This window comes from Streptacidiphilus sp. EB103A (assembly GCF_041261405.1).
In the GTDB taxonomy this organism is placed as follows: Bacteria; Actinomycetota; Actinomycetes; order Streptomycetales; family Streptomycetaceae; genus Streptacidiphilus.
In genome coordinates this window covers 110,084-166,945 of the sequence record NZ_JBGCAQ010000007.1, presented here as the reverse complement: position 1 = coordinate 166,945, position 56,862 = coordinate 110,084, and the positions used below count along the sequence as shown (strand labels likewise).

The following is a 56,862-nucleotide window of genomic DNA, read 5'->3' as shown; positions in this document are numbered from 1 at the left end:
CCCCGGCCTATCTGCGGCGCAACCAGAGCGATGTGCTCAGCGAACTGCCGGTGATGGTGCACAGCGACGAGTGGCAGGAGTTCAGCCCGGCCGACGAGGACGCCTACCGGCAGGCGGTCGCCGACGGGAACTTCCAGGCGATGCGCCGGGCCGCGTACGCCGTCCCGGAGAAGTCCGCGAAACTGCGGCGGCTGTGCGAGATCGTGGCGGAGGCCGTGGCCGCGGGGGAGAAGGTGCTGGTGTTCTCCTACTTCCGCGATGTACTGACGGTGGCTCAGGAAGCCATCGCCGCCGAGGTTCCGGCGCTGCTCGGACCGCTGTCGGGCCGTGCCGGCCCGGACGAGCGGCAGCGGATCGTCGACCGGTTCACCGCCGTGTCCGGACCGGCGGTGCTGCTCGCGCAGATCCAGGTCGGCGGCATCGGGCTGAACCTGCAGGCCGCGAGCGTGGTCGTGCTGTGCGAACCGCAGGTCAAACCCGCTCTGGAGCAGCAGGCCGTCGCCCGCGCGCACCGGATGGGGCAGACCCGGCGGGTACGGGTGCACCGGCTGCTCACGCCGGACAGCGTCGACCAGCGGCTGCTGCGCCTGCTGTCCCGCAAACAGAACCTGTTCGACGTCTACGCCCGCCGCAGCGACGCCGCCGAGACGTCACCGGAGGCCCTGGACGTCTCCGAGTCGTCGCTGGCGCGGCAGATCATCGAGGCGGAGCAGCAGCGGCTGGCTGGGCGGGGGCACGGGCAGGGGCACGGGCAGGCGCCGTCGGAGCGCTAGCGGAGGGAGCGTCTCATCGGGCCGGACGGTGTCCGGTGATGTCCTGCCACTGGTCGAGGGCCCGGTCGAGCCCGTCCTGCGCGGCGGCGAGGCGGCCCTCCTTCCGGTGCCGTTCCTTCACCCGTGCGAGCTCCTCCCGGGCGGCCTCCTGGGCGGCCGTGTCGGCGACGGCGCGTCGGCGGTCCTCCTCGACCTCGGCGATCCGCTGGTCGCGTACCGCGCAGGCCCTGTTCTCGTCGGCGACGGCATTGGTGATCCGCCGGGAGAAGCCACGGACGTCCTCCTCCTCGAACTGGGCGCCGGGGAAGGACGCGGACTGCTCATGGCCGTCGGGGAGGGTGACATGGATGTAGCAGGTGTTCCGCCGTCCGGCCTCGAAGCGGACCCGGAGCCCGTCGAGTGGGATCTCCTCCTTGGAGATCAGCAAGGATTTCTGATAGAGCGTCAAAGGGCCCATCGTTTCCCGTAGTTGTCTCGGTCCTGAGTTCCGCAGCTCTTTGAGCTCGCGATCGGCCCTGTTGATCCGTCGGCTCTGCCGCCGCTCGGCGTCGCGCAACTGCCCCTCCGCCGACGACAGTTCCCCGCCGTGCTCGCGCTTGACCGTGCGCACGGCGAGGCGCGCTGTCGCGAGCTCCTTGCGGTCCGGCGCGTACATCGTCCCGAAGGCGTAGGCCCACCCGCCGGGATAGCGGTACATCTGCCATCCCACGGCGGAGCCGCAGCACAGCAGGACGACCAGTACCCAGCCCAAGGCTTCCAACGCGGCCCCCCGGAATCCCCGACGACGCGCCTCAGTATCGCGACCACCGGCCCGGATGCATAGGCTTGACCACGGGCGTGTCCATGGGCGTGTCCATCGGTCTCCGGGGCCGGCAATAACGGGAGGATTGCCGCCACCGCCGCTCGGTAGACTGCGTTCCCGCCCCCTAGACGAAAGCAGCCCCACTGATGCGCTGGTCAGAGCTCTACGTCCCCACTCTGCGCGAGGATCCCGCCGATGCGGACGCGGTCAGCCACCGGCTGCTGCTCCGCGCCGGCTACGTCCGCCAGCTGATGGCCGGTCACTACTCGCTGCTGCCGCTCGCGGTGCGGGTCCGAGCGAAGATCATGGAGATCGTCCGCGAGGAGATGAACCGGACCGGCGCGCAGGAGTTCCTCCTGCCGGTGATGCACCCCGCCGAGATCTGGCAGAAGTCCGGGCGCTGGGACGTCATGGGCGAGGAGATGTTCCGCCTCAGGGACCGCAAGGGGGCGGACCTCGCCCTGGGCATGACGCACGAGGAGATCTTCACCACGCTGGCGCAGGAACTGCGCTCGTACCGTCAACTGCCGCAGACCTGGTACCAGTTCCAGACCAAGTTCCGGGACGAGCCGCGCCCGAAGAGCGGCTTGATCCGGGTGCGCGAGTTCACCATGAAGGACGCCTACAGCTTCGACCTGGACGAGGCCGGCCTCGACGCCGCCTTCGACCGGCAGCACGCCGCCTATCGGCGGATCTTCGCCAGGATCGGTATCCCGGCGATCCCCGTGCAGGCATCCAGCGGCAGCATGGGCGGCAGCTCGTCGGTGGAGTTCATGTGCCCGTCGGACGCGGGCGAGGACCTGATCGTCACCTGTCCGAACTGCGACTACGCCGCCAATGTGGAGAAAGCCGGCTCAGCCCTGGCCGCAGTCGAGGACGCCGAGGGACCGGCGGCCCCGGAGCGCTTCGACACCCCTGGTGTACGCACCATCGACGACCTCGACCGGGAGTACGGGTACAGCGCCCAGCAGCAGGTCAAGACCCTGGTCTACGCCCTGGACGAGCAGCTCGCGCTGGTGCTGCTGCGCGGCGACCACGCCCTGGTCGAGCAGAAGCTGATCGACGCCACCGGGGCGAACCGGATCCGCCCGGCGACCCCGGAGGAGATCGTCGCGGCGCTGGGCGCCAAGCCCGGCAGCCTGGGCGCGGTGGGCGTCGCCGGCCTTCCGGTCATCGCCGACGAGGCCCTGCGCGGACGCCGTTCCATGGCCACCGGAGCCAACACCGACGGGGTGCACCTGCGCGGCGTCGACGTCGACCGCGACATCGCCCCGGCCCGCTGGGCCGACCTGCGCGAGGTCACCGCCGGCGAGCCCTGCCCCCACTGCGGCACCCCGCTGGGCGTGGTCCGCACGGTCGAGATCGGCCACATCTTCAAGCTCGGCAGGAAGTACACCGAACCGCTCGGCGTCAGCGTCCTCGCCCCCGGCGGCGAGCGGGTCGCCCCGGTCATGGGCAGCTACGGCATCGGCATCGAACGCGCCCTGGCCTGCGCGGTCGAGTCGCACCACGACGACCGGGGCATCGTCTGGCCGGTCGCCATCGCCCCCTTCGAGGTCGCTGTGGTCACCCTCGGCAAGGACGAGGCCGTCACCGGCGCGGGCGAGGAGCTGTACGCGCAGCTGCGCCGCGAGCGCGTCGACGCCGTTCTGGACGACCGCGACGAGCGCCCCGGCGTGAAGTTCAGCGACGTCGAACTCGTCGGCATCCCGTACCGCATCACCGTCGGCGCACGCGGCCTCGCGGCCGGCACGGTCGAGGTCACCGACCGGGCGACGGGCACGAACACGGCAGTCGCCCTGCCGGAGGCGGCGGGGTACGTGCGGGAGCTGGTGCTGTCAGCGGCGTAGCGGGCGTGGCGCCCCACGCCTGCAACGGCAACGCCCGTGCCGCGACCTTGCCCACCGTCTCCCGGGCTCCGCCCGGAAAGAAGGCGCTTCGCGCCGGCAACTGGGCGGGGGGTGGGGTGCTCTGGCGCGGATCGTTTGGCGGTGGGCGGGGGTGGCGCTCCACGCCTGCAACGGCAGCGCTGGGTGGGGCGCGTTGCCCGCCGATTCCCGGGCTCGCGCCCGGAAAGATGCGGCTTCGCCGCGCGACTGGGCCGGGGGTGGCCCGGGTCCGGCGCGGAGCGCTCGCGGGGGGCGCGGGTCGGGGCGAGTGTGTCCCCCATATGGGTTACCTGGGGGGAGTTACAACCACGCTGGGGGGCGTAGCAACCATATATGGGTGCAATTCACCCCAGTATGGGTGTAACTCCCCCCAGTGCGGTGCAGGGTGGGCAAATTGGGGTCACTCGGCCTACTTTCGGGTCACTGATCTGACGCTGTATCGGACATAACGGGCAGGATCCGTCGGATGAGTGACCCAAAAGTAGGGTGAGTGACCCGAAAACCGGGCAACTCGCCAGGCGAAAGGTTTCTTCTCCCCCTGCCCGGGAGGGCACCGGCGCGCCGCTCGGCGACGCGCGCCCCGCCACCCTCCCCGCTCCTCGTAGTTGGCGCTTTCGGGGCGGAGCCCCGGAGATGGTGGGTGCGGTCGCCGCACGACCAATGCCGTTGCAGGCGTGGGGTGTCGGCGGCTGGTCGGCGTTGGCGTCCTGGTCAGCGGGGCAGGGCGTCGTAGCCGATGAAGGTGAACATGCTCGGGTTGGAGGTGGCGGCGGCGGAATCGGACGTCGGTTCGGGCGTGAGCGGTCGGACCTGGCCGCTGTTTCGGTGGGCTGCGGCGCCGAAGCCTGCGTCGGGGGCGGAGAGCCACACCCGGCTGAAGCCGCGATCTTCGAACCAGCGGCAGATCTGTGGGACCAGGTCAGGTTCCCTGCGGTGGCGGGTCCAGACCACCGTGCCGCCGACGGCGCACAGGCGGGTGCAGTGGTCGATGGTGCGCCCGATGTCGGTGTCGGTGATGTTGCCGAAGATCCCGCAGGCCAGGACGAGTTCGGCCGGGGTCAGGTCGTGGTACTGGGCGACGAGGGAGGCGTCGCCGGTCACCACCTCGACCTGGTGCAGGCCGGCCGCCGCAGCGGTGGCCCGCGCTGCGGCGGCGTTGCGCGGGTCGAGTTCGACCAGGCGGGCGGTGACGTCCTCGCGGCGCGGGTGGTCGGGGAGGACGCCGAGCAGGTCGTGTCCCTGGCCCGCGCAGATGCTGATCACCCGTAGGGACCCTGGTGGTGCGGAGTCCAGGGCCACCCGGATCTGCTCCTGCACCGCGGCCAGGCGGTGCGTGAGTGAGGAGTCGGGGCGGTCGTAGTCGTCGTGCCAGGCATGCCAGTCCATGTCGGGAAGCTACCGGGGGCGGCCAGTGCTACGCACGGGAAAAATGGTGGGCGGGGGTTCGGTTCTGCCCTCTACTGTTCCGCGAAACAGGCTGATGGAGTCGAGAGGGCAGTCCCGTGGCACAGGTACAGGCAGTCAAGGCCCATGCGGAAGACGTCATGTCGGCCGCCATGCGCCGACACCTGCCGGCGCCGCTGTCGGAGGCGGACCCGCTGGTACGGCCCTCCGAGCACGCCGACTTCCAGTCGAACGTCGCCCTGGCGCTCGCCAGGCAAGCCGGGAGCAGTCCCCGTGCGCTGGCCGAGGAGTTGCGGGCGGGGATGGTCGGAGGGCCGTTCACCGCCACCGTCTCCGGGCCCGGGTTCCTGAATCTGACGGTGGATGACCGGGCGCTCTGGGGCCTGGTCTCCGCGAGGCTCGCTCACGGCGGGAGGCGGCTGGGGGTCGGGAGCCCGCTGACGGGGTCGCGGATCGTGGTCGACTATTCCGGGCCGAACATCGCCAAGGAGATGCACGTCGGCCATCTGCGGACGACGGTCATCGGCGACTGCCTGGCGCGGGTGCTGGGCTTCCTCGGTGCGGATGTGGTGCGGCAGAACCACCTCGGTGACTGGGGGACCAACTTCGGGATGCTGATCCAGTACCTGCAGGAACACCAGCAGCACGCTCCGGCGGCGGAGCCGGGCACGCGGGTGAGCGAGCTGGACGGGCTCTACCGGGCCGCCCGGAAGGCGTTCGACGCGGATTCGGAGTTCGCCGAGCGGGCCCGGCAGCGGGTGGTCGCCCTGCAGGCCGGCGACGAGGCCACCGTGGCACTGTGGCGGCAGTTGGTGGAGGTGTCCACCCGGGCGTTCCAGCTGCTCTACGACCGGCTCGGGGTGCTGCTCACCCCGGCCGACGTGGCGGCGGAGTCCTCCCACAACCCGGAGCTGGACGGGATCGCGGAGGCACTGACGGCGGCCGGGATCGCGGTGGAGAGCGAGGGCGCGCTGTGCGTGTTCTTCGACGACATGACCGGGGCCGACGGTCGGCCGCTGCCGCTGATGGTCCGTAAGCAGGACGGCGGTTACGGCTACGCGGCGACGGATCTGGCGACGCTGCGGCACCGGGTCGTCGACCTCGCCGCCGACCGCATCCTCTACGTCGTCGACGCACGGCAGGCGCTGCACTTCCGGATGGTCTTCGCCGCCGCGCGGCGGGCCGGCTGGCTGCCGGACACGGTCGAGGTCGTCCATGTGCCCTTCGGCATGGTGACGGCTCCGGACGGCAAGCCGTTCAAGACCAGGTCCGGTGACACCGTCCGGCTGTCGCAGCTGCTGGACCAGGCCGTGGAGGCGGCCCGGGCGGCGACCGCCGACAAGCCGAGCGACCTCTCGGCGACCGAGCGGGAGCGGGTGGTCGCGGCGGCGGGGATCGGTGCGGTCAAGTATGCGGATCTGGCGACCTCGCGGGCGAAGAACTATGTCTTCGACATCGACGAGATGGTGTCGCTGAACGGGAACACCGGTGTCTACCTGCAGTACGCGCACGCCCGGGTGCGGTCGATCCTCGCCAGGGCGGCGATGACGGAGGCGTCGTCCGGGCCTGCGGTGGAGGTGGTGCCGGAGGCGCCGCTGCACCCGGCCGAGCGGGTGCTGATCCTGCAGCTGGACGGGTTCGGGGCGGTGCTGGCGGAGGTGGCGGCGGAGCTGGAGCCGCATCGGCTCTGCGGCTATCTGTTCGCGTTGGCGAAGGCGTTCACCGACTTCTACGGCGCCTGCCCGGTGCTGAGGGCCGAGTCCGCGGAACTGCGCGGGAACCGGCTGGCCCTGTGCGCGCTCACCGGCGACACTCTGGCCCGGGCGCTGGATCTGCTGGGGCTTCAGGCTCCCGAGCGGATGTGAGCGGTGGGGCGGGCAGAGGGTGGGGCGGGGAGGGCGGGGCGGGGAGGGTGGGGCTTTACCGCGGTAAAGCCCCACCCGGTCGCTGGAGCCTCAGCTGCGGCCCGCCGCCAGCAGCAGCCGGACGAGGTCGTGGATCTCGTCGCGGGTGTACGCGGCCAGCAGGGCGCGGGCGAGATCGGACGGTGGTCCGAACGGTCGCTCTGAGCCCGGCACCGAGTCCTGGCTGCGGTGCTGCTCGGGCCAGGTTCGCCGGTCGGGCTTCACCGCCGACGATGTTGCGGCCCGGGTGTCCGGCGCGGCCGTGGGCGAGGGTACCGGCAGGAGCGGCGGGTGGGCCGCGCGTACCGCTGCGACCGCGGCGCGGGCGGCCTGGCGTTCCGCGCGCTGCAGTTCGGCCCTGGCCGTCTCCTCGCGCCAGGCGGCCACCTGTTCGGCCAGCGGTACCCGGGCCAGCCGCCGGGCGTCCCGTACCGCCAGATCCCCGGCGCGGAGCCGGGACTGGAGCTCGGGGGCCAGCTCCAGCAGCGCCCTGCGCTGCGAGATCCAGCCCGGACTGCGGTTCAGTCGCCGGGCCGCGGCGACACCGCTGCCCTCGCAGGCGGCGACCATGGCCTCCACCGCCCGGGCCTCCTCCAGGACGTCGAAGTCCCGGCGGTCGATGTTCTCCTGGATGGACGCGGCCAGCAGCGCCTCGCGCGAGGCGGCCACCTCGTCCTTGACGCTGATCTCCAGGGTGTCGCGTCCGAACCGCACCGCGGCGGCGTAGCGGCGGCAGCCGTTGACGACGACGTAGCGGACCCCGGTGCCGAGGAGCGGTTCGTCCTCCGGCCAGATCCGCAGATACGCCTCCCGGGTCACCGCGAGGCACGCCTGGAGCTGGAGTTCGGCGATGGAGCGGAGGTCCTCCAGGTCGCCCAGGTCCTCGCGCGGATTGCGCGGGTTGGGGGCGAGCTGGTCCAGCGCCACGGCGCCCGCGAACGCCAGTGCGCTCGCCGCGGCGTCCGCCACCGGTGTGCCCGGGGCATCCGGCGCGTCCGTCACCGCCTCGTCGATCATCCGTCGACGCGTGCTGCGGGTGCGGGAGACGGACGCGAAGGAGTCCGAGCTGCTCAGCCGTTCCGAGGCCCTCATCCCAGCCTCCTGGCCAGCTCGCGGAAGAGCTGGGCCTGTTCGCTGCCCGGCGCATAGCTGAGCAGCGGGCGCTGCAGACGTACGGCCTCGCGCTGCTCCTTGCGGTCCGGCAGCACCGCGAGCACCGGCGGCTCGTCCAGCGCCTGCCACTTCTCCAGGGAGGAGGTGGCGATGTAGCCGCGGCGGGCGTCGTAGAGGTTGACCACCAGGCCGAGCTGGGAGAGCTGGATGCCGAGGTCCGCGCGCAGGTCCTCCATCTGGTCCATCAGCATGGTGAACGCGGTGGCCGAGGCGTCCTCCGCCTGGACCGGGATGAGGACGCCGGAGCGTCCGGCCGGTTCACCCTCGCGGGTACGGGAGTACGCGATCGCGGCGTCCATGCCGAGGCCGAGGCTGGGCGGGCAGTCCACCACCACGGTGTCGAACTCGTGCTCCACCGAGGCCAGGGCCCGTTCCAGGGCGTTCTCCCTGCCGCGCACCCTGGACAGCCGCACATCCAGCAGGAACGCGTCCATACAGGCCGGGAGCAGCACCAGATCGCCGGTGAACCCGCAGTCCAGCGGCGTCAGCAGGGCGGCGAGGCCGCCCTTGGCGTCGCCGGCCATATGGGCCGAGAGGCTTTCCTTCTCGTCCTCGACCACGGCGACGCCGAGCTGCTGGCTGAGGTGGCCCTGCGGGTCGTAGTCCACCAACAGCACGCGTTCGCCGCGCTCGGCCAGCGCCTGGGCGACGCCGCTGCTGACGGCGGTCTTGCCGACGCCGCCCTTCTGGTTGCACACCACGATCCGGCGCGCGGCCCGTACCGGCCGCCGGGCCCGGGGGACCGGGGGCACCGGGTTGGCGTCGAACCACAGCCGGGCCGCCTCGGGCAGGGCGCGGGCCGTGGTCAGCCCGCGCGCCTCGCACTCCTTCCGGAACGCCTGCTCCACCCGGGCTCCGGCCTGCGCCGGGACCCCGCACCAGGCCGCGACCGCGTCCCGTACCGCGCGCCAGGGCTCGATTCCGTGCTGGGCCGCGCGGACCAGCAGGTCCTTGCGCAGCTGCGCGGGCAACCGCTCGGCCGCCCTGGTCCACGCCTCAGCGCCGGTTCCGTCGGTCTCGGCCCCGTTGGCGGTTTCGGCATCGTGCTCGGTTACTGCTGTCCGTTGAGCTGTCTCCATGGCCGTACCATAGGCGGCAAATTTCCGCAAATGTACGATTCGATGCCGGTCTGTACGGCGCGTCGCCTCCGTCGGACGCCCGAATTGGCCGGTCGCCGCATGGAAATGTCAGGATGCTTGCATGACGATCCAGGCTTACTTCGACATCACCATCGACGACGCGCCCGCCGGGCGGATCACCTTCAACCTGTTCGACGACATCGTTCCCAAGACCGTGGAGAACTTCCGCGCGCTGGCCACCGGCGAGAACGGCTTCGGCTACAAGGGGTCCTCCTTCCACCGCGTCATCCCCGCCTTCATGCTCCAGGGCGGCGACTTCACCCGCGGCGACGGCACCGGCGGCAAGAGCATCTACGGCGAGAAGTTCGCCGACGAGAACTTCCAGCTCAAGCACACCAAGCCCGGCCTGCTGTCGATGGCCAACGCCGGCCCCAACACCAACGGCTCGCAGTTCTTCATCACCACCATCGTGACCAACTGGCTCGACGGCAAGCACGTGGTCTTCGGCGAGGTCGCCGACCAGCAGAGCCTGGACCTGGTCACCAAGATCGAGGGCTACGGCTCGCAGAGCGGCCGCACCAAGGCCAAGATCACCATCGCCGACTCCGGCGTGCTCTGATCCAGACCTGATCCCAGCCCGCCATCGGCTGTGACGCCCACCTGGACGGGGGTGCACCTCGGTGCACCCCCGTCCGCGTTGAAGAAGCAGAAGCGCCGTAGGCATTGCGGCGGCACCGGCGCGGAGACAGTATCCAGACGAAGGGCGAGCACAGGAAGAGCCAGGGAGCAGCGAGCGCTGAGCGGTGGGAGCTGATGGGCGGCAACGGCTGGCTGGCACAGGTCGGTGACGATCCGAGGCAGCGGGCGCGCGAGATCGCGCATGCGCACTCGGCCTTCGTCGCCGCCCCCGACCACGCCGTGGCCATGGCCGGTACGGGGCCGGGGGTGCGGGAGCTGGTCGCCCAGTCCTGGCTGCGCTCGTCCGACGCCAGGGTCGCCCAGGACGCCGAGGCCCCGGTGACCCTCACCGACGCCGAGTTGCTCGCCTACCGCGCCGCGCACCCGCTCGCCCGGGTCATCGGCGTCCTGCGGCAGATCGTCGGCAGCGCCGCCGAGGACGGCGACCATCTGATGGCGGTGTCGGACGCGGCGGGCCGGCTGCTCTGGGTCGAGGGCAACCGTGCGGCCAGGGCCCGGGCCGCGCGGATCAACTTCGTCGAGGGCGCGCTCTGGGACGAGGCCCACGCGGGCACCAACGCCCCGGGGACGGCGCTCGCGCTCGACCACGAGGTGCAGATCTTCGCGACCGAGCACTTCCGCCAGACGGTCCAGGCCTGGACCTGCGCCGCGGCCCCCATCCACGACCCGGCGACCGGACGCATCCTCGGCGTGGTCGATCTCACCGGCGGCGATACCGTCGCCAATCCGTACAGCCTGGCCCTGGTCCGGGTCGCCGCCCGGGCCTGCGAGGAGGCGCTGTGGCTGCCGCCGCAGACCGAGACCGACCTCCGGTCGCAGACTGAACTTCGGTCGAAGGCTGAACTGCGGTCGGGGACCGCCGTTCGGCTGCAGGCGCTGGACCGCTGCGAGGGCGCGCTGCGCCTGGCCGACGGTCGGACGGTGCGGCTGACCCGTCGTCACACCGAGCTGCTGATCATGCTGACGCTCCATCAGGACGGCCTGACCGGCGACCAGTTGTCCGATCTGCTGCACGGCGGCTGCGCGACGGCCAGCCCGACCACGCTGCGGGTCGAGCTGACCAGGCTCCGCCGCACCGTCGGCGACCTGCTCTGCTCGCGTCCGTACCGGCTCACCGCGCCGGTGGAGGCGGACTACCTCGACATCGCCGCCGCACTGCACCGGGGCGACCTCGCCGCCGCGGTCGCCGGCTACCCGGGACCGCTGCTGCCCAGCTCGGAGGCGCCCGGGGTGGTCGCCCAGCGCCGCTGGCTGGACACCCAACTGCGCGCCTCGGTGCTGGCCGACGGCGACCCCCGCACCATCCGCGCCTGGGCCGACGGCAGCGGCTTCAACGACCTCCAGGTCTGGGAGCGGCTGGCCGCCGTCGCCCCGTACGGCTCCCCGCAGCGGGGAGTGGCCCTGGCCCGGGCCCGGGAGCTGCGGGAGGAGTACGGGCTCTAGCGACGGGTGGCTGCGAAGCTGACGGTGCATCACCGCTCGTGCAACGTCCAGGCAACGTCCACGGCGTTAGCGTGCGCGGCAGAACCGCATCACGGCGACCGTCCAACGAGGGGCGGCCAGCACGGATGCGGAGCCTGACGGAGGTCGACCACCATGGCCCGTATCGCTGCGCCGGGGGAGTCCGGCGCGAAGATGAACTACCAGTCGCGCTATGACCACTGGATCGGCGGGGAGTTCGTGCCCCCGGTACGCGGGCAGTACTTCGAGAACCCCACCCCGGTCACCGGACAGAACTTCTGCGAGATCGCCCGCGGAACCGCCGAGGACGTCGAGGCGGCCCTGGACGCGGCGCACGCCGCCGCCCCCGCCTGGGGCCGGACGTCGGCCGGCGACCGGGCGAACATCCTCAACCGCATCGCCGACCGGATGGAGCAGAACCTCGAAGCCCTCGCCGTCGCCGAGAGCTGGGAGAACGGCAAGCCGATCCGCGAGAGCGTGGCGGCCGACATCCCGCTCGCCATCGACCACTTCCGCTACTTCGCCGGCGCGATCCGGGCCCAGGAGGGCTCGCTCTCCGAGATCGACGAGGACACCGTCGCGTACCACTTCCACGAGCCGCTGGGCGTGGTCGCGCAGATCATCCCGTGGAACTTCCCCATCCTGATGGCGACCTGGAAGCTGGCACCGGCGCTGGCGGCCGGGAACGCCGTCGTCATCAAGCCGGCCGAGCAGACCCCGGCGTCCCTCCACTTCTGGATGAGCCTGGTCGCCGACCTGATCCCGCCGGGGGTCGTCAACATCGTCAACGGCTTCGGGGTGGAGGCCGGCAAGCCGCTGGCGTCCAGCGCCAGGGTCGCCAAGGTCGCCTTCACCGGGGAGACCACCACCGGGCGGCTGATCATGCAGTACGCCAGCGAGAACATCAAGCCGGTGACCCTGGAGCTGGGCGGCAAGAGCCCCAACATCTTCTTCGACGACGTGAGTTCGGCCCGCGACGACTTCCTGGACAAGGCGCTCGAAGGCTTCACCATGTTCGCGCTGAACCAGGGCGAGGTCTGCACCTGCCCCTCCCGCGCGCTGATCCAGGAGGGCCACTACAGCGAGTTCCTGGACGCGGCGGTGGACCGCACCCGCGCCATCGTCCAGGGCCACCCGTTCGACACCGACACCATGATCGGCGCCCAGGCCTCCAACGACCAGCTGGAGAAGATCCTCTCCTACCTGGACATCGGCCAGCAGGAGGGAGCCAAGATCCTGATCGGCGGCTCGCGCGCCGACCTGGGCGGGGAGCTGGCGGGCGGCTACTACGTCGAGCCGACCATCTTCGAGGGCAACAACTCCATGCGGATCTTCCAGGAGGAGATCTTCGGCCCGGTGGTCTCGGTGGCGCCCTTCGCCACCTTCGACGACGCCATCCGGATCGCCAACGACACCCTGTACGGGCTCGGCGCCGGCGTCTGGACCCGCGACAGCAGCACCGCCTACCGGGCGGGGCGGGCGATCCAGGCCGGACGGGTGTGGACCAACTGCTACCACGCCTACCCCGCGCACGCGGCGTTCGGCGGCTACAAGGGCTCCGGCATCGGGCGCGAGAACCACAAGATGATGCTGGACCACTACCAGCAGACCAAGAACCTCCTGGTCAGCTACTCGGCCAAGAAGCTCGGGTTCTTCTAGCCATGAGTGCCCCGGCTGTCTCCAGGGTCGCCGTGACCTCCGCCGCCGAGGAGGTGCTGCGCAAGCTCTACGCGGCCAACGGCCCGCTGATGTTCCACCAATCGGGCGGCTGCTGCGACGGGAGCTCCCCGATGTGCTACGTGGAGGGCGAGTTCAGGACGGGCGCGTCCGACGTGCTGCTCGCCTCGCTGCCGGTCGCGGACGTGCCCGAGCCGGTCACCTTCTGGATGTCCAAGGACCAGTTCGAGCGCTGGCGGCACACCCATCTCACCGTGGACGTGGTCCCCGGGCGCGGCGGCGGGTTCTCGCTGGAGGCGCCGGAGGGCGTGCGTTTCCTGATCCGCTCACGGCTGCTGACACCCGAGGAGACGAAGGTGCTGGACGGCAGCAGCGAGTGAGCCGCCGTACGGCCGGGGTCCGCTGTCAGGGGCAGGCTCCGGCCGTACGGTTCGTTCGGCTGCGCGGTGCGCGGTTCAGCCGACCTGCGGGGCGATCTGATCGGCGATCAGCTCCAGGTGGTCCAGGTCGTCCAGGTCCAGGATCTGGAAGTAGAAGCGGCTGCTGCCCGCCTCGGCGTACTGACCGATCCGGTCCACCACCTCGGCCGGGGTCCCGGCCAGGCCGTTGGCCTTGAGCTCGGCCACCTCGCGGCCGATCGCGGCCGCGCGTCGGGCCACCTCGGCGTCGTCCTTGCCGACGCAGGCCACCAGCGCGTTGGAGTACACCATGTCGTCGGCCGCGCGTCCGCGCTCCGCGCAGGCGGCGCGGACCCGGCCGATCTGGGCGCGGGTGTCCTCGACCGAGACGAACGGAAGGTTGAACTCGCTGGCGAAGCGCGCCGCGAGGGCCGGCAGCCGGGTCGGCCCCATGCCGCCGACCAGCACCGGTACCCGGCTCTGCACCGGCTTGGGCAGCGCGGGCGAGTCCTTCAGCTGGTAGAAGGCGCCGTCATAGTCGAAGGTGTCGCCGACCTCGGTCTCCCACAGGCCGGTGACGATCGCCAACTGCTCCTCGAAGCGGTCGATGCGCTTGGACGGGAAGGGGATGCCGTACGCGGTGTGCTCCTCCTCGTACCAGGCCGCGCCCAGGCCCAGCTCGACCCGGCCGCCGCTCATCGCGTCCACCTGGGCGACCTGGATGGCCAGGACCCCGGGCAGCCGGAAGGTGCCGGCCGTCATCAGCGTGCCGAGTCGGATCCGCTCGGTGTCCCTGGCCAGGCCGGCCAGGGTGATCCAGGCGTCGGTGGGGCCGGGCAGGCCGTCCACGTCGCCCATCTTGAGGTAGTGGTCGGAGCGGAAGAAGGCGTCGAAGCCCAGCTGCTCGGTGGCCCGGGCGACCGCCAGCAGCGTGTCGTAGGAGGCACCCTGCTGGGGCTCGGTGAAGATGCGGAGGTCCATGGGGCCATCCTGCCCCAGGCGCCGGATGAGCACATCGGGCACGGCGGCCGGAGACTGGGGTGCGGGCGACACCCTTGACGAGCCGGTGAACCGTCCGGAAACTGTTGCGTAATACGGATCGAGTTCCCTTAGACGGAACGAGTCATCCGTAGGAGAGGCTGACCGGTCCCCAGAGTCACCGCAGGGTTACGGCAGAGGAGATATGACGTGCAGCAGTACGACTTCATCATCGTCGGCGGGGGATCCGCGGGCTGCGCGCTCGCCGCACGGCTCAGCGCGGACCCGAGCAACCGGGTGCTGGTACTGGAGGCCGGACGGCCCGACTACATCTGGGACGTCTTCACCCATATGCCGGCCGCGCTGACCTTCCCCAGCGGCAGCCGCTTCTACGACTGGCAGTACGAGTCCGAGCCCGAGCCGTACATGCACGGCCGGAAGATCGCCCACGCCCGGGGCAAGCTGCTCGGCGGCTCCAGCTCCATCAACGGCATGATCTTCCAGCGCGGCAACCCGCTCGACTACGAGCGCTGGGGCGCCGACCCGGGCATGAAGGAGTGGGACTACGCGCACTGTCTCCCCTACTTCAAGCGCATGGAGAACTGTCTCGCCGACCCGGACACCCCGTTCCGCGGCCATGAAGGACCGCTGGAGCTGGAGCGCGGCCCGGCGACCAACCCGCTCTTCTCGGCCTTCTTCGAGGCCGTGCAGCAGGCCGGCTACCCGCTCACCGACGACGTCAACGGCTACCGCCAGGAGGGCTTCGCGCCCTTCGACCGCAACGTCCGCCGCGGCCGCCGGCTCAGCGCCGCCCGCGCCTACCTGCACCCCGTGCTCAGCCGCCCCAACCTGGACGTGACCACCCGCGCCCTGGTGACCAGGGTGCTCTTCGAGGGCAAGCGCGCCGTCGGAGTCGAGTACGTGGGCAAGGGCGGCTCGCTCAGCCGGGTCTCCGGCGGGAAGATCATCCTCGCCGGAGGGTCCATCAACTCCCCGCAGCTGCTCCAGCTCTCCGGCGTCGGCAACGCAGACGAGCTCGCCGAACTCGGCATCGAGCCGGTGCACCACCTGCCCGGCGTCGGCGAGAACCTGCAGGACCACCTGGAGGTCTACGTCCAGCACGCCTGCAAGCAGCCGGTCTCCATGCAGCCGTCGCTGCAGAAGTGGCGCTGGCCGCTGATCGGCGCCGAGTGGCTGTTCCTGCGCAAGGGGCCGGGCGCCACCAACCACTTCGAGGGCGGCGGCTTCGTCCGCTCCAACGAGGACGTGGCCTACCCCAACCTGATGTTCCACTTCCTGCCGATCGCGGTCCGCTACGACGGCACCGCCGCGCCCTCCGGCCACGGCTACCAGGTGCACATCGGCCCGATGTACTCGGACGCGCGCGGCAGCGTGAAGATCAAGTCCCGCGACCCGCGCGAGCACCCGGCGCTGCGCTTCAACTACCTCTCCACGGAGCAGGACCGCCGCGAGTGGGTGGAGGCCATCCGGGTCACCCGCAAGATCCTCGGCCAGGAGGCCTTCGCCGAGTTCAGCGACGGCGAGCTCTCGCCCGGCTCCTCCGTGGAGACGGACGAGCAGATCCTCGACTGGGTCGCCAAGGACGGCGAGACCGCTCTGCACCCGTCCTGCACCGCGAAGATGGGCACCGACGAGATGTCCGTGCTCGACCCGGCCACCATGGAGGTGCACGGCGTCGAGGGGCTCTGCGTGGTGGACGCCTCGTCCATGCCGTACGTGACCAACGGCAACATCTACGCCCCGGTGATGATGCTCGCGGAGAAGGCCGCCGACCTCATCCTCGGCAACACGCCGCTGGCCCCCGAGAACGTCGAGTTCTACCGTCACCAGAAGGTGTCGTAGGGGTCGGGCAGGCAGCGCGGCGCCGCCGGACGGGGGGAGAGTCCGGCGGCGCCAGTCTGTGCGGGTGAAGGCGGTTCAGGGGGTCGCGAGCAGCGGGGTGAGGCCGCGGCGGAGCCGGTTGAACAGTTTGGGCTGGTTGATCGACAGATACGCGGTGGTGTGCCCGTCCAGCTCGTAGGCGGCGACGAACGAGCGCGTGTCCAGGTCGCCCTCGACGACGCGCGGCCGGGCGCCGGGGGCGACATGTCCGGCGAGCTGGATCATCGAGCCGTACTGGTGCGACCAGAAGTACGGGGGGACGGCCCTGGGCGCGGTGGAGGCGCCGGAGAGCAGCGTGCGGGCGGCGGTGGCCGCCTGCTCCATGGCGTTGGTCCAGTGCTCGATCCGGGCGTGGCGCCCGGTGAAGGGGTGCGGCACGCGGGCCACGTCGCCCACCGCGAGCACGTTGGGGATCCCGGTGGCGCAGCCCGCGTCGCAGACCACACCGTCGTCCACGGCGACGCCGGAGCCGGCCAGCCAGTCGGTGTTCGGCCGCACGCCGACGCCGACCAGGACGACGTCCGCCGGGAGCAGCCGGCCGTCGGCCAGCTGAACGCCCGTCACCCGGCCGCCGTCGCTGCTGAAGCCGGCCACGCCGGTGCCGCAGAGCAGTTCCACGCCGTGGTCGGCGTGCAGGCCGGCGCAGAGCAGGCCCATCTCGCGGCCCAGGGCGCGCTCCAGCGGTACCTCGACGGCCTCCACGACGGTCACCTGCAGGCCGAGGGCGTGTGCCGTGGCGGCGACTTCGGCGCCGATGAACCCGGCGCCGATGACGACCAGTCGGGGGCTGCCCGCGGTGAGGTCGGCGCGCAGCGCCACGGCGTCGTCCAGGGTGCGCAGGGTGTGGACCCCCGCGAGGCCGTCGGTGCCCGGCAGTCGGCGCGGTGTGGCGCCGGTGGCCACCACGACGGCGTCGGTGCGCAGTTCGCGGCCGCCGCCGAGGGTGACGGTGCGGGCGGCGGGGTCGAGCCGGGCGGCCGTCTCGCCGAGCAGCCACTCCACGCCGAGCCCGTCGTACTCCTCGGCGGTGCCGAGGGCGAGCGAGTCGGCGTCGGCGGCGCCCTTGAGGAAGTCCTTGGAGAGCGGCGGCCGGTCGTAGGGGAGGTGGCGCTCGGCGCCGACCAGGGTGAGCGCGCCGTCGTAGCCCTCGGCGCGCAGCGCGCGGACAGTGCTCAGCCCGGCGAGGGAGGCGCCGACGACGGTGATCGAGCGCGGGACCGGGGTCAGGGCCGGGGTCGGGGCCGGGGTCGGGGCCGGGGTCACGCCGGCTCGCCGACGGTGACGTGCAGGCGGACGAAGCCGTCCTCCACGGTGACCTGATGGGTCTTCACCGGCGCCTTGGCGGGCAGGCAGGTGGGCAGCCCGGTCCGCAGGTCGAAGGCGGCCGCGTGCAGTGGGCACTCGACGAAGCAGCCCTCCAGCCAGCCGTCCGCGAGCGAGGCGTCCTGGTGGGTGCAGGTGTCGTCGATGGCGTAGAGCGCGCCCTCGGCGTTGAAGACGGCGACGGGGGCGGGGAGGCCGTCGGTCACCCGAACGGCTTCGCCCGGCGGCAGTTCCTCGATCCGGCACACCGTGATCATTGAGCCTCCACAGCATCGTATCGCATTACACAACGCGATTCGTTATACGCAACATGGTCCGGGCTGGCGTGAGCCATTGTCAAGAGGCTGTCACGCGGGCCTCGCGCGGTAGGGATAATGTTGCGCCATGAGCAACAACGACAAGGGACGGTCGTCGGTGCCCGTCGAGTCGCCGGTGCAGTCGGTGGACCGCGCGGTGAGCATCCTCGAACTGCTGGCCCGGCAGGGCGAGACCGGGGTCACCGAGATCGCGGCGGAACTGGGCGTGCACAAGTCCACCGCCTTCCGGCTCACCGCCGCGCTGGAGCTGCGCGGCCTGGTCGAGCAGGCGGGTGAGCGCGGCAAGTACCGGCTCGGCATGGGACTGGTCCGGCTGGCCGGCGCCGCGACCATGCGGATGGACCTGTCGCTGCAGTCCAGGCCGGTCTGCGAGCGGCTGGCCGCCGAGGTCGCCGAGACCATCAACATGGCCATCCTGGACGACGACGAGGCCGTCAACATCGACCAGGTGATGGGCCCTTCGGCCATCACCAGCCACAACTGGGTCGGCCAGCGCACCCCGCTGCACGCGACCTCCAGCGGCAAGGTGCTGCTGGCGTACCTGCCGGAGGCGGCGATCGACGCGCGGATGGCCGTGCTGAAGCGGTACACCGCGAACACCGTCGTCGACCCGGACCTGCTGCGCGCCCAGCTGTTCACCGCGCGCCAGGAGGGCTACGCCTACACCATCGAGGAGTTGGAGGAGGGGCTGAACGCGATCGCGGCCCCGGTCTTCGCGCAGACCGGGCAGGTCATCGCGGCGGTGAGCGTCTCCGGGCCGTCCTTCCGCCTCGGCGCCCCGCGGCTGCTGGAGGAGCTCGCCCCGGCGGTGGTGCGGGCCGCGGCGGAGATCTCGGCGCGGCTGGGGTTCCTGAGCGTGGATCAGTAGCACGTAGGTCCGCCCCCGGCCCGGCGGGGCTGGGGGCGGACCGGCTACTACGCCACTGCCGTGGTGCGCTTGCGGACCCGGAGGTAGACCAGGCCGCCGATGGCGGCGATGACGGCGGTGAAGACCACGGCGCCCCATTGGTAGTACCAGTGGTCGTTGCCGTAGACCGCGGCGCGGGGCCAACCCAGGTTGATGATCATCGCCACGCCGTACACCACCGCGAGGATGTTGACCGGGAGACCCCAGCGCCCGAGGTTGAAGTAGGAGCCGTGCTCCGGGCGCGGCCACTGGCCGCGCAGGCGGCCCAGCAGCATCGGGCCGGTCACCATCAGGTAGGGGATGTAGAAGAGGATGATCGCGACCGAGGTCAGGATGTAGAACACCCGCTGGTTGCCCATGTTCACCAGCAGCAGCGCGATGGTGAGCACGCCGGTGACGATCGCCGGGATGACCGGCACGCCCGACTTGGGCGACACCGCGGCCAGTTGCTTGCTGAACGGCAGCAGTCCGTCGCGGCTCATCGAGAAGACCAGCCGGATGGCCGCGGTCTGCACCGCGAGGCAGCAGACCGTGATGGCGATCGCCGAGCAGATCAGGAAGGCGTCGCCGAGCCCGGTGCCGAGGGTGCTCTTGACCAGGTACGGCATGCCGAGCGTGCCCAGGTTCGGGTCCTTGATGTTGCCGACCGCCATCATGCCGATCAGCATCAGCAGGCCGCCGGCGGCGAAGGCCGCGGTGATGGCGCGCAGGATGGCCTTGGGGGCGTGCTTCCGCGGCTCCTTGGTCTCCTCGGCCAGGGACCCGGCGGTGTCGAAGCCGTAGAAGACGTAGGCGCTCATCAGGCCGGCCACCAGGAACGCGCCGAGGTAGCCCGCGGAGTGGCCGGCCCCGGTGCCCAGGGTCTGCGTGACCACCTGCGGACCGCGCTTGATGTGGACGGCCAGCATGATGATCAGCAGGGTGACGCCGATCAGCTCGACGGCGACGCCGAAGTTGTTGATCTTGGCCATCAGCCGGACGCCCGCGATGTTCACGATGGTGGTGAAGACCACCAGGCCCAGCGCGAGCACAATGGCGTTCTTGGCTCCGCCCGGAGTGCTGGTCAGGCCCGCGTCGGCGGAGCCGCCGACGATCTGGAAGGCGAGCGAGACCTGCGGCAGGATGATCTGGTAGGCGACGGCCACCGCGGCGGCGGTGACGATCGACCCGATGATGATGATCCAGCCGGACATCCAGCCGGTGAACGGCTTGGCGATCTGCTTGGACCACTGGTACACGGAGCCGGCGATGGGGAACTGACCGGCCATCTCGGCGAAACAGAGGGCGACGGCGCCCTGGCCGATGAAGACGATCGGCCAGGTCCAGAACATGGCCGGTCCGCCGGAGGCGAAGCCGAAGCCGAAGAGCTGGAAGACTCCGGTCATGATGGAGATGTAGCTGAAGCCGGCGGCGAAACTGGAGAAGGAGCCGAGGGATCTCTCCAACTCCTGCTTGTAGCCGAATCCTTCGAGGTCGGTGACGTCGTTGCCCGGTGGGGCGGTGGTCTCGGTGCTCATGGGTCGCTCCAAATGCAGGGCTGCGGGGGAAGTAGCTGCGCGGAGGATCGGAGGGTAGAGCCGGAGGGGCGTGAGGGACAGGGAATTGACGGGGTATCAACCAGCGAACCACCGCTGGGGAGCGGGACTGACGGTGCGCCAGATGTGCTTGGCCTCCTGGTACTCGTGGAGTCCAGAGGGGCCGAGTTCGCGTCCGGTGCCGGACTGCTTGAAACCGCCCCACTCGGCCTGCGGCACATAGGGGTGGTAGTCGTTGATCCAGACGGTGCCGAGCCGCAACCGGGCGGCGACGCGCTCGCCGCGCCCGGCGTCCTGGGTCCAGACGGCGCCGGCCAGGCCGTAGGGGGTGTCGTTGGCGAGTGCCACGACCTCGTCCTCCTCGTCGAAGAGCTCGACGGTGAGGACGGGGCCGAAGACCTCCTCGCGGATGATGGTCATCCCGGCGTGGCAGCCGTCCAGCACGGTGGGACGGAGGAAGAAGCCGTCCTGCAGTTCGGGTTCGAGGGGCCTGCCGCCGCCCGCGCGGAGGATCGCGCCCTCGGCGAGGGCGCCGGCGATGTGGGCCTCGACCTTGGCGCGGTGCTCGGCGGTGACCAGCGGGCCGGTCTCGGAGTCCTTGTCCAGGCCGTCGCCGACCCGGATCAGCTCGGCGCGGCGGGCGAGTTCGGCGACGAACCGCTCGTGCAGGCTGCGGTGCAGCAGCAGCCGTGAGCCGGCCGAGCAGACCTGGCCGGAGTGCACGAAGGCGGCGGAGAGCGCGAAGTCCACGGCGGCGTCGAAGTCGGCGTCGGCGAAGACGATGTTGGGGTTCTTGCCGCCGAGCTCCAGGGCGACCTTCTTGACCGTCTCGGCGGCCGCGCGCATCACCGAACGGCCGCTGACCCCGCCGCCGGTGAAGGAGACCAGGTCGACCAGCGGGTGCTCGGCGAGCACCGCGCCCACCGCGCCGCCGCCGAGGACCAGGTTGGCGGTGCCGTCCGGCGCGCCCGCGTCGGCGAGCTTCTCCTGCAGGATGCGGAACAGCCGCACGGTGGTGAGCGGGGTGACCTCGCTGGGCTTGGCGACCACCGTGTTACCCGCGCCGAGCGCCGGGGCGACCTTCCAACTGATCTGCAGCAGCGGGTAGTTCCATGGGGTGATCAGGCCGCAGACGCCGACCGGCTCGTGCACGACACGGCTGACCACGTCGGGCCGGCCGACGTCCACCGCGCGTCCGGCCTCGGTGGCGACCAGGGCCGCGTAGTAGCGGAAGACCGACGTGGCGTCGTCCACGTCGATCCGGCCCTCCTCCAGGGTCTTGCCGGTGTCCAGGGTCTCCAGCCGGGCCAGCTCCTCGCGCTGCTCCTGCAGGGCCTCGGCGGTGGCGGTGAGCACGGCCGCGCGCCGCGCGGCGGGGGCCTGCGCCCAGGAGCCCTCGTCGAAGGCGGCGCGCGCGGCACGGATCGCCCGGTCCACGTCGTCCGTGGTGGCCTCGGGGACCTGGGCGATCACGGACGCGTCGAAGGGGTTGACGACGGCGCGTTGTCCGCCGTCGGAGGCTTCTGTCCACTCGCCGTTGATGAACAGGGAAGCTGCGTCACTGGCTAGGGGCATGGGAGAGCCTCCTCGCAGAGTTGCGCAATCCGGGACAGCTATCCCTATGCGCAACGGTTTCGCCGAGTATGGAAGGGGTGCCCCGGGGTGTCAAGGGGCTCCGACCGTACGACGCCTTGCTGTGATCTTCGTTGGTGATCGCCACCGGCGCGACCTGTGTGGACGCGGTCTTGACAGGTGCGTCTGGCGGCCCGAACCTGTTTCTCATCACGCACGCCAATGCGCCATATGCAACACGACCATGTGGTGACAGCCTCCGAGGGGACGGTTCCTTTGACTGTGCACACCCCCGATCAGCCCCGCGTCGTCATCGTCGGTGCCGGGATCGTCGGCTGTGCGCTCAGCGACGAGCTCACCGCCCGCGGCTGGACCGACGTCACCGTGCTGGAGCAGGGCCCCCTCTTCGCCACCGGCGGCTCCAGCTCGCACGCTCCCGGACTGGTCTTCCAGACGAACTCCTCCAAGACCATGACCGAGTTCGCCTCCTACACCGTGCGCAAGTACTCCTCGCTCACCCTGGACGGCCAGTGGTGCTTCCAGCAGCTGGGCGGCCTGGAGCTGGCCACCACCCCGGAGCGCCTCACCGATCTGCACCGCAAGCACGGCCTGGCCACCTCCTGGGGCGTCGAGGGCAGCATCCTCGACCCGGCCGAGTGCGCCGCCCTGCACCCGCTGCTCGACCAGGACCGGATCCTCGGCGGCCTGCACGTCCCCTCCGACGGGCTCGCCAAGGCGTTGCGGGCCGGCGAGGCCCAGGCCCGCCAGGCCGCCGCGCGCGGCGCCCGCTTCCTGGGCCACCACACCGTCACCGGTTTCGAGTCCGCGAACGGCCGGGTCACCGGCGTCGTCACCGACCAGGGCAGCTTCCCCGCGGACATCGTGGTCTCCTGCGCCGGCTTCTGGGGCCCCAGGATCGGCGCGATGGCCGGGGTCGAGGTCCCCCTCGTCCCGCTGGCCCACCAGTACGCCAGGACCGCGCCGCTGCCCGAGCTGGCCGGCCGGAACTCCGAGGCGGCCGAGGCCGGGAAGCCGATCCTGCGGCACCAGGACCGCGACCTCTACTACCGCGAGCACGTCGACCGGATCGGCATCGGCTCCTACGCCCACCGCCCGATGCCCGTCGACCTCGCCTCGGTCAGCCACCCGAGTGAGACGACGGGCTCCGGCATGCCGTCGATGCTGCCGTTCACCGAGGAGGACTTCGCGCCCTCCTGGGCCGACGCGGCAGAACTGCTCCCCGCGCTCGGGCGCAGCAAGGTCGAGGAGGGCTTCAACGGCATCTTCTCCTTCACCACCGACGGCATGCCGCTGCTGGGCGAGGCGCCGGAGCTGCGCGGCTTCTGGGTCGCCGAGGCGGTCTGGGTCACCCACTCGGCGGGCGTGGCCAAGGCGATGGCCGAGTGGCTGATCGAGGGCGCCCCGCGCACCGACGTCCATGAGTGCGACCTGGCCCGCTTCGAGGACGTCCAGCTCGCGCCCTCGTACGTGATGCAGCGGTCCTGCCAGAACTTCGTCGAGGTCTACGACATCATCCACCCGCTGCAGCCGATGGAGGAGCCCCGCCCCCTGCGGGTCAGCCCCTTCCACCAGCGGCAGCAGGCTCTGGGCGCCGTCTTCCTGGAGGGCGGCGGCTGGGAGCGCCCGCACTGGTACGAGGCCAACGCCCAACTGCCCGAGGTGGCCGGTGTTCCCGGGCGCGGCGCGTGGGCCTCCCGCTACTGGTCGCCGATCGCCGGGGCCGAGGCCCTCGCCACCCGCGAGCGGGTCGCCCTCTTCGACATGACGCCGCTCAAGCGGCTGGAGGTCACCGGCCCCGGGTCGCTGGCATTCCTGCAGTATCTGACGACCAATCAACTGGACAAGCCGGTCGGCGCCGTGACGTACACCCTGCTGCTGGACGAGACCGGCGGCGTGCGCAGCGACCTGACCGTGGCGCGGCTCGGCGAGCAGCGCTTCCAGGTCGGCGCCAACGGCAACCTCGACCTGGACTGGCTCACCCGGCACCTGCCCGCGGACGGCTCGGTCCAGGTCCGCGACATCACCGCCGGGACCTGCTGCCTGGGCGTCTGGGGCCCGCTCGCCCGCGACCTGGTCCAGCCGCTCACCGACGCCGACTTCTCGCACAAGGGATTCGGCTACTTCAAGGCCAAGCGCGCGTACCTCGGCAACGTCCCGGTCACCGCGATGCGCCTGTCCTATGTCGGCGAACTCGGCTGGGAGCTCTACACCACCGCCGACTGCGGCCCCAAGCTCTGGGACACCCTCTGGGAGGCGGGGCAGCGACACGGCGTGGTCGCCGCCGGACGCAGCGCCTTCAACAGCCTCCGGCTGGAGAAGGGTTACCGCTCCTGGGGGACCGACATGACCGCGGAGCACAACCCCTACGAGGCCGGCGTCGGCTTCGCGGTCCGGATGGACAAGGGCGACTTCCTCGGCCGAGACGCCCTGACCGGGCTCGGCGACGCGACCGTCGCCCGCAGGCTGGTCCCGCTGCTGCTCGACGACCCTGCGGCCGTGGTGCTGGGCAAGGAGCCGGTGTTCTTCGACGGCGCCCCGGCCGGCTATGTCACCAGCGCCGCCTACGCCTACACCCTCGGTAAGTCGATCGCCTACGCGTGGCTGCCGAGCGCCGCGACCGCGCCCGGAACCTCCGTCCAGGTGGAGTACTTCGGCGAACGGCTCTCGGCCGTGGTCGCCGAGGAGCCCCTGTTCGACCCCAAGATGACCCGCATTCGCCGCTGACACCCTGACCGAAGGTCGAAGACCGAACAGGAGAATCGCCATGACCGAGTCGTACGACGTCATCGTGGTGGGCCTCGGCGGCATGGGCAGTGCCGCCGCCTACCGGCTCGCCGAGCGCGGGCAGCGCGTCCTCGGCCTGGAGAAGTTCCCGCCGGGCCACAACCGGGGCTCCAGCCACGGTGGTTCCCGGATCACCCGCCAGGCGTACTTCGAGGACCCGGCGTACGTTCCGCTGCTGCTGCGCGCCTATGAGCTGTGGGAGCAGATCGAGCACGACTCCGGCCGTACCATCGCCACCCTCACCGGCGGTGTGATGGTCGGCAGGCCGGACAGTCTCACCGTCTCCGGCAGCCTGCGCAGCGCCCTGGAGTGGGGCCTGGACCACGAGATGCTCGACGCCGCCGAACTCCGGCGCCGTTTCCCGACCCTGAGCCCCGCCGACGACGAGGTGGCCTTCTACGAGGCCAAGGCCGGGTTCGTCCGGCCCGAGTCCAGCGTGCTCGCCCACCTCTACCTGGCCGGCCGGGCCGGGGCCGACCTGCACTTCCAGGAGCCCGTCCACAGCTGGACCGCCAACCCCTCCGGCAGCGGCGTCCGGGTCACCACCGCCGAGGGCGTCTACACCGCGGAACGGCTGGTCATCTGCCCCGGCGCCTGGGCGCCGAGCCTGCTGGACGACCTCGGCATCGACTTCACCATCGAGCGCCAGGTCATGTACTGGTTCGCGCCCCAGGGCGGGGTGGCGCCGTTCCGGCCCGAGCGGCACCCCATCTACATCTGGGAGCTGGGTGGCGGCGAGCAGTTCTACGGCTTCCCCGCCATCGACGGCCCGGGCGGCGGCGCCAAGGTCGCCATGTTCCGCGGCGGCGTCCCCTGCACCGCCGACACCATCGACCGGCGGGTGCACCCCGAGGAGGTCGAGTACATCTCCGCGCGGCTGCGTCCGCGGATCCCGTCGCTGCCCGGCCCGCTGCTCAAGGCCGCCACCTGCATGTACACCAACACGGCAGACGAGCACTTCGTCATCGCCCCGCACCCGTTGCACCAGCAGGTCACCGTCGCCTGCGGCTTCTCCGGGCACGGCTTCAAGTTCGTGCCCGTGGTCGGCGAGATCGTCGCCGATCTCGCGGTGGACGGCTCCACCCGGCACCCGATCTCCCTCTTCGACCCCGCCAGGCTCCGGACCGACCGCGCCCTCGCCTCCTGACGGTTCGTCAACCATTGTTCCGAGAAAGGCCGCTGCCGTGACCGCGACCGAGCTTCCGCCGAGCCTGATCCGCACCCTGCCGGGCTCCTCCTACACCGACCCGCAGATCTTCGCCCTGGAGCAGGAGAAGATCTTCGAGCAGATGTGGTTCTGCGCCGTGCGCGCCTCCGAGCTGGGGAAGCCCGGCGCCTTCCGCACCGTCCAGGTCGGCCGGGAGAGCGTGCTCATCACCCGGGCCCGGGACAACAGCGTCAAGGCGTTCCTCAACATCTGCCGCCACCGCGGCGCCAAGCTCTGCACCGAGGAGTCCGGAGAGGTCAAGCGCGCCTTCCAGTGCCCGTACCACGCCTGGACCTACGGCCTGGACGGCAAGCTGGTCGCCGCGCCCAACCTGACCAGCATGCCCGACGTCGACCGCACCACCTACGGCCTCGTGCCGGTCCAGGTGCGGGAGTGGCTGGGCTATGTGTGGGTCTGCCTGGCGGACGAGCCGCCGTCCTTCGAGGCGGACGTGATCGGCGCGGCCACCGAGCGGCTGGGCACGCCCGAGGCCATCGAGCACTACCAGATCGACGACCTCTCGGTCGGCCGCCGGATCACCTACGAGGTGAAGGCCAACTGGAAGCTCATCATCGAGAACTTCATGGAGTGCTACCACTGCGCCACCATCCACCCCGAACTCACCGAGGTGCTCCCGGAGTTCGCCGGCGGCTACGCCGCGCAGTACTACGTCGGGCACGGCGCGGAGTTCGCCGAGGAGGTCACCGGCTTCACCGTGGACGGCAGCGACGGCGTGGACCGGATCCCCGGCGTCGACGAGGCGCAGGACCGGCGCTACTACGCGGTCACCGTCAAGCCGCAGGTCTTCATCAACCTGGTGCCCGACCACGTGATCTTCCACCGGATGTACCCGCTGGCCGCCGACCGCACCGTCGTGGAGTGCGACTGGCTCTTCCTCAAGGACGTGGTGGAGTCCGGAAAGGACGTCTCCCGCTCGGTGGAGCTCTTCCACCGGGTCAACGTCCAGGACTTCGACGCCTGCGAGCGCTGCCAGCCGACGATGGACTCGCGCGCCTACCGGGCCGGCGGGGTGCTGGTGCCCAGCGAGCACCACATCGCGATGTTCCACGACTGGGTCACCGACCGACTGCGTGGCTGATGCGGGGACGTACGTCCGTGCATACGATCAGTGACCAGACCACCCGAGAGCTGTGAGAGGTTGTCCCCGATGTCCCAGAAGGTGCAAGGCATCGTGGCCGGAGGCAAGGGCGCCCCGGTCCGACTGGAAACGATCATCGTCCCCGACCCGGGGCCGGGCGAGGCGGTGGTCCAGGTGCAGGCGTGCGGTGTGTGCCACACCGACCTGCACTACCGGGAGGGCGGCATCAACGACGACTTCCCGTTCCTGCTCGGACACGAGGCGGCCGGCGTGGTGGAGTCGGTGGGCGAGGGCGTCACCGAGGTCGCGCCGGGCGACTACGTCATCCTCAACTGGCGGGCGGTGTGCGGACAGTGCCGCGCGTGTCTGCGAGGGCGGCCGTGGTACTGCTTCAACACCCACAACGCCAAGCAGCGGATGACCCTGGACGACGGCACCGAACTCTCGCCTGCGCTCGGCATCGGCGCGTTCGTGGAGAAGACGCTGGTCGCCGCCGGGCAGTGCACCAAGGTCGACCCGGCCGCCTCCCCGGCCGCCGCCGGGCTGCTGGGCTGCGGTGTGATGGCCGGCCTCGGCGCGGCGATCAACACCGGCAACGTCGGACGCGGCGACTCGGTGGCCGTCATCGGCTGCGGCGGCGTCGGCAACGCGGCCGTCGCGGGCTCCCGGCTGGCCGGCGCGTCCAGGATCATCGCGGTGGACGTGGACGACCGGAAGCTGGCCACCGCGCTGCGGCTCGGCGCCACCCACACCGTCAACTCCCGCTCGGTGGACGCGGTCGAGGCCATCCGCGAGCTCACCGGCGGCAACGGCGCCGACGTCGTCATCGAGGCGGTCGGCCGCCCGGAGACGTACAAGCAGGCGTTCTACGCCCGCGACCTGGCCGGCACCGTCGTGCTGGTCGGCGTGCCCACGCCCGAGATGCAGCTGGAGCTGCCGCTGCTGGACGTCTTCGGGCGCGGCGGTGCGCTGAAGTCCAGCTGGTACGGCGACTGCCTGCCCTCCCGCGACTTCCCGATGCTGATCGACCTCTATCTGCAGGGACGCCTCGACCTGGACGCGTTCGTCACCGAGACCATCCCGCTTGACGGCGTCGAGGCCGCTTTCGCCCGGATGCACGACGGCGACGTGCTCCGCTCGGTGGTGGTCTTCTGATGGCCGCCCGGGTCGAACGCCTCGTCACCTCCGGCACCTTCTCGCTGGACGGCGGCACCTGGGAGGTGGACAACAACGTCTGGATCGTCGGCGACGACAGCGAGGCGATCGTCATCGACGCCGCGCACGACGCCGACGCCATCGCCGAGGCCCTCGGCGGCCGGCGGCTGCTCGCCATCGTCTGCACCCACGCCCACAACGACCACATCGACGCCGCCCCGGCCCTCGCCGACCGCACCGGCGCGCCGATCCTGCTGCACCTGGACGACCGCATCCTCTGGAAGCAGACGCACGCCGACCGCGACCCGGACGGCGACCTCGCCGACGGCACCGTGCTCAGCGTCGCCGGCACCGAGCTGCGCTCGCTGCACACCCCGGGGCACAGCCCCGGCGGCGTCTGCCTCTACGCGCCGGACCTGGGCACCGTCTTCACCGGCGACACCCTCTTCTGCGGCGGTCCTGGGGCGACCGGGCGCTCCTTCTCCGACTTCCCGACGATCGTCCGCTCCATCCGCGACCGGCTGCTGACCCTTCCGCCGGACACCGTCGTCCGCACCGGCCACGGCGACCCCACCTCGATCGGAGCGGAGGCCCCGGAACTCGACGCCTGGATCGCCCGGGGACACTGAATGACGTGACGTCAACTCCTGTTCGGCTTGCCATGGATCCCATCTGAAAAGTGACTTGATTCACAACCTGATCGCTCTGTCGCCGGGGCCGGGTGGAGGCGCATTCTGTGGGGACCATGGCGGACCAGGGAGGCTGCGCGTGAGCGAGAAGCTCGGACAGACACGGATCGTGCGACTCGCCGAGGCGGACCCGAGCGACGCGGAGATCGCGGGCTGGCACCAGGTGCGGACAGCGGGCGCGGACGGGATCGAGTCCGGGTCCGGATCCGGGTCCGATGCTCCCGAGCCGTCGGCGTCCGTCGTGCGCTGGCTGGCCTGGGACGGGGACACCGCCGTCGGCCTGGCCTGGGTGCGGCTGCACCACGCCGAGGGCAGGCGGCAGGTCGCCGACTGCCGGATCTCGGTGCTCGGTGACGGGTACGGTCAGGGCGTCGCCGGGGCGCTGCTCGACGAGGTCGTCGCGGTGGCCGTGGCGGACGGCCGGAGCGAGCTGCTGACCAGCACCCCGGTCGGCTCCGCCGGTGAGGAGTTCCTGGTCGGGGCCGGGTTCGCGCTGGGAGCGGACCTCTGCCGGCTACGGCTCCGGGTCGCCGACTGCGACCAGGACGCGCTGCGCGCCACCGTCAAGGCCGTGAGCGACGGCTACAGCCTGGTGCGCTGGCAGGGGGTCCCGCCGAGCGACCTGATCGGCCCGTTCGCGGCCACCCGTGAGGCGATGAACGACACGCCCGCCGACGCGCCGGACCATCTCGTCTGGGACGAGGACCGGGTCCGGGCCAACGCCAGGTCCGCGGCCGACCGCGGTCAGACCCTGCTCACGGTCGCCGCGCTCGGGCTGGACGAGGAGGGCGCCGAGGTGGTCGCCGGGTTCAGCGAGATCGCCCTGGAGGGCGGCGGCAGCGTCCGGGCCCGGCAGTCCGACACGGTCGTGCTCCGGGGACACCGCGGCCGGGGCCTCGGCCTGTGGGTGAAGGCGGCCATGCTGGAGTGGCTCATCGGCGCCCACCCGGAGGTCGAGGAGGTACTGACGGCCTGCCTGGTCAGCAACACCCACATGATCGCCATCAATGAGCAGATCGGCTTCCTGCCGATCAACGGTGAGCGGCACTACCGACTGGCCCTGTAGCGACCGAGTGGCACGGCAGGTGCGCTGCGGTCGGGCGGGCTAGGGTGAGCAGGGCACCACCGCCACCACCGCATCGATCGCAGGAGGTATCCGGCGTGGCAACCACACGTGTCGCAACGACTGTTTGGGAAGGTTCGCTGACGGAGGGCAAGGGAGTCGTCTCCCTGGTCACCTCCGGTGTCGGCGAGTTCCCGGTGTCCTGGGCCTCGCGGGCCGAGGCCGCGAACGGGAAGACCAGTCCGGAGGAGCTGATCGCGGCCGCCCACTCCAGCTGCTTCTCGATGGCGCTGTCGCACGGCCTCACCGGGGCCGGCACTCCGCCGACCCAGCTGGAGACCTCGGCCGACGTGACCTTCCAGCCGGGTACCGGAATCACCGGCATCCATCTGACGGTCAAGGGCACCGTGCCCGGCCTGGACGAGGCCGACTTCGTCAAGGCGGCCGAGGACGCCAAAGCCAACTGCCCGGTGAGCAAGGCGCTTTCGGGCACCACGATCACGCTCACGGCGAGCCTGGCCTGATCCGGCGCACACCGTGCACCGCCCGGTGCCCCCGACCGCTCCGGTCGGGGGCACCGGCGCGTTCGGAGGGTTTCGCGCCGCCGCGCCACCTGCTGCGCTGTCCCCGCAGGAGTGAATCGTTCCGGGAATGGTGGCCGGGTCGATCCCGCCCATTTATGATCACAACCGTGCGTAGCGGCTGATCGAGAGCATGTGGGACGGGAGAGCTGTGCCAGGCCCGAGCGGTGGCGGCAATGAGGGAGGCGGCATCGCGGGGGCAGGCAACACCGAGGGAGGCAACACCGGGGGAGGCAACGGAGCGGACGGCAACGGGACGGAGGCGGAGGCCGTGGATCTCGCCCAGGCACTGCACGCCAGTGAGACTCGCTTCCGTGCCGCGTTCACCGACGCCGGCATCGGCATGGCCCTGGTCGATCCCGAGGACCGCATCATCGAGGCCAATCCGGCCCTCGCCGAGATGCTGGGCCACTCCGTCCCCGACCTGATCCGGCTGCACATCCATGAGCTGCTGGACGTCGAGGAGGAGGCGCGCCGGGTCTACCTGGAGCTGCTGCGCGGCGACCGGGACCGGATCCGGCTGGAGAAGCGGCTCAAGCACCGCGGCGGCCACGCCGTGTGGACCAATGTCACCATCTCGCTGATCCGCGACGCCGACGGCCGCCCCCAGTACACCCTGGCCATGGTGGAGGACGTCTCCGAGGCCCGGCGGCTCGGCGACCGGCTGCACTACCAGGCCGTGCACGACCCGCTGACCATGCTGCCGAACCGTTCACTCTTCTTCGACCGGCTGGCCGGGGCCTTCGCCGAGGCCGACCAGCGGATCGGCCTGTGCTACCTCGACCTGGACGGCTTCGCCGCCATCAACGACACCCTGGGCCACCATGTCGGCGACGATCTGCTGGTCGCCGTGGCCGAGCGGCTGGAGCAGCGGTTCGTCGCCCGGGGTCACCTGGTGGCCAGGATGGGCGGGGACGAGTTCGCCGTGCTGGTGCCGCGCAGCGCCGGACCCGAGGAGCTGACGGCGCTGGCGGCGGAGGTGGTGGCCCTGCTCTCGGCCCCCTACGACCTGGCCGGACAGCGGGTGGTGGCCACCGCCAGCGTGGGCGTCGTGGAGCGTCCGGTCCCCGGCACCACACCCACCGATCTGGTCCGGGACGCGGACGCCACCCTGAGCTGGGCCAAGAGCGACGGCAGGGCCCGCTGGGCGCTCTACGACCCGGAGCGGATCGCCAGCCAGACCACCCGCCAGCTGCTGGCGACGACGATGCTCCCGGCGCTGGAGCGCGGTGAGTTCGTGGTGGAGTACCAGCCGCTGGTCTCGCTCCAGGGCGCGCCGGAGGCGGCGGCCCTGTGCGGGGTCGAGGCCCTGGTGCGCTGGCAGCACCCGGAGTTCGGCAAGCTCTCGCCGGACCGCTTCATCGGCATCGCCGAGGAGACCGGTGCCATCGTGCCGCTGGGACGCTGGGTGCTGGAGGCGGCGTGCGCCGAGGGACGGGCCTGGCTGGAGCGCTTCCCGGAGAGCGAACTGTTCGTCAGCGTCAATCTGGCGGCCCGGCAGTTCTGGGACTCCGACGTGGTCGCCGACGTCGCCGAGATCCTGGGCAGCACCCGGTTCCCGGCCAGGCTGCTGCAGCTGGAGCTCACCGAGAGCGCGGTGATGGGCCCGGCCGGACGCCCGCTGGAGGCGCTGCACGCGCTCGCCGCGATGGGGGTGCGCATCGCCATCGACGACTTCGGCACCGGCTACTCCAATCTCGCCTACCTCAGCCGGCTGCCGGTGCACGTCCTCAAACTGGACGGCAGCTTCCTGGAGGGCTTCCAGGAGGGCGGCACCGAGGCCACCGCGGCGGTGGCAGGCCCGGCCCGGTACGCCCGCAGGCAGGCGGCGGACGAGCAGATCGTGCTGGCCCTGGTGCAGCTGGCGCACGCCCTGGGGCTGACGGTCACCGCCGAGGGCGTGGAGAGCGCGCTGCAGGCCGACCGGCTGCGCGACGCCGGCTGCGACACCGCACAGGGCTGGCACTTCGGGCGGGCGATGCCGCCGGAGGCGATCCTGGCGCTGCTGACCGAACGGCGATCCGGCTGAGGCGTCGTGGGGTTGTGGCTCCCGGCGTCCCGGCGTGGTTGGCTGCTGGGGTGCGCTCCCCACTGACGTCCCGACCCGGCCCGGCATCCCGACCCGGCCCGACTTCCTGCCGTTCCGACGGCACCGCCGCCGTCATCGGCAGCGGTCCCAACGGTCTGGCTGCGGCCGTGGTCCTGGCCCGGGCCGGACTGCAGGTCACGGTGTACGAGGCGGCCGGGGAGTTCGGCGGCGGGCTGCGCACCGTCCCGCTGTTCGAGCCCGACACCGTCCATGACATCTGCTCGGCCGGACACCCCATGGCCGCCGCCTCGCCCTTCTTCCATACCTTCGACCTGCCCGCGCACGGCGTACGGCTGCTCACCCCCGAGCTCTCCTACGCCCACCCGCTGGCCGGCGGCCGGGCCGCCCTGGCCTGGCGCGACCTGGCCGCCACCGCGACGGGCCTGGGCGTGGACGGCCCCGCCTGGACCCGGCTGATGACGCCGCTGATGGAGCACAGCCGCGAACTGGTCGGCCTGATGCTGTCCGACCTGCGCCGCCCGCCCGCCGATCTGGCGCTCGCCCTGCTGCTCGCCCCCCGGATGCTGCGCCACGGCACCCCGCTGGCGCGGCTCCAGTTCCGCGGAGAGCAGGCCGGCGCGCTGCTCTCCGGGGTGGCCGCGCACGCCTTCGGACGGCTGCCCAGCCTCACCGGCGGCGCCATCGCCCTGCTGCTGGGGCATCTCGCGCACACCAGCGGCTGGCCGGTCCCCGAGGGCGGCAGCGCGGCCATCGCCCGGGCCCTGGCCGACGATCTCACCACGCACGGCGGAAAGATCCACACCGGGGTGCGGATCGACGACCTACGCGAGGTGCGACCGGCCCGGATCGTGCTCGCCGACCTCGGCCCGCGCGAGTTCCTGCGGGTCGCCGGTCCGGACCTGCCCCCGCGCTACGCCGCCGCGCTGTCCGCCTTTCGCTACGGCCCGGCCGCCGCCAAGACCGACTTCCTGCTGTCCGAACGGGTCCCCTGGACCCATCCCGACCTGGCCCGGGCCGGGACGGTCCACATCGGCGGCACCCGGGCCGAGGTCTTCGCCCAGGAGACCCGCAACGCCCGCGGGCTGGCCTCGGAACGCCCCTTCGTCCTGGTCATGGACCCGGTCGCGGCCGACCCGGGCCGGGGCCGCCCCGGCAGGTACCCGCTGTGGGCGTACGCCCATGTCCCGCACGGCAGCCCGGCCGACGCGAGTGCGGAGATCATCGCCGGGATCGAGCGGCACGCCCCGGGGTTCCGCGACACCATCACCGCGCAACGCTCGCTCAGCGCGCCGCAGTTGGAGGCGTACAACGCCAACTACACCGGCGGCGACATCGGCGCCGGAGCGGTGACGATGCGTCAGAGCCTTATGCGTCCCGTCCCCCGCTGGGACCCCTACCGGACCCCGCTGCCGGGCGTCTACCTCTGCTCCGCCTCCACTCCGCCGGGACCCGGCGTCCACGGCATGTCCGGCTACCTCGCCGCCCGTTCGGCGCTGCGCCGGGAGCTGGGCATCCGCATCCCCAGGCTCCCGGCGCCGTCCTCGGTCTGACCCGTCGTCAGTCCAGCCGCGCGTCGAAGGCCAGCTCCCGGGCCAGTCCCTCGACGCGCTCCTCGGCGAGCCCCCGCGCGGCGAACCAGGCGCCGACGTTGCGGACGTCGCGTTCGAGGAAGGAGCGGCCGCGGGGGTTGGCGATGACGTCGACGATCTGCGGGACGTCGATGATGACCAGGCGTCCCTCGTGGACCAGGATGTTGTAGGCGGACAGGTCGCCGTGGGCGTAACCGGCCCGGGCGAACAGCGCGAGATTGCGGGTCAGTTGCTCCCACAGATCCTCCAGATCGGCGTCCTCGCTGCGGAGTTGGGCCAGCCTTGGGGCGGCCGCGCCGGAGCGGTCGCCGATGAACTCCATCAGGATCTCGGTGCCGGTGATCTGCACCGGGTAGGGCACCGCCACGCCCGAGGACCACAGCCGGCACAGCGCCGAGAACTCGGCGGCGGCCCACTGACCGGCGATGGCCTGCTTGCCGAAGTCGGTGCGCTTGGCCATGGCGCGGCTGACCCGGGACTCCTTGTGGGCTCGGCCCTCCAGGTAGCCGGAGTCGCGGTGGAACATCCGGTGCTGCCCGTCGCGGTAGCGCTTGGCGGCCAGCAGGGTGCGCCGGTCGGTGCCGGGAACGCCGCGCTCCAGCAGGAAGACGTCGCCCTCCTTACCGGTCTTGACGATGCCGAGCTCGGAGTCGACGGCGCCCAGCTCCGTCACCACCCAGTCGGGACGCGGCTCGGGACCCTTCTCGGTCGGGGTCGACTGGTCCCAGGTGCTCCAGCGGTCGCCCTCGGGCGGGCCGTCGGACGTGGAACCGGTGTGGGCGAAGTAGTCGTCGTACTCGGCTTCTTCGTTGAGGCGGTTGTGCTTGCCGCCGCCCTTGGGGCGGACGCGGCTGTAGGACTCACTGTCGGAATAGCTGTCGCGCACGGGAGGGGCTCCTGTGGGATGGCCCACCGGAGCGCGTGGTCAGCTCAGCCGGCAGGCAGATGGCGAGAAATGAGGTGAAGAGGCGTCTGGCGCGCAGGCGTGAACGCGCCGCGTCATGGCGGCAACCACGGAGACGCACCTCCTCTCTCGTCACGGCCGGGCGATGGACAGCCCGGTATCGCAGGAACTCGATCACCTTAGCGAGTCCTCGGCACCGCGCAACCGAGTTATTCGGCCCGGAAACGACACTGGGGTCCAGCTCCGAAGAGCTGGACCCCAGGTCCTGCAGGCTGTGCGCCGCCAGGGACTCGAACCCCGGACCCGCTGATTAAGAGTCAGCTGCTCTAACCAACTGAGCTAGCGGCGCTTGGTGACTTGAAAGAGATTACATGATCCGACCGGGAATGCCGAATCGGCTCTCGGGCCGGTGCTGACCTGGCCGGATGTGCTTGTAGGAGCGCCGGCACCATGCGGTGCTTTACTGAGGAGAGAGGCCTGCGACCAAGGCCTCGCCGCCGTACCCTTCCCGTGACCCTCTGTGAGGACCGCTGATGTCGGAACCGGTCGACGCCAAGGCGTATGCGCGCATGCGCAAGATTGCTGATGAGCTGTGGCCCTTGGCTGAGGAGCTCGAGGGCGCGTGGGCTGTTGAGATCGGGGCGGCGGGAGTCGTCGTGATGATGAGCCCGGTCAAGCGCCATGAAGGTATTGCCGCCCGAATCGTGCTGCAGATCAACGCCCAGATGCCGGCTACTCATCCAAACACAGATGTGATTGCCCAGTCGGGGGCGGAGATCGAGGACCCCGCCATAGGGCGTATGCGTCGGCCCGATGCGGTCGTGGTTCCACTGGCTGTCCTGGACGAGCCGGGCGCAACTGTGGACCCGGCTGAACTGCTGGCCGTTGTTGAGGTCGTCTCGAAGTCGAACCCCGACAACGACTACGTAGAGAAGGCCGCCGACTACCCGGCTATGGGAATCCCCCTCTATCTGTTGGCCGACCCCCGTAAGGGCCTCGTCTACACCTACGCCACCCCCTGCCCGGGCTCGGACGGCCCCCGTTACGCCGACGTGCGCGAATACCACTTCGGTGACGCCGTCCCCTTCGGCCCTTGGTCGATCGACACCTCCGGCTTCAAGCGCTACGACGACTGACGGGCCGGGGGGCGCCCGGGGCGACAGGTCAGGCCTGTTCGGAGCCGCAATTCCTGTGGATGATCCTGCTTCGGTATCCTCAGAGCCGGCGTCGCTGCCCCGAGCTGCGGCGACGTGGGACGTGGGCGGAGCCTTCCCCGTCCCGGACAGTCCACGCACCACCCACGGGGGACCACGATGACCGAGAGCCGCGCCGCCGAGAACAACGAGGCGGTGGACGCTCACGCGCTGGCGGAGCTGTCCCGTCTGCGGGGGAGCATCGACAACATCGACGCGGCGATCGTCCATATGCTCGCCGAGCGCTTCAAGTGCACCCAGGAGGTCGGGCGGCTGAAGGCCGAGTACCGTCTGCCCGCGGCCGATCCGGGCCGTGAGCGCGAGCAGATCGAGCGGCTGCGGGAGCTCGCCGAGAACGCCCGGCTGGACCCGGCCTTCGCGGAGAAGTTCCTGAACTTCATCATCGCCGAGGTCATCCGCCACCACGAGACCATCGCCCGGGCCTGAGCGGTACTGATCCTCTCGGCGGCGGGTAGGAGCAGCGCAGCAACCCCGCTCCTGCCCTGCGAGGGAACCATGAAGAAGGCCGCCCCACTGCCCGCCGCCAAGCGACGGCCCCTGGACCGGATGTCCGTCGGCCGATCGGCGTGGGGGCTGTACCGGGAGACCAGACGGCCCGGCGCGCCCGGACTGATCCGCCGCCTGGTCGCCGCGCCGCTGCTGGTCAAGGATGTGACCTTCGGCCGCTACCCGGGTCTGAGGCCGGGGCGGCTCTACGGGTTCTTGCTGCTGACGGCCGTGTATGTGGTCAGCCCCATCGACGCCATACCCGACTTCATCCCGGTGATCGGCTGGGGTGACGACACCCTGGTGGTGCTCTGGTTCATGAACGGCCTGATGCGCGAGTCGGGCCGGTACGTCGAGTGGAGGCGGGCTGGCTGCCTGGCCGCCTAAGGGGTTCCGCCGAACGGGGGATCGTCGGCCCGAGGGCACCGGGGGTGTCGCTTTTATAGGTTTATGTGATGCTCTGGCTGTTGACGATGAACCCTATGGCCAGGGAAGCAGGACAGTGCGGCGCTGACGGGGCGGCAGCGATACCGGTGGTGATCGGCTGATGTCGGAGCAGCTGAACGGGTCCATACCCGTCGACCCGGCCGATCCCCTGCTGGACCGCTTCGCCGCCCTGATACCGGCCGGTGAGCGGACGCCGCTGAGGCTCGCCGCAGGACTGCTGCAGACGGCCAGGCCGCGTCAGTGGATCAAGAATGTGCTGGTGGTGGCCGCCCCGGTGGCCGCCGGCGACCTGTTCGCCCGCACCGTCCCGCTGCGCCTCGCGGTGGCCTTCCTGGTCTTCACCTGCGCCTCCGCCGCGGTCTACCTGGTCAACGACGCCAAGGACGTGCACGCGGACCGGCGCCACCCGGTGAAGTGCCACCGCCCGGTCGCCTCCGGGCTGGTCCCGGTACGGCTCGCCTACGCGACCGGGCTGGTGCTCGCCGCACTCGCCGTCACGGCCGCGCTGCTGCTCTGCAGTACGGCGGCCGCCGTGGTGGTGGTCGCCTACCTGGTCATGCAGTTCGCCTACTGCACCTCGCTGAAGCACATGCTGCTGGTCGACCTGGCCGTGGTCGCCACCGGATTCCTGCTGCGCGCCATGGTCGGCGGTCTCGCCGTCGGGCTGCCGCTGTCGCGCTGGTTCCTGATCACGGCGGGGTTCGGCGCCCTGTTCATGGTGTCCGCCAAGCGCTACTCGGAACTGCTGCTGATGCGCGACCACGGCGGCCGCAGCCGCGCCCTGCTGGACGCCTACAGCGACACCTACCTGCGCTTCGTCTGGCAGCTCGCCGGCGGCGTGACCGTACTCAGCTACTGCCTCTGGGCCCTGGGCACCGCCGGCGCTGCGGACCCCGCGGCGGGAGCGGGCGCGGCCGGACTGCTGCCCTGGCGCCAGCTCTCCATCGTCCCCTTCGTGCTCGGTGTGATGCGCTACGCCGTCTTCGCCGACCGGGGCACCGCAGGAGCCCCGGAGGAGATTTTGCTGAAGGACCGCCCCCTGCAGCTCATCGCCGCGGCCTGGCTCGCCGTGTACGGGCTGGCGGTCTGGAACCTCTGAACGCGGCGGAGGGGCAGGGTGCGACTCGGGTCCGGCGCGGAGCGCTTCGCGGTGGGCGGGGGTGGCGCTCCACGGTTGCAACGGCAGCGTGTGGTGGGGCGTGCGGCCCGCCGTTTCCCGGGCTCCGCCCGGAAGGAAGCGGCTCCCTCCCCAAGCACTTCGTGCAGGGGATACCCCATGCGCGACAACGGCCGGGGGTGGCCCAGGTCCGGCGCGGAGCGCTCGCCTGGGGCGCGGGGCGGGGGACTTCGCGCCCGCCGTTCGGGGGTTGGGGAAGTCCAGCCTCACCCTGGGGAGTGCTGGACCCGCTCAGCGAGTCGGATCTACCCCAGGCCGAGGCCAGACTTCCCCAGCGACCTCTCCCAGGGCCATTTGAGCGGTTTGGCGGGCTGCTGGGGGGAGTTACACCCACGCTGGGGGGCGCAGCAACCATATATGGGGGTAATTCACCCCAGCATGGTTGTAACTCCCCCCAGCACGGGCAATCCGGCCCGAAGAAAGGTTTCTGCAGCCCCGGTACCGGCGCGCACCCGGCAACGCACGCCCCACCAACCGCCCCCTCCTCGTGGTTGCCGCGAGGCGGAGCCGAGCCACCCCAGCCCGGCACCGACCGATGTGCCCCACGGAGGCGACGGACGGTCAGCGGGAGCAATCGCGCACGTCGGAGACGGGGGCGGGACGGGGGCTCGGCCGGGAGAGGGATCCCGCTGCCCCGACGGTGGAGCCCCACCTCCCCCGACCGCTCTCCTGCCGGACCCTCAGCCCTGCCGGAGCCGCTGCGGCAGCCAGGCCAGTTGGGCGGCCTGCTGGAACGGGCCGCCGCCCTCGTGGCCGTTGAAGTCGTACACCTCGATCGCCTTGTCCTCGTTCGCGTAGGCGTTGAACGCGGCGAAGACCGTGGACGGCGGGCAGACCTCGTCCTCCAGCGCGGTGGAGAAGAGCGCAGGTGCGCCGGCGCGGGCCGCGAAGTGCACGCCGTCGAAGTAGCCGAGGGTGCGGCGGGCCTGCTCGATCCGGTTGCGGTGGGTCTTCAGGTAGTTGCCGACCTCGCGGTAGGGGTGGCTGTCGGTCAGCGTGATCGCACGCGGGAAGTCGCAGAGGAACGGGACGTCCGGCGCGACCGCCACCAGGTCGGGGACCAGGCCGCTGACGGCCAGGGTGATCCCGCCGCCCTGGCTGACCCCGGTCACGGCGGTGCGCGAGGCGTCGGTGAGCGGGTGCGAGCGGGCCGCCTCGACGGCGCGCACCCCGTCGGCGAAGACCCGGCGGTAGTAGTAGTCGTGCGGGTCCTCGATGCCCCTGGTCATGAAGCCGGGGTAGGCGGGCGTGCTGCCTACCGGGTCGGGGGTGTCGCCGGTCGCCCAGCCGCTGCCCTGACCACGGGTGTCCATGACGAAGTGGGCGAAACCGGCCGAGGCCCAGAGCAGATGGGTGTGCGCCTGTCCCCGTCCGCCGCCGTAGCCGATGAACTCCACCACCAGCGGCAGCGGTTCGACCGTTCCGGCCGGCAGCACGAACCACCCCTTGACCGGCTGCCCGCCGTACCCGGCGAAGGTCACGTCGTAGGTCTCCACCGTGGACAGCCCGGTCTCGACCCGTTCGAAGCGTGCGGCGAGGTCGTGCGCCCGGGTCTCGGCCAGGGTCTTGGACCAGAACTGGTCGAAGTCGGCGGGCTCGGCCGCCGAACTGCGGTAGCTGCGGAGCTTGTCCAGGGGCAGGTCGAACAGGGCCATCGTCCGTCATCCTTCGTCATGCATCGCCGCTGAGCTGATCGGATGATCATTCCATCTCGGGTCGGTCCTCGGCTGCACCTGACGGACCGTTAGGCCATTGGACTCGATCTCTGCTCCGTCCGTTGGAATCCGGATGCGAACGCGATTCGCCGGGACCGGGCCTGGATACCCCTCTGCCCACGATGGACGCACCCCCGTGGCCGCCGACCGGTGTCCGCGCTGTCGTCCAGTTCAGTTCCCGGAGGATTGCATGAACCTTCTTCGCAGCGCAGGAACGGGCATGGCCGTCCTGGCACTCGCTCTCGGTGCGGCCGGCCCGGTCTACGCCGCGGCCGCTCCCGCCGTGTCCCACGTGGCCGGCGTCAAGGCGGACGGCCCGTCCGCCGGCGACGACTCCCCCTGGGCCGGGCGGCGCCACCACCGTCACCACCACCACTTCGGCCGTGACCGTGACGACCGCTTCGGCCGTGACCGCGACGACCGCCGTGGCCACCACCACCACGAGCACGGTGTCGACGCGGGTGGCGGCGCCATGGCGAGCTCGGTTGCCTCGCTGACGCAGCACATCGGTGGCTGAGAGCCTGACCTCCGCCCGTGGCCGCCACCGGATTCCGGTGGCGGCCACGGGCGCGCTCCTGGTCGGAGCGGCGATCTCGGTACTGAGCGGGTGCGGGCACACCGCGACGCCCGCGCACTCGCTCCCCGGTCCGTCGCCCAGCGCGGTCGCCGGCACCGTCCGACCCGCGCCGTCCACCCCGGCCGCGGAGGCGGCGAGGCTCTCCGCGGACGGCCTGACCAAGTCCACTCCCCAGCGGGTCGACATCCCCTCCATCGGAGTGCACGCGCCACTGGCCAGGATGGGCCGGGCCGACGACGGCACGGTGGAGACCCCGCCCTTCTCCGAGCCGGGCACCGCCGGCTGGTACGGGGGGTCCGTCACGCCCGGGGAGGTGGGCACCTCGCTGATCGTCGGGCATGTGGACACCCACCGCGGCCCCGCGGTCTTCTACCTGCTCAGCGCGCTCCGCCAGGGGGATCCGGTCGAGGTCGACCGGTCCGACCACAGCACGGCGGTGTTCACCGTCGACTCCGTCCGGGCGATCCTGCGGACCGACTTCGACGACCGGAAGGTCTACGCCGACGCCTCCCGGCCCGAACTCCGTCTGATCACCTGCGGCGGCACCTTCGACCGGAAGACGCAGGAGTACTCCAGCAACGTCGTCGTGTTCGCACACCTCACCGGGGTGCACCGGACCGGGGCCAAGCAGTGAACCGGTAAAGCGGTGCAGCGCTGCAGCGCAAGAGAACGGGGTCCGGCTCCCAAGAGCCGGACCCCGTTCCCGCAGGCTGTGCGCCGCCAGGGACTCGAACCCCGGACCCGCTGATTAAGAGTCAGCTGCTCTAACCAACTGAGCTAGCGGCGCGTGCTGACGTGGAAGACCATACAGGACCCGGGCCCCAAACGCTGAATCGGATTCCCGGACGGTACGGCCGTTGAATCGCTGTTGATCGGGTCCCGGGACGATGGCCCCGCACCGCCGTTCATCTTCCGCAGAGAGCAGCGCCCGATGCCGACCCTCACGACGCCGACGAATCCGCACGCGAAGTCGTACGCCGATCCGCTCCGATCCGCCGATCAGGTGGCCCTCCACTGGTTGGGGGACAGCGGCGAAGCCGAGCTCTACACCTTCGACGGGCTGGAGGACCAGGTCAGACGGGCGGCCCGGGTGTTCCGGACGGCCGGGGTGGGGGAGGGCGACGCGGTGCTGGTGTTCCTGCCCGCGATGCCCGAGGCGGTGATCGCGACGCTGGCCTGCGAGCGGCTGGGCGCGCGGGCGGTGATCGAGACGGAGACCGGACCCCAGGGCGCCGTGGCCGGCCCCGGCGCAGCCGCGGTCCTGCGGGAGTGGATCCGTGCCGAACGGCCCCGGGTCGTGGTGACCGCCGACGCCGTCATGGTGAGCGGCGGGCTCCAGTCACCGAAGGCCGCGGTCGACCGCGCGCTGCGGGGACGCCCCGGGGCGCCGGACGCCGCCGTGCCGACGGTCGGCGCCGTGCTGGTGGTGCAGCGGAACTCCTACCCGGTGGGCTGGACCCCCGGCCGGGACCGCTGGTGGCATCAGGCGCTGGCGGGCAGCGTGTCCAGGAGGTCCCGGACGCCGATGGCCTCGGTGACCTCCAGCTCCTCGAAGAGCCGCTGAGCCTCCGTCAGGCAGCCGCGGCCCCGCTCGCTCTGACCCAGCCGGACCAGTGCCCGGCCCAGCGCCTCCTGGGCCAGGCCCTGGCAGTACCGGGCGCTGACCTGGCGGCCCAGCTCCAGCGCCTGCTCCGCGCAGCGGACCGCCTCCGAGGAGGCGTCCATGGCCAGGTAGCAGGAGGAGAGCCGGGCCAGCGCACAGCCCTCGGTCGAGTAGCGCTCCTGGCGGCGCAGCATCTCGACGGCCTCGATCAGCCGGGTGCTGGCCTCGCGATGCTGGTCGTTGCCGAGCAGGACGGTGCCCAGCTGGTACAGCGCGTCGGCCAGGCAGCTGGGGTGCTCGGCGGCCCGGGCGGTGCGCACCGCGTCGCGCGCCGCCTCCAGCGCCTCGGCCGGCCTGCCGCCGGTGAGGTGTGCCCGGGCGATGTTGCCCAGCAGCCGGGCCTCGTCCGCCTGGTGGCCCAGGTCGCGGCACAGGTCCCGGGCCAGCTCCAGATAGGGCAGCGCCTCCTCCGAGCGGCCCGCGGCGTTCAGCACCACGGCGAGCTCGGCCGCCACGGTGTAGTGGATCTCGGGATGGTCCTCGACACCGCCCCGGGCCGGGTCGAGGCACTCCAGCGACCGGCGCAGCGACGCCTCGGCGGGTGCGCCGTCCCCGGTGAGCCCGTGCAGCATGCCGACCAGGTAGTGCAGCCGGGCCTCGCCGCGGGCGTCGCCGCCCCTCGGGAACTCGGCGCTGTCGGCGGGTCGGCCGGTCTCCTGGGCCACCGTCAGTGCCTGGGCCAGCACCGTGTGGAAGTCCTCGGCGTGGACCTCGGGGTCGATCAGCCACATCCAGCCGAGCAGCAGGTCCACCACCGCCGGCAGCGACTCGGCCGGAGCCTGCCGCAGGGCCTGTCCCAGCACCGCGAGCAGCAGCGCGCGCTGGGCCCGCAGCCATTCGCGCGCCTCGTCGGCGTCCGTCAGCGGCTCGCCCGCCCCGACCGTGCGGTGCAGGCTCCAGCTGAGCATGTCGTCGCCCTCCAGCGTCCGCGAGGCATTGCGGACGCAGGCCAGCAGATGGTCCAGCAGGAGCAGCAGGCTGCGGCGGCGGACCGGCTCCGGGTCGGTCTCCTCCGCGCGCCGACGGGCGAAGAGCCGGAGCAGGTCGTGGTAGCGGTAGCGGCCGGGCTCCTCGCTCTCCAGCAGCCCGGCGTCGACCAGTGACTCGGCCAGCGACTCGGCCTCGGTGGCCGGGAGGCCGAGCAGGGCCGCGGCGTCGGGGGTCGAGCAGCCGGGGCCCTCGGGCAGCGAGAGCAGCCGGAAGGCGCGCGCCTGCTCCTCGCCCAGCTGCAGGTAGCCGAGTTGGAAGGTCGACTCCACGGCCAGATCGCCGACCTGCAGCTCGTCCAGCCGCCGCCGCTGGTCGGCCAGCCGGCGTGCCAGCGAGGCGACCGTCCAGGAGGGGCGGACCGCGAGCCGGGAGGCGACGATCCGCACCGCGAGGGGCAGCAGTGAGCAGGCGAGGACGACCTCCCGCACTGCCGCGGGCTCGGCGGCCACCCGCTCGGCCCCGGCCACCGCGGCGAAGAGCTCGACCGCCTCCTCCTCCTGGAACACGTCGATGTCCACCAGCCGCACCCCGGGCAGGCCGGCCGGCCTGCCGCGTCCGGTCACCAGCACGGTGCTGCTGCCGGTGCTCGGCAGCAGCGGCCTGATCTGGGTGGAGTCCCGCATGTTGTCCAGCAGGACCAGCACCCGGCGGTCGGCCAGCAGCGACCGGTACAGGGCGGTCCGCCGCTCCACCGTGTCGGGCAGCTGGGCGGACGGCACGCCGAGCACCTCCAGGAACTCGGCCAGCGCCGCGGCGGGGTCGACCGGGTCGGTGCCCGCGCCGCGCAGGTCCAGGTAGATCTGCCCGTCCGGGAAGGAGCCGCGGACCTCGTGCGCGCAGTGCACGGCCAGCGTGGTCTTGCCGACCCCGCCGATCCCGGCCAGCGCGCAGATCGCCACGGCCTGGCCGGGCGAGCGGTGCAGCGCGTCGACGATCTCCTCGACGAGCTTGGTGCGGCCGCTGAAGTCCGGTATGTCCGGCGGAAGCTGGGCCGGAACGGTGGACAGCGCGAGGATGCCGCCGGAGGCCCCGCCGCCCTCGGCCGATGCACCGGTCGCCGCACCGCCCACGGCCGCCGACCTGATCGAGGGGGTCAACTCCGGGTCGGCCGCCAGGATCCGGCGCTGCAGTACCGCGAGCTCCGGACCGGGTTCGACGCCCAGCTCGTCGATCAGCAGCCTGCGGGTGTCCGCGTGCACGCCGAGCGCCTCGGCCTGCCTGCCGCTGCGGTAGAGGGCGAGCATCAGCAGCGCCCGCAGCCGCTCCCGCAGCGGGAACTCGGTGGTGAGCGGCCCCAGCGCGGCGATCGCCTGATCGGTGCGGCCCAGTTCCAGGTCCAGGCCGATCCGGGACTCGACCCCGGAGAGCCAGAGCTCGCCCAGCCTGCGCCGCTGGCCCTCGGCGTACCCGCCGGGGACCCCGGCGAGCGCTCCGCCGCGCCACAGCGACAGGGCCTGCGTCAGCAGGTCCACCGCCCGCTGCGGCTCCCCGGCGGCGGCCGCCCGGTCGCCGGCGGCCAGCAGGCGTTCGAAGGCGTGCAGATCCAGGCGGTCCGGGTCCATCCGCAGCGTGTAGCCGTCCCCGGTGGACAGCAGGACCTGCGCCGGCGTCCGGCTGGCCCGGCTCGGTTCGAGTTCGGTGCGCAACCGGGAGACGTAGGTGCGCACCGTCCCGATCGCGCGCGCGGGCGGCTCGCCGCCCCAGATCCCGTCCACCAGCTCGGCGATCGAGACGCTGTGCCCATGGTTCAGCAACAGCCTGACCAGGACGGCGATCTGCTGCGGCGAGCCCAGCCGCAGTGCCCGGTCACCGAGCTGCCCCCGGACCTCACCGAGTACCCGGAACCTCAAGCCGGGCTCCGCCCCGTTCGTTCCGCTGCGCATCCGTTGTCTCCCCAGAGCGCTGGAAATTGCCCGTACACCAGTCGGGACGGTAGCACTGACGCACGTACGGCTCCGACCCTTCCGACGTACCCGACCGTTCGGGCGTTGAACGAGTGTTGATTCGGGTGGGTCATGATGGGAGCCCACATCAACTCGATGCCTCACCGCTTCACCGCATTCTGAGGAGCAGCAGCATGACCACGCCGGAGAGCGACGTAACAGAGACCGACTCGACCACCACGGGGGAGGCCGAGCCGGCTTCGGCGGACACGGCTGCTGAGGAGTTGACGACGGAGGTCACGGTGACAGCCGAGGGGACCGGCACCGTGATCGACCCGGACCGGGTGCGCAGCCAGCAGTAGGCGAAGCGCCCGGAATGCCATGTCTCCGGGGGACCCGGGGGATCCGGGGGGAGACGCGGAATCGGGGGACGGGGGAGGGGCCCATCACTGGGGAGTGATGGGCCCCTGGTCCGTTCGGGGACCGCGCGCTGTGGCCTGCGCGCGGTCCCCGCTCAGGCGGTTCGGCGCTCAGGCGGTCGGCAGGTGCGAGGCGGTCAGCTCGACCACCGTGAGTGCTGCGCGCGGTGCCGACGTGGACCCGGTTGAGGGAACGCTCGCGGGCGACGGCAGCTCCACCGGGGCGGGCGGCACGGCCGGTGCGGAGCCGCCGCGGGCGGCGCGGACGCAGGCCCACAGCAGCACGGAGGCACCGGGGAGCCAGGGCTCGCGGGTGTCCGGGGCGACGATCCAGCGGTTGGGGCCCTCCGGGGCGTCCGCCATCCGCTGGACCGGGGGGACGGTGATGGCGTCGCCGGCGCCGTGGCAGAGCACCGGCGGGACACCGCGGGCCCACTCCTCCCAGACCAGCAGGGTGCGCAGCCGCTGCGCCGCGCCGACCTCGGCGAAGACCAGGATCCGGCCGCGATGGGTGGCCACCGGTCCGCAGCCGGGCCCCGACTCCCACAACTCGTCGAGCACCCGGCGGCCGAACACGCCGGGCAGGTTCACCACGTCGAAGGTGCGCCCGCAGGGCAGCACGGTGGGCGCCCAGGGGCGCGACTCCCACAGCGCCCGCATACTGCGCGGGTACTCGCTGGCCGAAGCCAGCCAGGCCTCCCCGGCCACGGTGATGTACTCGATCGACTCATGCGTCCACATATCCACCCTTCCATTGGTACGGGGGCGGGAAGCGGAGCAGTACGGGAAGTGGGGAACGCCGGACAGAAGGAGCGGGTACGGCGTATTCTCCCGGGCATATGCCAGGCGGGCCGATCGCCGTCAGTGGCCGCCGTGGTGCCGCTGTGTGGCCGCTCTCAGCCGGTGCGGCGCTGCCGCAGCAGGCCACGGCCGTGCTCGACCATCTTCGCCGCGTAGTCCGGGGTCCAGTCGGCGCGGGCGGCGATCTCCTCGAAGCTCAGACTGTCGAAGCGGCGAGTGTCCGCGAGCTGGGCCGCCGCCATCGCCTGGAAGTCGCTGGCCCGTTCCGCCGCGGCACGGAACGCCACGGTCAACTCGGTGGAGCGGTTCAGCAGTTCGCGCGGGTCCTCGATGTCGTCGAGGTCGAAGAAGTGCTCCTGCTCCGGCTCCGTGAGGCCGGGCTCGAAGAGCAGCGGTGCGGGGCGGAGCCTCCGCTGCGGCGAGCGGTCGGCGGGGGAGTCGGGCATGGGGGGCACCTCCGTGGTGTCAGGTGGAAGGCTGTGCCATCAGCCATTGTGGGTGCAGGCGTCCAGTGAGGGAACAGGGCCTTCCGTTCTTCTGTTCCCGGGTGTTCTCGCAGGTGGGGCCCGTTGGGTACCGCCTGTACTCAGCCGGGCACGCGGTGCTCGCTCAGGTGCTCGAGGACGGCGTGGTTGGCGGTCCATCCGTCCGGGAACTTCACGGTGACGCCCAGCTGGACCGGCTCGGTCGAGGGGTGCTCGTCCAGCAGCTCGGCGATCCCGGCCCGGGCAACGACGATACAGGCGTGCCGGTGCCGGGAGGCAAGTACGCACAGCCGACCGGTCTCCAGGTGGAAGGCGGTCGCGTCAGGCCGGCCGGACAGCGGGTGCAGCACCACGGTGACGTCGTACTCGCGCCCCTGCAGCCGGTTGGCGGTGTCGACGGTGACCGCATGCGCGCCGTCCACCGGGACGCCCAGAGCCACCAGGGCGGCCCTGACCGCGGCGGCCTGGTCGCGGTGGGCGGTGCCGACCGCGATCCGGTCGGCGCTGAGCGGGGCGCTGCCGCGCTCGGAGACCGCCGTCCCGGCGCGGTCCAGCAGCCGCCGGACCACGGTCGCGACCGCACGGACGGCCTCCGGGTCGGTGCGCACCGTGTGCCGGGCGGGCAGCTCCAGCAGGCCCCAGCCGGACTCGGCCGCGATGTCGATGACCCGGTCGGCGGCCGAGCCGTCCCCCCGGGCGGCCAGGGTGAGCCGGCGGTCCCCCGGCCCCGTCCCCGAGCGGAACGGCGCGTAGGGGTAGAAGGCGGCCGAGACCAGCGGCGCCGCCGAGGCCGGTAGCCGCCAGGACACCGGCAGCCGGTGCGGCACGATCCTCGGGTTGTGCGCGAGCAGGGTCATCACCGCGCTGCTGGACGGGTCGTAACTGAGCCCCGCCCACTGGTCGGTGCCGACGATGGAGAACGGGTCCAGCTGGCCCGGGTCGCCGACGAACAGGGCGCGTTCGAAGAGCCTGGCGACGGCGAGCAGCGCGTCCGAGCGCATCTGGTACGCCTCGTCGACGATGGCGTGCCGCCAGGGGTCGACGTCCTTGACCCACTGCCACTTGGCGGCGGTGGACACCACCACCGAGCACCCCAGCAGGTCGGTCGGCTTGGTGGAGGCGGACACCGACGGGTGCCGCAGCGCCTCGGGCGCGGGGGCGGCGTCGCTGCCGTGCAGCCGTCCGACGGTGAGCTCCGGGTCGGCGCCGGCCAGCCGGTCCACCAGGTCGTCCACCTGGCTGTTGGTCTGCGCGACGATCATCAGCCGTTCGCCGGCGCCGACCAGTTCCCGGGCGGCCCGCACCACCAGCGTGGACTTGCCGGCCCCGGGCGGGGAGTCGACCACGGTGCCGCGCTCGGCGCCGTGCAGGGCCGCGTCGAGGATCGCCGCGACGGCGCGGTCCGCCTCGGCGCCGGGGTCGGTGCCGGGGGCGCCGCCGGGCGCGGGGGAGAGGGGAGGCACAGGTCAGGCCCCTTCTGTGGCTTCTTTGCCGGCTTCTTTGTCGGCGCGGGTCGCGGGCGGGCCGCCGTGGGTCCACGGGGTGTCCTCGGGCTCCGGCAGCGGTGCGGACTGACGGGCCGTCAACTCGAAGAGGGTGAAGCACACCTGTTCGCCCGGCTCGGGAACGGTCCCCGGTTCCGGCTCCTTCTTGCGGCCCATGCCGTTCAGCAGCCGTACGGTGACCAGCCCGGCCGCCGGGTCGACCGACACCAGCTCCGCCTTCTGCGTGGTGGGGCCGCCCGCGCGGTGCAGTTCGCGCCCCGCCTCCCCGTGCGGCCGGTCGGCCGTGCGGACGGTGACCAGCGGGCGCGGCTTGGGGCTGCGCCCGGTCTGGTCGTAGGCCGCCTCGACACCGACGACCTCACCAGCCAGGGCCTCGCCGGAGAGCCGGTGCTCGGCCATGGCCAGCGGGTCGTCCAGGGCCTCCTGGATGTCCAGCCGGGTCTGCTCGCGTTCGCGCTGGGCCAGCTTGCGGGCGGCGGTCACCGCGTCGTCGCGGACCGGCTGCGGGGGCTCGCCCGCCGCGATCCGGTCCCGGTGGGAGGTGTAGGACCAGCGGTCGCCCTCCCAGCGCTCCGGCAGATGGGCGGCGGCGGGCAGGGCCCGCAGCAGGTCCAGGCCCTGCCACATCCGGTCCCAGGTCGGCCGCAGCACCCCCTCCAGCAGCGCGGCGATCTCGGCCTCGCGGGCCTGCGCCGCCGCGGTGTCGTCGAGCTGCCGGGCGGCGTCGTAGCGGGTGATCGCCGGGGCCAGCAGGCCGCTGTCGAAACGCGGGTCGGTGGTCGGCCCGGCGGGCGGGCAGAGCAGCTGGCCGCGCTCGTCGCGGGCGGTCTCGGCGAGCAGCGCGGCCTCGGCGCCGGTAAGACCGGCGGGCGGGTCGATCCAGGCCAGCAGCGCGCCCAGGTGCTGGTCCTCCAGCCGGCTCTGCCCGGTGGCCCAGTGCCGGCCCAGCAGGTCCGTCATCGCGAGCAGCAGCGAGGAGCCGGGGACCTGGGCCCGGTCGCGCAGATGGGTCAGCCAGCGGCCCAGCAACGGGACCCGGGCCGGCGCCGGATAGGGGCCCGGGTCAGGGTCCTCGGCGGTACGGCGGAAGCGGGTGGAGCGGCCCAGCAGCCCCAGGAACTCCAGTGCGGCCGGACCGGGCACCAGCAGTTGCGGTGCCTCGGTGCACAGTTCGCGCACCTGCTCGGTCTTCTCGCCGGTCGCCGGGTCCTTGACCTCCCGGGTCAGCAGGTCGACCTCCGCGCCGAAGCCCTCCAGCCAGGGGAGCAGCTCGGCGGCGAGGTCCGCGAGCAGGGCGAAGCGGCGGTCCCGGTCCAGTGGTTGGGGAAGGGTCAGCAGCACCGGCGCCTCCCGGTCCTGACCCAGCATCACCGCCAGCGGCGCCCCGGCCTCGCCGGCGGCGGCCAGCGGCACCAGGACCATCGGCCGGTCGGCGAGATGCCGGTGCCGTACGGTCGCCAGCGGCACCGCCCGCCCGGCGCGGACCGCCTCCATCCGCGCCAGCGTGCCGAGCAGGCTCATCCGGCTTCTCCTCGTGAAGTCCGCGCGCTGATGGCCACCGACCGGGGGTTCACGTGGGGGTGCGGGGGGTCGCTCCCCGGAAAGTTGGAGCATCGGGCACCGCCCAGGGCCTCGGCCCGCAGCGCGGCAGCGCGGGCGAGCCGGAGCGCGGACTCGGCGTCGCCGTCGTCCTGGGACACTGCCCGGAGCGGCGCGTCGGCCGCGGCCAGGGCCTGGTCGATCGTGTGGAAGCTGCCCAGTTCGCCGCGCACCCCCCGGCCCAGGGTCTCCACCGATCCGGCGCAGCGGGCCTCGGCCCGGCAGTGGAACCCCAGCTCGCAGGCCGAGAGGCAGTCGGGTGAGTACACCGCCTCCAGCGCGCCCACGGCGGCGGCCAGTTGCTCGTCGGAGCGGTCCTTGCCGAAACCGGTGCCGGGCGGGAGCAGCTCCAGCAGCTGCTCGACCCGGGTGAGCCGGTCCAGCTGTCGCCGGGTGACCGCCATCGGTTTGCGGACGTCGACCGCGGCCGCGGTCGGCTGGTTGCCGAAGTCCCTGGGGCAGACCAGCAGGGCGGTGCTGTCGGGAGCGCCGGCCGGCCCCTCGGGCTGCTGGTAGGGGTCGCGACTCGGTTCGACCCCGGCCAGCGCCGCCGCCGTCTCCCGCAGCGCGAGGACGTACACGGCCGCCTGCCGGGCGGCCGCCCCCACCTTGGCGGCATCGGCCCCGCCGTCCAGGATCGGGAAGGACTTGATCTCCACCACGGTCCAGCGGCCGTCGGGACGGACCACCACCAGGTCCGGCTCCAGATGCGCGGCCGAGCCGGCGACCTCCAGCCGCAGCAGCGGCTGGTCCAGCACCGTCCACACACCGGGGCGCTCGGCGGCAGCGACCAGCGCCGCCCGGGCGCTGGCGACCCGGCCCGCGGGCAGCTTGGGGTCGCTGACCAGCTCGGCGAGGTGCACCGGGGCACTGTCCTGGGGCAGCCGCAGCTGCTCCCGGAGCAGGTCCAGCAGCACCGTGCAGGCGTCGGCCTTGACCCGGCGCTCGAAGCCCAGCCCGCGGCTGATCGCGAACGGCGACTGCCCGAAGGGCGCCGGATTCCCGAGGCGGGCCGCCAGGTCGGTCTTGTCCACCCCGGCGGCGTCCAGCACCGCCCGGCGGCCGCACCCGGGATTGGCTGCCAGCGCGGCGAGCGCGCGGGCGTCCAGACTGCGTTGCGGCGCGTCGCCGCGGAGCCCGGCGAGCCTGCGCTCCAGCGGGCTCGGGGACAGCCTCGGAGACTGCGGGGGCTCCTGTGGCGGACGCCCGGGGGTGAAGTCGTTCATGGTGCGGATCAGTCTTGCATCCACCACTGACAGTCATAGTGACAAGTGGGGCGTTGGACGGGTCAATGCAGCGCTGGTGTGCGTTTCTCGGTCTGACGGGGCGTCGGGACCCGCTGGTAGTCGGGGACCGGATGCCGGACCGGAAGGTGGACGATGTGGGTGCGGGACCCGCCGGTTCCCCTGAGCCGGTCGGTGAGCCGCAGCGCAGGGCCGGTGAGCAGCGCGGCCACGCCCAGCATGACCGCGCCGGCCGCGCAGTCCAGCAGGTAGTGGTTGCCGGTGCCCATCACCACCAGGGTGATCATCAGCGGGTAGAGCAGCCCGAGCGTGCGTACCGTGCGGTCCCGCGAGAGGCGGAACAGCAGCAGCCCGCACCACAGCGACCAGCCCACATGCAGGCTGGGCATCGCCGCGAACTCGTTGGTCATCGAGCCGAGCCCCTTCGGCGCGCTCGCGTCCCCGCTCCACCAGCCGATGGCGGCGTGCTGGGCCATGGTGTCGGTGAAGCCGTAGGAGGAGGGCATCAGCCGCGGCGGTGCCGCCGGGAAGAGGACGAAGCCGACCAGGGCCAGCACCGTGGTGATCCCGAGCCAGGTCCTGGCCCGGCGGTAGTGGTCGCGGTGCCGCACCCAGAGCCACACCAGTACGGCCGGGGTGACCAGGTAGTGCAGCGTCGCATAGGCGTAGTCGGCGGGTATGCCGAGCCACAGGTGGCTGCTGAAGGTGCTGTTCAGCCAGCGTTCCGGGTCCAGATGGAGCCACTGCTCCACGTCGATCAGGCCCCGCGCGTCGCGTACGGCTTCGTCCAGCCCGCCGCTGACCAGCAGCCGGCTGCCGTCGTAAACCAGGTAGATCGCGGCGACCAGCAGCAGTTCCAGCTGCCAGCGCCCCGTTCGCCTGGTGAGAGGGGTGCGTGCCATGACTACTCCGGACGTCCGAGCGAAAGCGTACGCTCTACCGTACGCTGTACGTTAGTAAGAAATCATCCCCTGATCACATCTCGTTCTCACTCGGGGTCTGTAATCTCCGACACAGCCCCTTCTCAGCCCCCATCCACCGCAGCCCCTGTCCACCGCAGCGTCCGGAAGGTCATGTCGCAGTCAGCGCCCCGCCGCCGTGCCCCACGCAATTCCCTCAGCGCGGAGCTGATCGTCGACCGTGCCCTGGCGCTGCTCGACGACAAGGGCATCGATGCGTTCTCCATGCGCGCGCTGGCTGAGGAGCTCGGCGTCGGCACCATGGCGCTCTACACCTACTTCCGCGGCAAGGAGGAGCTGTTCAAGGCCGCGCGGGACCGGGTCCTCAGCACCTACCAGCCGCCGAGCACCAGCGGCAGCTGGGACGAGCAGCTGCGCGCCGTCTGCCTCTCCATGTACGAGCTGTTCACCGGCCGGCCCTCGGTGCTGCAACTGCTGGCCGAGGGAAAGGCCGAGGGCGACTTCGCCGACGCCGCCTCGGTCACCATGGAGCAGGTGGTGAGACTGCTGTGCGGGTCCGGCCTGGACCGTCAGGCGGCGGCCCGTGCCGCCGGAACCCTGATCGGCTTCACCATCGGCTCGGCGATGCGGCACGTGCGTGAATGCCATGCGGAGGGCGGCCCGGCGGCCCAGGCCGAGCTGATGCGGCACCGCTTCGCGATCCTGTCCCCCGAACGGCACCCCGCCCTCATCGACCTCGCCCCGGAGCTCACCCTCGCCCGCGAGGACGGTGAGGGGCAGTACACCTTCGGCCTCGGCCTCATCCTGTGCGGTCTCCGGGACCTCGCCGCAGCGGCGGCGCCGCAGTCCTGATCCGGTCGCGGATCAGGGATCATGTACGGGTACACCTGCACTGCCACCCAAGGGAGACCCCTGTGCCCTCGCGCATCCTTCTGGTCCGGCACGGCGAGACCGCGTGGTCCGCCGCCGGTCGGCACACCGGGCGGACCGACGTTCCGCTCACCGAGGAGGGCCGTGAGATGGCCCGCCGCCTCGGCGACCGGCTGAAGCGCGAGCCCTGGGGCGGCCTGCCCAACGCGGAGATCCGTACCAGCCCGCTCCTGCGCGCCAGGGAGACCTGCGAGCTGGCGGGCTTCGGCGACCGCGCCGTCGACGCTCCCGACCTGCTCGAATGGGACTACGGGCAGTACGAGGGCAGGACCGGCCCGGCGATCCGGGCCGAGGACCAGCCGGGCTGGCTGATCTGGCGCGACGGTGTCCCCGGCGGCGAGACGCTGGAGCAGGTCGCCGCCCGCGCCGACGCCTTCATCGCCTGGACCGCCGAACACGGCGGCGTGCCCGCCCCCGACACCACCGTGATGGACAGTGCCGACAGCGATGTGGTCGTCTTCGCCCACGGCCACTTCCTGCGCATCCTCACCGCCCGCTGGCTCGGCCTCCCGGCGACCCACGGCCAGCGGCTGAAGCTGGGGCCGGCCACCCTCTCCATCCTCACCTGGGAGTACGGCGTCCGGGCCGTGGAGCTGTGGAACGACGGCTCACACCTGCACTGAAAAGCCCCTGAAAGCCCGTCAGCTCGCCAGGGCGGTGTCGTAGCGGCTGACGAAGTCCGCCACCTCCGGCACCCCCCGGTGCGGACGCAGCCGGTGTGCCGTGTCCGCGATCATGGACTGGATCCGGGTGGAGTGCACCTCGCCCAGCAGGGACACCACCTGGCAGCCGCTGCCCGCGGCGGCTGCCAGCTCGCCCCGGCCCAGCTGGTCGTGCGCCAGCTCGGCCGTGTAGAGCGCCTTGTTGCGGACGAAGTGCGGTTGCTGGAGCTCTATGGCGCTGCGCGCGCAGCCCTCGGCCCGCTCCCACTCGCCCAGCGCCGACCAGCACTGCGCCTCCAGCCCGGCCAGCTCGGCCTCGCCGTAGAAGGACATCCACTCGGGATCCGCGTCCGAGGACCCGGAGGCGAACAGCCGCTGGGCCAGCAGCAGCGAGCGCTCGCAGGCGCCCCGGTCCTGCAGCTGGGCCCAGGCCCCGGCCTCCCGCATGGCCAGCAGCGAGCGGAGCCGCTGGGAGCCGAGCCTCAGAGCCACCTGGTGTGCCGCCTGGGCGGCCCGGACGGCTTCGCGGGGGCGGCCGGCGTCGCGGGCGAGGAAGGCGCTGTTGCAGAACGCGTGCGCCTCCAGCGCCGGGTCGTCGGCCATCCGCGCGGTGGCCAGGGCCTCGGCGTAGAAGGAACGGGCGTCGGCCGGCTGTCCCGAGTCATGGGCGAGCCAGCCGACCGAGATCGCCAGCTCGCCGGCGCCGGACTGCAGCCGCTGCTCCACCCCCCGGCCGTAGGAGCCGCAGTTGAGCAGCTGGTACGCGGTCCGCAGGACCCGCCCGGCGCGGTCGTAGAGGGCGTCCCCGCCCTGGACGTCGTCGAGCAGGCGGATCTCCCTGACGGCGTCCTCGACCCGGCGGGCGTCGGCCGCGCCGACCTTGCGGCCCAGGGCCACGGTTCCCGGGGTGGCGGCGCCCGCCGTCAAGGGGTGGTCCAGGCCCAGCACCGCGGCCATGGTGACCGGGGTGCCGGACAGGAACGTGCGTCGGTGCACGTCGTCGTTCTCCTCGTGGTTCTGGTCCGTGGTCTCCCACATGCCGCCTGTGCCCGGTGTCCCGGCGCGCGGGGCGAATCCCAGGTCCTCCAGGGAGGAGCCCGGGAACATATGCAGGAAGACCCTCTCGTACGCGTAGTTGGGGCGTCTGATGGCGCCGGACTCGACCCGCCCCACGTAGCGCGCGTCGCAGGAGACGTGCTCGCCGATCTCCCGCCCGGCGCGCCGTACGGCGGCGGCGAACTCGCCCGCCGAGCGGTCCCCGCGCAGTGCTCGCATCACCGTGTTCGCCGTGTTCACTGTGAGCTCTGCGGTGTGGTTGTTGAGGGTGTTGGTCATGTCGGCCCCCTTGCTCTCAGACGCCACGACAGTACCCTCTGCGACGATTCGAACACTCAGGGTTTCTGGACAAAGCGGGCATGCCTCGGGAAGATGCCATGAAATGCCATGCCCTGCCAGGCGTAACAACCGTGGCCTCGGCGGCCCCTCGCGCGTTGTGCTTGGCAGCAACCGCCGACACCACTCAACGGCGAGCGGTCAATGATGGAGGCGTCCATGTTCGCAGCGGAGTTCCCCACGGACCCGTTCCACGCGGCTCTGCCCACCCCCACCCCCTCCTGCGACCTGGTCAGGGTCCCGGAGCGGCAGGGGCTGGAGACCGTCGACATCCTCCGGCTGCGCGGGGCCTGCGGCCCGGTGCTGCTGGAGGACGCCGACGCGACCCTCTCCTTCCTGGTCCCGGCCGGTGCGGTCGACACCTGGCAGTTGCCGGGCGGCTCCTGTACCGGGGCGCTGGCGCCGGACGACGACGGCGCCTGGCTGCTGCCGCCCTCCCCGGAACGCGCGCTCACCGACCCGGCGCAGCTCCGCGCGGCCCTCGGCGAGGCCGCCAGGACCCTGGCCGCGTCCGGCTCCGCACCCGCCGCCGACGGGGCCTGACCAGCGGATCGGCCCCGGCCTGCCCGCATACTGGGCAGGTGGCCCGGAAGCAGCAGAACCCCACCCAGAAGAAGTCGGCACAGCAGAAGTCCGCGCCGCAGCGGACCGCACCGCGGGGCACGACCGAGGAGGTCGCCTCGGGCCGGGCCGAGCTGGTCCCGGACCGGGACCGCCCGAACGCCTGGACCCTGCTGCTGGACGGTACGCCCCAGTCCCATGTGGACCTGGACGACCCGACCCGGCTCTCCTTCGAGTACCAGCGCAGGTTCGGCCATCTCGTGGACCTCGCCGCCGCCCCCCGGCAGCCGATCACCGCACTGCACCTGGGCGGTGGTGCGCTGACCCTGGCGCGCTACGTCGCTGTCACGCGCCCCCGTTCCCGGCAGCAGGTCGCCGAGATCGACACCGCGCTCACCGAGTTCGTCCGCCGCACACTCCCGCTGGACCGCGGCTGGCAGCTCCGGGTCCGCGGCGGCGACGCGCGCGAGATCCTGGCCCGCAGCCCCGAGGCCCAGGCCGACCTGGTGGTGGCGGACGTCTTCAGGGGCGCCCGAACCCCGGCGCACTGCGCCTCGGTCGAGTTCGCCCGGCTGGCGGCGCGGGCGCTGCGCCCCGAGGGCCGCTACGCCGTCAACATCACCGACGGCGGCAGGCTGGACTTCGCCCGCGGTCAGGTGGCGACCCTGCGTGCGGCCTTCGCCGAGGTGGCGCTGATCGCCGACCCGGTGGTGCTGCGCGGCCGCCGCTTCGGCAACCTGGTCCTGGTCGCCGCCCAGCAGCCGCTGCCGCTGGAGCAGTTGACCCGGCTGATCGCCACCGACCAGCACCCGGGACGCATGGAGCACGGCCCCGGCCTGACGGACTTCCAGGCGGGGGCCGTGCCGGTTCCCGATGCCGGCGCGGGCCCCTCACCCGCGCCGCCACCAGGCGCTTTTACTCCTTGACGGACCTCTTGGGTCAGGAGGCCGGGGTCAGGTGCAGGATCAGGTACTCATAGGCCTGGCTGTTCGGCGAGGGGTTGATGTACGGGTTGTCGGAGGTCGGCCAGCCGGTGAAGTTGGCGGAGCTGTACTCGTACCAGGCGGCGCCGTAGAGCACCGGCACGGCCGGGACGTCGTCGGAGAAGATCTGCTGCAGCGTGTCGAGAGCGGTCTTCTGCTCGGCCGGCGTGGTCGCGTTCTGGTAGGCGGCGATCGCGGTGCCGGCCTTCGCGCTGGTGTAGCGGCTGAAGTCGCCGGCCGCCGTCTTGCCGACGTCGGCCGTGGTGCTCGGGTC

The 56,862-nt window shown here is 72.0% G+C and carries 50 protein-coding genes and 2 tRNA genes (2 of these 52 only partly in view); 30 read left to right on the top strand and 22 right to left on the bottom strand.

The window, feature by feature from the left end; all coding sequences use genetic code 11:
• Positions 1–773, top strand: partial view of a DEAD/DEAH box helicase gene (locus ABH941_RS13660; RefSeq protein WP_370129287.1) — the 3' portion only. It extends 1,453 nt beyond the left edge of the window; the window shows 773 of its 2,226 coding nt (coding positions 1,454–2,226); its start codon lies beyond the left edge, outside the window; the stop codon is at positions 771–773.
• Positions 774–786: 13 nt separating this feature from the next.
• Here ABH941_RS13660 and ABH941_RS13655 read toward each other — a convergent pair whose 3' ends face one another.
• Positions 787–1,533 (bottom strand): hypothetical protein, encoded by a 747-nt coding sequence (locus ABH941_RS13655; protein WP_370129286.1) that lies wholly within the window; start codon positions 1,531–1,533, stop codon positions 787–789.
• A 188-nt stretch (positions 1,534–1,721) separates the two neighbouring features.
• Here ABH941_RS13655 and ABH941_RS13650 point away from each other — a divergent pair, with 188 nt between their 5' ends.
• Entirely contained in the window at positions 1,722–3,425 is a 1,704-nt protein-coding gene (locus tag ABH941_RS13650; RefSeq protein ID WP_370129285.1) for a proline--tRNA ligase, read from the top strand.
• A gap of 750 nt (positions 3,426–4,175) precedes the next feature.
• Here the strand turns inward: ABH941_RS13650 and ABH941_RS13645 are convergent.
• Positions 4,176–4,850, bottom strand: a complete 675-nt coding sequence (locus tag ABH941_RS13645) for an SAM-dependent methyltransferase (RefSeq protein WP_370129284.1) — start codon at positions 4,848–4,850, stop codon at positions 4,176–4,178.
• Positions 4,851–4,966: 116 nt separating this feature from the next.
• On the opposite strand from ABH941_RS13645, the gene argS reads away from it, so the two are divergent.
• Complete coding sequence (argS, locus tag ABH941_RS13640) at positions 4,967–6,733, top strand: arginine--tRNA ligase (protein ID WP_370129283.1); 1,767 nt, start codon at positions 4,967–4,969, stop codon at positions 6,731–6,733.
• Between the two features lie 90 nt (positions 6,734–6,823).
• Here the strand turns inward: argS and ABH941_RS13635 are convergent, their stop codons facing one another.
• On the bottom strand, positions 6,824–7,864 hold the full coding sequence (locus ABH941_RS13635) for a ParB/RepB/Spo0J family partition protein (RefSeq protein ID WP_370129282.1): 1,041 nt from the start codon (positions 7,862–7,864) through the stop codon (positions 6,824–6,826).
• Positions 7,861–9,024 (bottom strand): ParA family protein, encoded by a 1,164-nt coding sequence (locus ABH941_RS13630; protein ID WP_370129280.1) that lies wholly within the window; start codon positions 9,022–9,024, stop codon positions 7,861–7,863. Before ABH941_RS13630 ends, ABH941_RS13635 begins: the two co-directional genes overlap by 4 nt.
• 121 nt (positions 9,025–9,145) lie before the next feature.
• On the opposite strand from ABH941_RS13630, the gene ABH941_RS13625 reads away from it, so the two are divergent.
• The 4 genes from ABH941_RS13625 to ABH941_RS13610 all read left to right on the top strand — a co-directional run bounded on the left by ABH941_RS13625 (position 9,146) and on the right by ABH941_RS13610 (position 13,241).
• Entirely contained in the window at positions 9,146–9,643 is a 498-nt protein-coding gene (locus ABH941_RS13625) for a peptidylprolyl isomerase (protein WP_370129278.1), read from the top strand.
• Positions 9,644–9,837: 194 nt separating this feature from the next.
• Positions 9,838–11,166 (top strand): GAF domain-containing protein, encoded by a 1,329-nt coding sequence (locus ABH941_RS13620; protein ID WP_370129277.1) that lies wholly within the window; start codon positions 9,838–9,840, stop codon positions 11,164–11,166.
• A 153-nt stretch (positions 11,167–11,319) separates the two neighbouring features.
• Positions 11,320–12,843 (top strand): aldehyde dehydrogenase, encoded by a 1,524-nt coding sequence (gene adh, locus ABH941_RS13615; protein WP_370129275.1) that lies wholly within the window; start codon positions 11,320–11,322, stop codon positions 12,841–12,843.
• Between the two features lie 2 nt (positions 12,844–12,845).
• Entirely contained in the window at positions 12,846–13,241 is a 396-nt protein-coding gene (locus ABH941_RS13610) for a DUF779 domain-containing protein (RefSeq protein WP_370129274.1), read from the top strand.
• Positions 13,242–13,316: 75 nt separating this feature from the next.
• On the opposite strand, the gene ABH941_RS13605 is transcribed toward ABH941_RS13610, so the two are convergent.
• Positions 13,317–14,240 (bottom strand): LLM class F420-dependent oxidoreductase, encoded by a 924-nt coding sequence (locus ABH941_RS13605; RefSeq protein ID WP_370129273.1) that lies wholly within the window; start codon positions 14,238–14,240, stop codon positions 13,317–13,319.
• Positions 14,241–14,447: 207 nt separating this feature from the next.
• On the opposite strand from ABH941_RS13605, the gene betA reads away from it, so the two are divergent.
• Positions 14,448–16,100, top strand: coding sequence for a choline dehydrogenase (gene betA, locus ABH941_RS13600; protein ID WP_370129272.1), 1,653 nt, complete (start codon positions 14,448–14,450; stop codon positions 16,098–16,100).
• 75 nt (positions 16,101–16,175) lie between these two features.
• On the opposite strand, the gene ABH941_RS13595 is transcribed toward betA, so the two are convergent.
• Complete coding sequence (locus ABH941_RS13595) at positions 16,176–17,402, bottom strand: NAD(P)/FAD-dependent oxidoreductase (protein ID WP_370129271.1); 1,227 nt, start codon at positions 17,400–17,402, stop codon at positions 16,176–16,178.
• Positions 17,399–17,719, bottom strand: coding sequence for a bifunctional 3-phenylpropionate/cinnamic acid dioxygenase ferredoxin subunit (locus ABH941_RS13590; protein WP_134004702.1), 321 nt, complete (start codon positions 17,717–17,719; stop codon positions 17,399–17,401). Before ABH941_RS13590 ends, ABH941_RS13595 begins: the two co-directional genes overlap by 4 nt.
• Positions 17,720–17,846: 127 nt before the next feature.
• Here ABH941_RS13590 and ABH941_RS13585 point away from each other — a divergent pair, with 127 nt between their 5' ends.
• Complete coding sequence (locus tag ABH941_RS13585; protein WP_370129269.1) at positions 17,847–18,647, top strand: IclR family transcriptional regulator; 801 nt, start codon at positions 17,847–17,849, stop codon at positions 18,645–18,647.
• A gap of 47 nt (positions 18,648–18,694) precedes the next feature.
• Here ABH941_RS13585 and ABH941_RS13580 read toward each other — a convergent pair whose 3' ends face one another.
• The gene (locus tag ABH941_RS13580; RefSeq protein WP_370129268.1) at positions 18,695–20,203 is read right to left on the bottom strand and encodes an amino acid permease; all 1,509 of its coding nucleotides are present in this window, start codon (positions 20,201–20,203) and stop codon (positions 18,695–18,697) included.
• A 96-nt stretch (positions 20,204–20,299) separates the two neighbouring features.
• Entirely contained in the window at positions 20,300–21,796 is a 1,497-nt protein-coding gene (locus ABH941_RS13575; protein ID WP_370129267.1) for an aldehyde dehydrogenase family protein, read from the bottom strand.
• A 279-nt stretch (positions 21,797–22,075) separates the two neighbouring features.
• Between ABH941_RS13575 and ABH941_RS13570 the strand changes: the two genes are divergently transcribed.
• From ABH941_RS13570 to ABH941_RS13530, 9 genes are all read left to right on the top strand, one after another.
• Entirely contained in the window at positions 22,076–24,538 is a 2,463-nt protein-coding gene (locus ABH941_RS13570; protein ID WP_370129487.1) for an FAD-dependent oxidoreductase, read from the top strand.
• 40 nt (positions 24,539–24,578) lie between these two features.
• Positions 24,579–25,745 (top strand): N-methyl-L-tryptophan oxidase, encoded by a 1,167-nt coding sequence (gene solA / locus ABH941_RS13565; protein ID WP_370129266.1) that lies wholly within the window; start codon positions 24,579–24,581, stop codon positions 25,743–25,745.
• Positions 25,746–25,782: 37 nt separating this feature from the next.
• Entirely contained in the window at positions 25,783–26,904 is a 1,122-nt protein-coding gene (locus ABH941_RS13560) for an aromatic ring-hydroxylating dioxygenase subunit alpha (RefSeq protein WP_370129265.1), read from the top strand.
• 69 nt (positions 26,905–26,973) lie between these two features.
• Complete coding sequence (locus ABH941_RS13555; RefSeq protein ID WP_370129263.1) at positions 26,974–28,059, top strand: S-(hydroxymethyl)mycothiol dehydrogenase; 1,086 nt, start codon at positions 26,974–26,976, stop codon at positions 28,057–28,059.
• Complete coding sequence (locus ABH941_RS13550; RefSeq protein WP_370129262.1) at positions 28,059–28,688, top strand: MBL fold metallo-hydrolase; 630 nt, start codon at positions 28,059–28,061, stop codon at positions 28,686–28,688. Before ABH941_RS13555 ends, ABH941_RS13550 begins: the two co-directional genes overlap by 1 nt.
• A gap of 139 nt (positions 28,689–28,827) precedes the next feature.
• The gene (locus ABH941_RS13545; RefSeq protein WP_370129261.1) at positions 28,828–29,814 is read left to right on the top strand and encodes a GNAT family N-acetyltransferase; all 987 of its coding nucleotides are present in this window, start codon (positions 28,828–28,830) and stop codon (positions 29,812–29,814) included.
• Between the two features lie 95 nt (positions 29,815–29,909).
• Positions 29,910–30,335, top strand: a complete 426-nt coding sequence (locus ABH941_RS13540; RefSeq protein WP_370129260.1) for an OsmC family protein — start codon at positions 29,910–29,912, stop codon at positions 30,333–30,335.
• 208 nt (positions 30,336–30,543) lie between these two features.
• Positions 30,544–32,421 carry a putative bifunctional diguanylate cyclase/phosphodiesterase gene (locus ABH941_RS13535; protein ID WP_370129259.1) on the top strand — a complete coding sequence of 626 codons (1,878 nt, stop codon included), beginning with the start codon at positions 30,544–30,546 and terminating at the stop codon, positions 32,419–32,421.
• Positions 32,422–32,471: 50 nt separating this feature from the next.
• Positions 32,472–33,992 (top strand): phytoene desaturase family protein, encoded by a 1,521-nt coding sequence (locus tag ABH941_RS13530; RefSeq protein WP_370129258.1) that lies wholly within the window; start codon positions 32,472–32,474, stop codon positions 33,990–33,992.
• A 7-nt stretch (positions 33,993–33,999) separates the two neighbouring features.
• Here the strand turns inward: ABH941_RS13530 and ABH941_RS13525 are convergent, their stop codons facing one another.
• Entirely contained in the window at positions 34,000–34,917 is a 918-nt protein-coding gene (locus tag ABH941_RS13525; protein ID WP_370129257.1) for a serine protein kinase RIO, read from the bottom strand.
• Positions 34,918–35,210: 293 nt separating this feature from the next.
• A tRNA-Lys gene (locus ABH941_RS13520) sits at positions 35,211–35,284 on the bottom strand.
• A 184-nt stretch (positions 35,285–35,468) separates the two neighbouring features.
• Between ABH941_RS13520 and ABH941_RS13515 the strand changes: the two genes are divergently transcribed.
• From ABH941_RS13515 to ABH941_RS13500, 4 genes are all read left to right on the top strand, one after another.
• Positions 35,469–36,071 (top strand): Uma2 family endonuclease, encoded by a 603-nt coding sequence (locus ABH941_RS13515; RefSeq protein ID WP_370129256.1) that lies wholly within the window; start codon positions 35,469–35,471, stop codon positions 36,069–36,071.
• A gap of 177 nt (positions 36,072–36,248) precedes the next feature.
• Positions 36,249–36,575 carry a chorismate mutase gene (locus ABH941_RS13510; protein WP_370129255.1) on the top strand — a complete coding sequence of 109 codons (327 nt, stop codon included), beginning with the start codon at positions 36,249–36,251 and terminating at the stop codon, positions 36,573–36,575.
• Positions 36,576–36,644: 69 nt separating this feature from the next.
• A complete protein-coding gene (locus tag ABH941_RS13505) occupies positions 36,645–37,022 on the top strand; it encodes a YkvA family protein (protein ID WP_370129253.1) in 378 nt (125 codons plus the stop codon).
• 160 nt (positions 37,023–37,182) lie between these two features.
• Positions 37,183–38,181: a decaprenyl-phosphate phosphoribosyltransferase gene (locus tag ABH941_RS13500; RefSeq protein WP_370129251.1), complete on the top strand. Its 999-nt coding sequence runs from the start codon at positions 37,183–37,185 to the stop codon at positions 38,179–38,181.
• Between the two features lie 758 nt (positions 38,182–38,939).
• Here ABH941_RS13500 and ABH941_RS13495 read toward each other — a convergent pair.
• A complete protein-coding gene (locus tag ABH941_RS13495; RefSeq protein ID WP_370129250.1) occupies positions 38,940–39,914 on the bottom strand; it encodes an acetylxylan esterase in 975 nt (324 codons plus the stop codon).
• 250 nt (positions 39,915–40,164) lie between these two features.
• Between ABH941_RS13495 and ABH941_RS13490 the strand changes: the two genes are divergently transcribed.
• Together ABH941_RS13490 and ABH941_RS13485 are read left to right on the top strand one after the other, a co-directional pair.
• Positions 40,165–40,491 carry a hypothetical protein gene (locus ABH941_RS13490; protein WP_370129249.1) on the top strand — a complete coding sequence of 109 codons (327 nt, stop codon included), beginning with the start codon at positions 40,165–40,167 and terminating at the stop codon, positions 40,489–40,491.
• Positions 40,484–41,185 carry a class F sortase gene (locus tag ABH941_RS13485; RefSeq protein WP_370129248.1) on the top strand — a complete coding sequence of 234 codons (702 nt, stop codon included), beginning with the start codon at positions 40,484–40,486 and terminating at the stop codon, positions 41,183–41,185. Before ABH941_RS13490 ends, ABH941_RS13485 begins: the two co-directional genes overlap by 8 nt.
• 79 nt (positions 41,186–41,264) lie before the next feature.
• On the opposite strand, the gene ABH941_RS13480 is transcribed toward ABH941_RS13485, so the two are convergent.
• A tRNA-Lys gene (locus tag ABH941_RS13480) sits at positions 41,265–41,338 on the bottom strand.
• Positions 41,339–41,482: 144 nt separating this feature from the next.
• Here ABH941_RS13480 and ABH941_RS13475 point away from each other — a divergent pair.
• Positions 41,483–42,115 carry an AMP-binding protein gene (locus tag ABH941_RS13475; protein WP_370129246.1) on the top strand — a complete coding sequence of 211 codons (633 nt, stop codon included), beginning with the start codon at positions 41,483–41,485 and terminating at the stop codon, positions 42,113–42,115.
• Here the strand turns inward: ABH941_RS13475 and ABH941_RS13470 are convergent.
• A complete protein-coding gene (locus ABH941_RS13470; RefSeq protein ID WP_370129245.1) occupies positions 42,034–45,087 on the bottom strand; it encodes a BTAD domain-containing putative transcriptional regulator in 3,054 nt (1,017 codons plus the stop codon). The two genes, ABH941_RS13475 and ABH941_RS13470, sit on opposite strands and share 82 nt — an antisense overlap.
• Positions 45,088–45,281: 194 nt before the next feature.
• Here ABH941_RS13470 and ABH941_RS13465 point away from each other — a divergent pair, with 194 nt between their 5' ends.
• Complete coding sequence (locus ABH941_RS13465) at positions 45,282–45,449, top strand: hypothetical protein (protein WP_370129244.1); 168 nt, start codon at positions 45,282–45,284, stop codon at positions 45,447–45,449.
• Between the two features lie 168 nt (positions 45,450–45,617).
• Here the strand turns inward: ABH941_RS13465 and ABH941_RS13460 are convergent, their stop codons facing one another.
• The 6 genes from ABH941_RS13460 to ABH941_RS13435 all read right to left on the bottom strand — a co-directional run bounded on the left by ABH941_RS13460 (position 45,618) and on the right by ABH941_RS13435 (position 52,042).
• On the bottom strand, positions 45,618–46,313 hold the full coding sequence (locus ABH941_RS13460) for a bifunctional DNA primase/polymerase (protein WP_370129485.1): 696 nt from the start codon (positions 46,311–46,313) through the stop codon (positions 45,618–45,620).
• A gap of 89 nt (positions 46,314–46,402) precedes the next feature.
• Complete coding sequence (locus ABH941_RS13455; RefSeq protein WP_370129243.1) at positions 46,403–46,753, bottom strand: hypothetical protein; 351 nt, start codon at positions 46,751–46,753, stop codon at positions 46,403–46,405.
• A gap of 140 nt (positions 46,754–46,893) precedes the next feature.
• Positions 46,894–48,255, bottom strand: coding sequence for an AAA family ATPase (locus tag ABH941_RS13450; protein WP_370129242.1), 1,362 nt, complete (start codon positions 48,253–48,255; stop codon positions 46,894–46,896).
• A 3-nt stretch (positions 48,256–48,258) separates the two neighbouring features.
• Positions 48,259–49,818, bottom strand: coding sequence for a hypothetical protein (locus tag ABH941_RS13445; protein WP_370129241.1), 1,560 nt, complete (start codon positions 49,816–49,818; stop codon positions 48,259–48,261).
• The gene (locus ABH941_RS13440) at positions 49,815–51,122 is read right to left on the bottom strand and encodes a hypothetical protein (protein ID WP_370129239.1); all 1,308 of its coding nucleotides are present in this window, start codon (positions 51,120–51,122) and stop codon (positions 49,815–49,817) included. The genes ABH941_RS13445 and ABH941_RS13440 overlap by 4 nt, the downstream gene beginning before the upstream one ends.
• A gap of 62 nt (positions 51,123–51,184) precedes the next feature.
• Positions 51,185–52,042: a phosphatase PAP2 family protein gene (locus ABH941_RS13435; protein WP_370129238.1), complete on the bottom strand. Its 858-nt coding sequence runs from the start codon at positions 52,040–52,042 to the stop codon at positions 51,185–51,187.
• A 171-nt stretch (positions 52,043–52,213) separates the two neighbouring features.
• Between ABH941_RS13435 and ABH941_RS13430 the strand changes: the two genes are divergently transcribed.
• Together ABH941_RS13430 and ABH941_RS13425 are read left to right on the top strand one after the other, a co-directional pair.
• Positions 52,214–52,912, top strand: coding sequence for a TetR/AcrR family transcriptional regulator (locus ABH941_RS13430; protein ID WP_370129237.1), 699 nt, complete (start codon positions 52,214–52,216; stop codon positions 52,910–52,912).
• A gap of 62 nt (positions 52,913–52,974) precedes the next feature.
• Entirely contained in the window at positions 52,975–53,613 is a 639-nt protein-coding gene (locus tag ABH941_RS13425) for a histidine phosphatase family protein (RefSeq protein ID WP_370129236.1), read from the top strand.
• Between the two features lie 18 nt (positions 53,614–53,631).
• Here ABH941_RS13425 and ABH941_RS13420 read toward each other — a convergent pair whose 3' ends face one another.
• Positions 53,632–54,987 (bottom strand): tetratricopeptide repeat protein, encoded by a 1,356-nt coding sequence (locus tag ABH941_RS13420; protein WP_370129234.1) that lies wholly within the window; start codon positions 54,985–54,987, stop codon positions 53,632–53,634.
• A 216-nt stretch (positions 54,988–55,203) separates the two neighbouring features.
• Here ABH941_RS13420 and ABH941_RS13415 point away from each other — a divergent pair, with 216 nt between their 5' ends.
• Entirely contained in the window at positions 55,204–55,587 is a 384-nt protein-coding gene (locus ABH941_RS13415; protein WP_370129233.1) for a hypothetical protein, read from the top strand.
• 38 nt (positions 55,588–55,625) lie between these two features.
• Positions 55,626–56,531 carry a spermidine synthase gene (locus ABH941_RS13410; protein ID WP_370129232.1) on the top strand — a complete coding sequence of 302 codons (906 nt, stop codon included), beginning with the start codon at positions 55,626–55,628 and terminating at the stop codon, positions 56,529–56,531.
• Between the two features lie 13 nt (positions 56,532–56,544).
• Here the strand turns inward: ABH941_RS13410 and ABH941_RS13405 are convergent, their stop codons facing one another.
• On the bottom strand, positions 56,545–56,862 hold the 3' portion of the coding sequence (locus tag ABH941_RS13405; RefSeq protein ID WP_370129231.1) for an ABC transporter substrate-binding protein. It continues 1,422 nt past the right edge of the window; the window shows 318 of its 1,740 coding nt (coding positions 1,423–1,740); the start codon falls outside the window, past its right edge; the stop codon is at positions 56,545–56,547.

Bases quoted from the DNA above. Each gene is read 5' to 3' on its own strand.
- ABH941_RS13650 (WP_370129285.1), top strand. From the start codon at position 1,722: ATGCGCTGGTCAGAGCTCTACGTCCCCACTCTGCGCGAGGATCCCGCC.
- ABH941_RS13645 (WP_370129284.1), bottom strand. From the start codon at position 4,850: ATGGACTGGCATGCCTGGCACGACGACTACGACCGCCCCGACTCCTCA.
- ABH941_RS13635 (WP_370129282.1), bottom strand. From the start codon at position 7,864: ATGAGGGCCTCGGAACGGCTGAGCAGCTCGGACTCCTTCGCGTCCGTC.
- ABH941_RS13630 (WP_370129280.1), bottom strand. From the start codon at position 9,024: ATGGAGACAGCTCAACGGACAGCAGTAACCGAGCACGATGCCGAAACC.
- ABH941_RS13625 (WP_370129278.1), top strand. From the start codon at position 9,146: ATGACGATCCAGGCTTACTTCGACATCACCATCGACGACGCGCCCGCC.
- ABH941_RS13620 (WP_370129277.1), top strand. From the start codon at position 9,838: ATGGGCGGCAACGGCTGGCTGGCACAGGTCGGTGACGATCCGAGGCAG.
- adh (WP_370129275.1), top strand. From the start codon at position 11,320: ATGGCCCGTATCGCTGCGCCGGGGGAGTCCGGCGCGAAGATGAACTAC.
- ABH941_RS13610 (WP_370129274.1), top strand. From the start codon at position 12,846: ATGAGTGCCCCGGCTGTCTCCAGGGTCGCCGTGACCTCCGCCGCCGAG.
- ABH941_RS13605 (WP_370129273.1), bottom strand. From the start codon at position 14,240: ATGGACCTCCGCATCTTCACCGAGCCCCAGCAGGGTGCCTCCTACGAC.
- ABH941_RS13590 (WP_134004702.1), bottom strand. From the start codon at position 17,719: ATGATCACGGTGTGCCGGATCGAGGAACTGCCGCCGGGCGAAGCCGTT.
- ABH941_RS13585 (WP_370129269.1), top strand. From the start codon at position 17,847: ATGAGCAACAACGACAAGGGACGGTCGTCGGTGCCCGTCGAGTCGCCG.
- ABH941_RS13580 (WP_370129268.1), bottom strand. From the start codon at position 20,203: ATGAGCACCGAGACCACCGCCCCACCGGGCAACGACGTCACCGACCTC.
- ABH941_RS13575 (WP_370129267.1), bottom strand. From the start codon at position 21,796: ATGCCCCTAGCCAGTGACGCAGCTTCCCTGTTCATCAACGGCGAGTGG.
- solA (WP_370129266.1), top strand. From the start codon at position 24,579: ATGACCGAGTCGTACGACGTCATCGTGGTGGGCCTCGGCGGCATGGGC.
- ABH941_RS13555 (WP_370129263.1), top strand. From the start codon at position 26,974: ATGTCCCAGAAGGTGCAAGGCATCGTGGCCGGAGGCAAGGGCGCCCCG.
- ABH941_RS13550 (WP_370129262.1), top strand. From the start codon at position 28,059: ATGGCCGCCCGGGTCGAACGCCTCGTCACCTCCGGCACCTTCTCGCTG.
- ABH941_RS13515 (WP_370129256.1), top strand. From the start codon at position 35,469: ATGTCGGAACCGGTCGACGCCAAGGCGTATGCGCGCATGCGCAAGATT.
- ABH941_RS13510 (WP_370129255.1), top strand. From the start codon at position 36,249: ATGACCGAGAGCCGCGCCGCCGAGAACAACGAGGCGGTGGACGCTCAC.
- ABH941_RS13505 (WP_370129253.1), top strand. From the start codon at position 36,645: ATGAAGAAGGCCGCCCCACTGCCCGCCGCCAAGCGACGGCCCCTGGAC.
- ABH941_RS13500 (WP_370129251.1), top strand. From the start codon at position 37,183: ATGTCGGAGCAGCTGAACGGGTCCATACCCGTCGACCCGGCCGATCCC.
- ABH941_RS13495 (WP_370129250.1), bottom strand. From the start codon at position 39,914: ATGGCCCTGTTCGACCTGCCCCTGGACAAGCTCCGCAGCTACCGCAGT.
- ABH941_RS13490 (WP_370129249.1), top strand. From the start codon at position 40,165: ATGAACCTTCTTCGCAGCGCAGGAACGGGCATGGCCGTCCTGGCACTC.
- ABH941_RS13475 (WP_370129246.1), top strand. From the start codon at position 41,483: ATGCCGACCCTCACGACGCCGACGAATCCGCACGCGAAGTCGTACGCC.
- ABH941_RS13470 (WP_370129245.1), bottom strand. From the start codon at position 45,087: ATGCGCAGCGGAACGAACGGGGCGGAGCCCGGCTTGAGGTTCCGGGTA.
- ABH941_RS13465 (WP_370129244.1), top strand. From the start codon at position 45,282: ATGACCACGCCGGAGAGCGACGTAACAGAGACCGACTCGACCACCACG.
- ABH941_RS13455 (WP_370129243.1), bottom strand. From the start codon at position 46,753: ATGCCCGACTCCCCCGCCGACCGCTCGCCGCAGCGGAGGCTCCGCCCC.
- ABH941_RS13445 (WP_370129241.1), bottom strand. From the start codon at position 49,818: ATGAGCCTGCTCGGCACGCTGGCGCGGATGGAGGCGGTCCGCGCCGGG.
- ABH941_RS13440 (WP_370129239.1), bottom strand. From the start codon at position 51,122: ATGAACGACTTCACCCCCGGGCGTCCGCCACAGGAGCCCCCGCAGTCT.
- ABH941_RS13435 (WP_370129238.1), bottom strand. From the start codon at position 52,042: ATGGCACGCACCCCTCTCACCAGGCGAACGGGGCGCTGGCAGCTGGAA.
- ABH941_RS13430 (WP_370129237.1), top strand. From the start codon at position 52,214: ATGTCGCAGTCAGCGCCCCGCCGCCGTGCCCCACGCAATTCCCTCAGC.
- ABH941_RS13420 (WP_370129234.1), bottom strand. From the start codon at position 54,987: ATGACCAACACCCTCAACAACCACACCGCAGAGCTCACAGTGAACACG.
- ABH941_RS13415 (WP_370129233.1), top strand. From the start codon at position 55,204: ATGTTCGCAGCGGAGTTCCCCACGGACCCGTTCCACGCGGCTCTGCCC.